The organism is Paenibacillus sp. FSL H8-0034, assembly GCF_038000305.1.
Classification (GTDB): domain Bacteria; phylum Bacillota; class Bacilli; order Paenibacillales; family NBRC-103111; genus Paenibacillus_S.
Genome location: NZ_JBBOBS010000001.1, coordinates 1 through 52,500 on the forward strand (window position 1 = coordinate 1; position 52,500 = coordinate 52,500).

General features: G+C 46.3%; 41 protein-coding genes, 9 tRNA genes and 1 rRNA gene (1 of these 51 only partly in view). 4 read left to right on the top strand and 47 right to left on the bottom strand.

What is annotated here, in order from left to right; translation table 11 throughout:
• Window positions 1–231: 231 nt before the first annotated feature.
• The 12 genes from smpB to NST47_RS00060 all read right to left on the bottom strand — a co-directional run bounded on the left by smpB (window position 232) and on the right by NST47_RS00060 (window position 20,331).
• Window positions 232–711, bottom strand: coding sequence for an SsrA-binding protein SmpB (gene smpB, locus NST47_RS00005; protein ID WP_076230538.1), 480 nt, complete (start codon window positions 709–711; stop codon window positions 232–234).
• A 108-nt stretch (window positions 712–819) separates the two neighbouring features.
• A complete protein-coding gene (gene rnr, locus NST47_RS00010; RefSeq protein ID WP_341153424.1) occupies window positions 820–3,798 on the bottom strand; it encodes a ribonuclease R in 2,979 nt (992 codons plus the stop codon).
• A gap of 226 nt (window positions 3,799–4,024) precedes the next feature.
• Entirely contained in the window at window positions 4,025–4,264 is a 240-nt protein-coding gene (gene secG, locus NST47_RS00015) for a preprotein translocase subunit SecG (RefSeq protein ID WP_076230540.1), read from the bottom strand.
• 199 nt (window positions 4,265–4,463) lie between these two features.
• Window positions 4,464–9,452, bottom strand: a complete 4,989-nt coding sequence (locus NST47_RS00020; RefSeq protein ID WP_341153425.1) for an S-layer homology domain-containing protein — start codon at window positions 9,450–9,452, stop codon at window positions 4,464–4,466.
• Between the two features lie 355 nt (window positions 9,453–9,807).
• Window positions 9,808–12,165: a heavy metal translocating P-type ATPase gene (locus NST47_RS00025; protein ID WP_341153426.1), complete on the bottom strand. Its 2,358-nt coding sequence runs from the start codon at window positions 12,163–12,165 to the stop codon at window positions 9,808–9,810.
• Window positions 12,166–12,423: 258 nt separating this feature from the next.
• Window positions 12,424–13,125, bottom strand: coding sequence for a M50 family metallopeptidase (locus NST47_RS00030; RefSeq protein ID WP_341153427.1), 702 nt, complete (start codon window positions 13,123–13,125; stop codon window positions 12,424–12,426).
• Between the two features lie 68 nt (window positions 13,126–13,193).
• Window positions 13,194–14,486, bottom strand: a complete 1,293-nt coding sequence (gene eno, locus NST47_RS00035) for a phosphopyruvate hydratase (protein ID WP_341153428.1) — start codon at window positions 14,484–14,486, stop codon at window positions 13,194–13,196.
• Window positions 14,487–14,575: 89 nt separating this feature from the next.
• Entirely contained in the window at window positions 14,576–16,108 is a 1,533-nt protein-coding gene (gene gpmI / locus NST47_RS00040) for a 2,3-bisphosphoglycerate-independent phosphoglycerate mutase (RefSeq protein ID WP_341153429.1), read from the bottom strand.
• Between the two features lies 1 nt (window position 16,109).
• Window positions 16,110–16,862 (bottom strand): triose-phosphate isomerase, encoded by a 753-nt coding sequence (tpiA, locus tag NST47_RS00045; protein WP_076230552.1) that lies wholly within the window; start codon window positions 16,860–16,862, stop codon window positions 16,110–16,112.
• Window positions 16,863–16,880: 18 nt separating this feature from the next.
• A complete protein-coding gene (locus NST47_RS00050; RefSeq protein WP_341153430.1) occupies window positions 16,881–18,062 on the bottom strand; it encodes a phosphoglycerate kinase in 1,182 nt (393 codons plus the stop codon).
• A gap of 181 nt (window positions 18,063–18,243) precedes the next feature.
• The gene (gene gap, locus NST47_RS00055) at window positions 18,244–19,248 is read right to left on the bottom strand and encodes a type I glyceraldehyde-3-phosphate dehydrogenase (RefSeq protein ID WP_076230556.1); all 1,005 of its coding nucleotides are present in this window, start codon (window positions 19,246–19,248) and stop codon (window positions 18,244–18,246) included.
• A 36-nt stretch (window positions 19,249–19,284) separates the two neighbouring features.
• A complete protein-coding gene (locus NST47_RS00060; protein ID WP_341153431.1) occupies window positions 19,285–20,331 on the bottom strand; it encodes a sugar-binding transcriptional regulator in 1,047 nt (348 codons plus the stop codon).
• 244 nt (window positions 20,332–20,575) lie between these two features.
• On the opposite strand from NST47_RS00060, the gene NST47_RS00065 reads away from it, so the two are divergent.
• Together NST47_RS00065 and clpP are read left to right on the top strand one after the other, a co-directional pair.
• A tRNA-Arg gene (locus NST47_RS00065) sits at window positions 20,576–20,650 on the top strand.
• A gap of 190 nt (window positions 20,651–20,840) precedes the next feature.
• Complete coding sequence (gene clpP, locus NST47_RS00070; RefSeq protein ID WP_076230561.1) at window positions 20,841–21,422, top strand: ATP-dependent Clp endopeptidase proteolytic subunit ClpP; 582 nt, start codon at window positions 20,841–20,843, stop codon at window positions 21,420–21,422.
• A 132-nt stretch (window positions 21,423–21,554) separates the two neighbouring features.
• Here clpP and NST47_RS00075 read toward each other — a convergent pair whose 3' ends face one another.
• The 17 genes from NST47_RS00075 to NST47_RS00155 all read right to left on the bottom strand — a co-directional run bounded on the left by NST47_RS00075 (window position 21,555) and on the right by NST47_RS00155 (window position 38,582).
• Window positions 21,555–23,315, bottom strand: coding sequence for a stalk domain-containing protein (locus tag NST47_RS00075; protein WP_341153432.1), 1,761 nt, complete (start codon window positions 23,313–23,315; stop codon window positions 21,555–21,557).
• A 176-nt stretch (window positions 23,316–23,491) separates the two neighbouring features.
• Complete coding sequence (locus NST47_RS00080; protein ID WP_076230567.1) at window positions 23,492–23,761, bottom strand: HPr family phosphocarrier protein; 270 nt, start codon at window positions 23,759–23,761, stop codon at window positions 23,492–23,494.
• A 152-nt stretch (window positions 23,762–23,913) separates the two neighbouring features.
• Window positions 23,914–24,843 (bottom strand): DNA-binding protein WhiA, encoded by a 930-nt coding sequence (whiA, locus tag NST47_RS00085; RefSeq protein WP_341153433.1) that lies wholly within the window; start codon window positions 24,841–24,843, stop codon window positions 23,914–23,916.
• A 6-nt stretch (window positions 24,844–24,849) separates the two neighbouring features.
• Complete coding sequence (locus NST47_RS00090) at window positions 24,850–25,836, bottom strand: gluconeogenesis factor YvcK family protein (protein WP_341153434.1); 987 nt, start codon at window positions 25,834–25,836, stop codon at window positions 24,850–24,852.
• Window positions 25,833–26,732: an RNase adapter RapZ gene (gene rapZ / locus NST47_RS00095; RefSeq protein ID WP_076230576.1), complete on the bottom strand. Its 900-nt coding sequence runs from the start codon at window positions 26,730–26,732 to the stop codon at window positions 25,833–25,835. The genes NST47_RS00090 and rapZ overlap by 4 nt, the downstream gene beginning before the upstream one ends.
• Before the next feature lie 17 nt (window positions 26,733–26,749).
• On the bottom strand, window positions 26,750–27,700 hold the full coding sequence (locus NST47_RS00100; protein ID WP_341153435.1) for an ROK family glucokinase: 951 nt from the start codon (window positions 27,698–27,700) through the stop codon (window positions 26,750–26,752).
• 136 nt (window positions 27,701–27,836) lie between these two features.
• A complete protein-coding gene (gene trxB / locus NST47_RS00105; RefSeq protein ID WP_341153436.1) occupies window positions 27,837–28,784 on the bottom strand; it encodes a thioredoxin-disulfide reductase in 948 nt (315 codons plus the stop codon).
• 81 nt (window positions 28,785–28,865) lie between these two features.
• On the bottom strand, window positions 28,866–30,620 hold the full coding sequence (locus NST47_RS00110) for a tetratricopeptide repeat protein (RefSeq protein WP_445667341.1): 1,755 nt from the start codon (window positions 30,618–30,620) through the stop codon (window positions 28,866–28,868).
• Between the two features lie 105 nt (window positions 30,621–30,725).
• A complete protein-coding gene (locus NST47_RS00115) occupies window positions 30,726–31,676 on the bottom strand; it encodes a ribose-phosphate diphosphokinase (RefSeq protein ID WP_341153437.1) in 951 nt (316 codons plus the stop codon).
• Window positions 31,677–31,852: 176 nt separating this feature from the next.
• On the bottom strand, window positions 31,853–32,659 hold the full coding sequence (hisJ, locus tag NST47_RS00120; protein WP_341153438.1) for a histidinol-phosphatase HisJ: 807 nt from the start codon (window positions 32,657–32,659) through the stop codon (window positions 31,853–31,855).
• Window positions 32,660–32,673: 14 nt separating this feature from the next.
• On the bottom strand, window positions 32,674–33,384 hold the full coding sequence (hisIE, locus tag NST47_RS00125) for a bifunctional phosphoribosyl-AMP cyclohydrolase/phosphoribosyl-ATP diphosphatase HisIE (RefSeq protein WP_341153439.1): 711 nt from the start codon (window positions 33,382–33,384) through the stop codon (window positions 32,674–32,676).
• Window positions 33,381–34,139, bottom strand: coding sequence for an imidazole glycerol phosphate synthase subunit HisF (hisF, locus tag NST47_RS00130; protein ID WP_341159568.1), 759 nt, complete (start codon window positions 34,137–34,139; stop codon window positions 33,381–33,383). The genes hisIE and hisF overlap by 4 nt, the downstream gene beginning before the upstream one ends.
• A gap of 50 nt (window positions 34,140–34,189) precedes the next feature.
• Entirely contained in the window at window positions 34,190–34,795 is a 606-nt protein-coding gene (hisH, locus tag NST47_RS00135; protein WP_341153440.1) for an imidazole glycerol phosphate synthase subunit HisH, read from the bottom strand.
• A gap of 1 nt (window position 34,796) precedes the next feature.
• Entirely contained in the window at window positions 34,797–35,402 is a 606-nt protein-coding gene (gene hisB, locus NST47_RS00140) for an imidazoleglycerol-phosphate dehydratase HisB (protein WP_341153441.1), read from the bottom strand.
• Complete coding sequence (hisD, locus tag NST47_RS00145; protein WP_341153442.1) at window positions 35,395–36,684, bottom strand: histidinol dehydrogenase; 1,290 nt, start codon at window positions 36,682–36,684, stop codon at window positions 35,395–35,397. Before hisD ends, hisB begins: the two co-directional genes overlap by 8 nt.
• A gap of 52 nt (window positions 36,685–36,736) precedes the next feature.
• Complete coding sequence (hisG, locus tag NST47_RS00150; RefSeq protein ID WP_240421542.1) at window positions 36,737–37,369, bottom strand: ATP phosphoribosyltransferase; 633 nt, start codon at window positions 37,367–37,369, stop codon at window positions 36,737–36,739.
• Between the two features lie 13 nt (window positions 37,370–37,382).
• Window positions 37,383–38,582 carry an ATP phosphoribosyltransferase regulatory subunit gene (locus NST47_RS00155; protein WP_341153443.1) on the bottom strand — a complete coding sequence of 400 codons (1,200 nt, stop codon included), beginning with the start codon at window positions 38,580–38,582 and terminating at the stop codon, window positions 37,383–37,385.
• Between the two features lie 334 nt (window positions 38,583–38,916).
• Here NST47_RS00155 and NST47_RS00160 point away from each other — a divergent pair, with 334 nt between their 5' ends.
• Window positions 38,917–40,056 carry an AI-2E family transporter gene (locus tag NST47_RS00160; protein ID WP_341153444.1) on the top strand — a complete coding sequence of 380 codons (1,140 nt, stop codon included), beginning with the start codon at window positions 38,917–38,919 and terminating at the stop codon, window positions 40,054–40,056.
• A gap of 85 nt (window positions 40,057–40,141) precedes the next feature.
• Here NST47_RS00160 and NST47_RS00165 read toward each other — a convergent pair whose 3' ends face one another.
• The 9 genes from NST47_RS00165 to NST47_RS00205 all read right to left on the bottom strand — a co-directional run bounded on the left by NST47_RS00165 (window position 40,142) and on the right by NST47_RS00205 (window position 49,289).
• Window positions 40,142–40,654, bottom strand: coding sequence for an acyltransferase (locus NST47_RS00165; RefSeq protein WP_341153445.1), 513 nt, complete (start codon window positions 40,652–40,654; stop codon window positions 40,142–40,144).
• The gene (gene ppaX / locus NST47_RS00170) at window positions 40,638–41,303 is read right to left on the bottom strand and encodes a pyrophosphatase PpaX (RefSeq protein ID WP_341153446.1); all 666 of its coding nucleotides are present in this window, start codon (window positions 41,301–41,303) and stop codon (window positions 40,638–40,640) included. Before ppaX ends, NST47_RS00165 begins: the two co-directional genes overlap by 17 nt.
• Window positions 41,304–41,594: 291 nt before the next feature.
• The gene (lgt, locus tag NST47_RS00175) at window positions 41,595–42,716 is read right to left on the bottom strand and encodes a prolipoprotein diacylglyceryl transferase (RefSeq protein ID WP_341153447.1); all 1,122 of its coding nucleotides are present in this window, start codon (window positions 42,714–42,716) and stop codon (window positions 41,595–41,597) included.
• Window positions 42,717–42,749: 33 nt separating this feature from the next.
• Window positions 42,750–43,691, bottom strand: coding sequence for an HPr(Ser) kinase/phosphatase (hprK, locus tag NST47_RS00180; protein ID WP_341153448.1), 942 nt, complete (start codon window positions 43,689–43,691; stop codon window positions 42,750–42,752).
• Between the two features lie 172 nt (window positions 43,692–43,863).
• The gene (locus NST47_RS00185; protein ID WP_341153449.1) at window positions 43,864–45,117 is read right to left on the bottom strand and encodes an MFS transporter; all 1,254 of its coding nucleotides are present in this window, start codon (window positions 45,115–45,117) and stop codon (window positions 43,864–43,866) included.
• A 155-nt stretch (window positions 45,118–45,272) separates the two neighbouring features.
• Window positions 45,273–45,746, bottom strand: coding sequence for a MarR family transcriptional regulator (locus tag NST47_RS00190; protein WP_341153450.1), 474 nt, complete (start codon window positions 45,744–45,746; stop codon window positions 45,273–45,275).
• A 144-nt stretch (window positions 45,747–45,890) separates the two neighbouring features.
• A complete protein-coding gene (locus NST47_RS00195; protein WP_076230615.1) occupies window positions 45,891–47,012 on the bottom strand; it encodes an ABC transporter ATP-binding protein in 1,122 nt (373 codons plus the stop codon).
• A 92-nt stretch (window positions 47,013–47,104) separates the two neighbouring features.
• Window positions 47,105–48,220: a PucR family transcriptional regulator gene (locus NST47_RS00200; protein ID WP_341153451.1), complete on the bottom strand. Its 1,116-nt coding sequence runs from the start codon at window positions 48,218–48,220 to the stop codon at window positions 47,105–47,107.
• A 217-nt stretch (window positions 48,221–48,437) separates the two neighbouring features.
• Window positions 48,438–49,289 carry a C40 family peptidase gene (locus NST47_RS00205; protein ID WP_341153452.1) on the bottom strand — a complete coding sequence of 284 codons (852 nt, stop codon included), beginning with the start codon at window positions 49,287–49,289 and terminating at the stop codon, window positions 48,438–48,440.
• 348 nt (window positions 49,290–49,637) lie between these two features.
• Between NST47_RS00205 and NST47_RS00210 the strand changes: the two genes are divergently transcribed.
• Window positions 49,638–49,946 carry an MTH1187 family thiamine-binding protein gene (locus NST47_RS00210; RefSeq protein ID WP_341153453.1) on the top strand — a complete coding sequence of 103 codons (309 nt, stop codon included), beginning with the start codon at window positions 49,638–49,640 and terminating at the stop codon, window positions 49,944–49,946.
• Between the two features lie 99 nt (window positions 49,947–50,045).
• Here NST47_RS00210 and NST47_RS00215 read toward each other — a convergent pair.
• The 9 genes from NST47_RS00215 to NST47_RS00255 all read right to left on the bottom strand — a co-directional run.
• Window positions 50,046–50,118: transfer RNA gene (locus tag NST47_RS00215), tRNA-Lys, on the bottom strand.
• A 6-nt stretch (window positions 50,119–50,124) separates the two neighbouring features.
• Window positions 50,125–50,209 (bottom strand) — tRNA-Tyr (locus NST47_RS00220).
• A gap of 37 nt (window positions 50,210–50,246) precedes the next feature.
• Window positions 50,247–50,322, bottom strand: a tRNA-Phe gene (locus tag NST47_RS00225).
• 78 nt (window positions 50,323–50,400) lie between these two features.
• A tRNA-Asp gene (locus tag NST47_RS00230) sits at window positions 50,401–50,477 on the bottom strand.
• 17 nt (window positions 50,478–50,494) lie between these two features.
• A tRNA-Thr gene (locus NST47_RS00235) sits at window positions 50,495–50,570 on the bottom strand.
• Window positions 50,571–50,637: 67 nt separating this feature from the next.
• Window positions 50,638–50,713, bottom strand: a tRNA-Val gene (locus NST47_RS00240).
• Window positions 50,714–50,778: 65 nt separating this feature from the next.
• A tRNA-Met gene (locus tag NST47_RS00245) sits at window positions 50,779–50,855 on the bottom strand.
• A gap of 16 nt (window positions 50,856–50,871) precedes the next feature.
• A tRNA-Ser gene (locus tag NST47_RS00250) sits at window positions 50,872–50,960 on the bottom strand.
• A 108-nt stretch (window positions 50,961–51,068) separates the two neighbouring features.
• Window positions 51,069–52,500 (bottom strand): 23S ribosomal RNA (locus NST47_RS00255) (it continues 1,491 nt past the right edge of the window).

Sequence of the window (52,500 nt, forward strand, 5' to 3'; positions counted from 1 at the left end):
AGCGGACGCGTCCCCACTACCCGCTACTCATGCTCGAACTATCCCCGTCGAATCCAAGAACGTCCCCGCATAAGTGGACTTCCGTTTAGAAAGTCACAAAGATGAATCACATCACTGAAGATGCTTACTTAGTATAACACAATTCCAAACAAAAAGCAGTCCGTCTTTCTGGAAGCACAGAGATATGCTGCCACACTACTTGTATATCGTATTCCGTTCAAACAAATATTACTAACGAGCAACCTTCTGCTTCTCGCGTAGCACTCTTTGAATATCACGTTGTGCATCGCGTTTCGCAGCAGTATCCCGCTTGTCGTATTGTTTTTTACCTTTACCCAAACCAATGAGCAGCTTGGCAAAACCGTTGCGCACATATATTTTCAAAGGTACAAGCGCATATCCGTCCTGCTTGGCCAATCCGAACAGCTTGCGAATTTCCACTTTTTTGAGCAGCAGCTTTCGTGCTCTTGTCGGGTCCGAAGGATTATGGCGATTCCCCTGTTCGAACGGACTGATATGAATGTTGTGTATGAAAGCTTCGCCATTACGAATGGTAGCAAAAGCATCTCCGATATTGGCTCGTCCCAGACGAAGTGATTTGATCTCCGTTCCGGTCAACACAATACCGCATTCATAGGTGTCCTCAATAAAATAGTCGTGGGAAGCCTTTTTGTTTTGTGCAAGCACCTTGCCATCCGCTCTATTCCCCATCGCAAATCTTCACTCCTTCCCACATTGCACCTTCAATAAAACGAAGCCCTTAAAAAGGGATTAGAATTCATTTTACCAAACTCCAATCCCCAGAAGCAAGCGAACAAGCTACTTTTTCGTTTGCTTACTCCGCTTACGTGGCTGTCCGCCTCCATCACCCTTCGCTGCCGCATCCAGTGCACGTGCCTTTGCAGCATCTACACCAGTACCTTTGCCTGCGGCAACAACACTACCCTTACTCGCACGCTTTCTGCTGCTCGCTTCACCTGAACCACCTACATCGGTTCCAGTTGGCCCCTCACCGCTCAATGAAATGCCATTTACGCCCTTGGTGCTGCGCTTTCTACCGCTCGCTGCACTTGCGCCACCTAATGACGCCCCTGTTGATCCCTTGCCGCTGCGTTTACCAAAGGCTACACCTTCACCACCTGCAGCTGCGCCAGTTTTGCCTTTACTCTTGCGTTTTCTGCTGCTTCGATCTCCAGCTAATCCCGCTAACGCCTTGGCTCCTCGCTTACTGCTGCTCCACCCATCGTTTGTTATGCCTTCATCGCCAACGCTCGCACCGTCTTGGACACCAGATCTTCTCAGGCTCGCCGAGCTGGTCGCACCTTCACCTGCTGCGCTCGCATCAACTGCTTTCGCTCGAGCACCGCGCCAGCCGCTTGCACCTTCCAAGCCAGTTCCTTGGCTGCTGTCCACTTTTGCACTTGCGCGTGAGCCATCCTTCCTTGCTCCCAGGCTATCCGCTTTCGTCTTACCTTTGCCGGTGCCCTTGCCGCTGCCGCTCGCTACAGTTCCACCCTTGCCACGCTTGTCACCACGAGCGCCCTTAGCTGCTCCCGCACCACCACGTCCGCCTGCTCCGCTGCCTGCTTCGCCACGACGCCCTCCGCGTTTATCCCCGCGTCGAACCGCCTTCAATGCATCGATCAAGCCGATCTTCTTCTGACGCGGCTGCATATCCACCATCTCGAAGTCGATCGTATGCTCCTCCGTACTTACACGTGCAACCCGCACCTTAACCTCATCACCAAGACGGTAGACCTTGGAGGTTCGCTCCCCAATTAAAGCCAGCTGAGCTTCATGATAATGATAATAATCATCATGCATATCGCTCAAGCGGATAAGACCCTCTACCGTGTTATCCAGCTCCACAAAGATGCCGAAGCTCGTTACACTGCTGATCATACCCTCGAATTCCTCGCCAACCTTATCCATCATGAATTCGGCTTTCTTCAGCGCCTCCGTCTCACGCTCCGCATCTACAGCGACACGCTCACGCTCTGAGGACTGCTTGGCGATATCCTCCATCCGGCTCGATAAATATTCATGCCGCTTCGCTTGCATATCCCCTTGTTCCAAAACCTCGCGAATAACTCGGTGGATAATGAGATCCGGGTAACGCCTGATCGGGGAGGTAAAATGGGAATAAAATTCCGCTGCCAGACCAAAATGTCCTGTGCTCAGGGCATCATATTTGGCCTGCTTCATCGAACGCAGCATAACCGTGCTGATAACCCGCTCTTCTTTGGTGCCTTTAATCTCATTAAGCAGCGATTGCAGAGCCTGAGGATGTACCGTATTGCCTCTACCACGCACCGTATAGCCGAAGTTCGTAATGAATTCCATAAAATGCTGCAGCTTCTCATTATCCGGGTCTTCATGAATCCGGTAAAGGAAAGGTACCTTCAACCAATGAAAATGCTCAGCTACCGTCTCGTTCGCCGCTAGCATAAATTCCTCGATAATTTGCTCGGCAACCGAGCGTTCTCTTTTCACAATGTCCGTAGGCTTACCACTCGCATCGACCAGAATCTTCGATTCTTCGAAGTCAAAATCGATCGCACCGCGCTTCATCCGACGATTGCGCAGCTTGCCAGCCAACTCCTGCATCAAACGGAAATCATCCATCAAATACGCGTAACGTTCAAGCAGCTCGGCTTCCGGCTCGTCAGACAACAGCTTGCGCACATTCGTATACGTCATCCGCTCACTCGTCTTGATCACACTCGTAAACACATCATGGCGTACTACCTTCGCGTGCTCATCAAATTCCATCTCACAGGACATCGTCAGCCTGTCCACCTGCGGATTCAATGAACAAATCCCATTCGACAGCCGATGAGGCAGCATCGGAATAACACGGTCCACCAAGTACACACTACAGCCCCGATTATAGGCTTCCCGATCCAGCGGTGAGCCTTCACGTACATAATAGCTAACATCTGCAATATGCACACCTAATACGTAATTTCCGTTATCCAGCCGCTCCACATTAACCGCATCATCCAGATCCTTGGCATCTTCACCATCAATTGTAACAATACGTTTGCCGCGCAAATCACGTCGTCCGACCAGATCGGATTCGGCAATCACCTCGGGAACCGAAGTCGCTTCCTCCAATACCTCATCAGGGAATGATTCCGGCAGGCGATGCTTGCGAATAATCGAAATAATATCGACACCCGGATCATTTTTGTGTCCGAGAATTTCGATCACTTCGCCTTCAGCAGCCGCACGACCTTCGGGATACGATAAAATGTTAACAACTACCTTATGCCCATCCATCGCTCCATGGAATGCTTCCTTAGGAATAAAAATATCTCGCCCTATCCGCTTATCATCCGGCAGCACAAAAGCATATCCTTCATTCATCTGAAACAACCCAACGACCTGCGTGTTGGCCCGGGTAACGACTTTGGCTACCTCACCCTCCAGCTTGCCACCCGCCGCTCCTCTGGTTGTAATACGAACCAGAATGGTATCTCCATTCATTGCGCCGCCCATATCGTTTGCATGAATATAGACATCCGGGTGATCACGATCCTCAGGAATAAGGAACCCGAACCCTTTGGCATGCGCCTGCAGCCTGCCACGCAGTAAATTCATCCGTTCCGGTATTCCATAACGCTCCGTTCTGGACCTTACGATATGGCCCTCATTTTCCAATTCATTCAATAGCTTGAGAAAGCTTTTAAAATCCTGAGCACCTGTAATCTGGAACTGCTTTTCCAGCTCCTGATATGTCATCGGCTTATAATCCGTATCATGCATATATTCCAATACTTGTTCACGTTGTATCAAGCTTCATCAACCTCCTTCTTTTCTATATGTAAACTATAAATAGTCCTTCTTCTTAGTTTTACCCAATTTTCAATTATGAATCATCCCAACCCATGCCGGGCACTATAGTTTACGTAAATTAACAGTAGCCGGTAACGGCGGTTTGGAGTCATTCGTACTTGGCAGAGGCCCGATTTCCAACAAAAAAACAGCAGGAGTAAAGGTCCCCTGCTGTGTTGCTTGTTATTTAAATATGCTTAACGAAATAAGCTACAACCACCGATAGAATGAAAAACGTTGCAGCCAAGCCCATAGTTAAACGAGATAAAAAGAGCTCCATGCCACGAGCCTTTTGTTTACCAAATAAATGCTCTGCACCTCCGGAGATGGCACCGGATAAACCCGCGCTTTTCCCTTGCTGTAGCAATACCGCAGCGATCAAACCCAAGGATGCAATGACCAATATTATTTTCAAAGCAATTTCCATATTCCCACCTCGATCCTAAATTACACAGTACTATTATAATAACATAGCCTTGTCCGACTGGCAAACCTAATCTCCTTACAAGCAGCGAAACTGGCTGTACAGGCCATCTCATAAACATCTTATCTGGTGTGTCTCCCCATGCTCACATAAATCAATAGCAAAACCGACTGCCCATGTTGCCACATGCAGTCGGTTATGATTACTGTACGTTATCTGCGATATTATCTTTCCATGTTTCGCTGCCATCCTCATTACGAACGGATTCATGCGAGAAGGTGGACTCCAACACATCTCCAAAGCCCCAATGGCTTGCTGGAACATCCGGGAACAATGGTTCTACACCCTGCAGAGGACCGCGATACAACATGCGATTAATCATTGTCACCGCTTCAACTCTGTTGATCTTATCTTGTGGTTTGAAAGTTCCATCCGAATAGCCGGATAGGAAATGGGCTCGATACAGCTCCTCTATTGCATCAGCCGCCCAGTGACCTTCAACATCCGAGAAGTGATTCTCTCCCGGCTTGCTTACGTTCAGCTTCAAGAAACGCGCCATAATGGCAGCTAACTCTCCTCTTGTTACAGGAGCTTCCGGCTTGAAGCTTCCATCTTCAAATCCACTGAAGTACCCGTGCTTCGTTGCAATCTTGACATAATTAGCTGCCCAATGACCATCTTCAATATCTGAGTAAGAGAGCGCATCTGTTATATTTACATTTTCTGTAAGTCTAGCTACGATTGCAGCAACCTCAGCACGTGTCAACGAATTATTCGGTTTAAACTGTCCATCAGGATAACCGAGAATATAACGTTGATGCATGAGTGTTCCAAAACGATCCGAAAATACTTTGATCTTCACCGTTGAGTTGGCCTTCACAGGATTAGTAGTACTGCCATCTGCTGTAAATTGACCTGGGAATTCAAATTCTGCATCTGCGGCTGTCAATAAAGGCCATTTGACCTCGAAGGTGAAACTTCCCGTTTGTCCAGAAGCGAGGTTGCTGACTTTCCACGTAATCACATCTCCGCTTACTGTACCTCCATTCGCATTGACCAGTTCCGCTCCCTTAGGAATCGTAACCGAGATCTCGCCTGATCCCAATGTAGTTAACGCTTGATTCTTGTAATCAACTGTAACTGTCGATTGGTCGCCCTCTTTCACGAGGTTTTTATCTACCGAGATATTCAATGTCACATCCGGTTGGATCGAAACGGATCCTCCTCCAGATGAACCACTGGACGAATTCTGGTTGCGCAGCAGTGCAAAATCTTTTTTGACAATATCAAATTCGACACTAATCGTTTCGCTTGTTTGCGTACGGTAGCCAGCTTTCGTTACAACCAAATAATAATCGGTCTGCGGGTATACCATGTATGCATAGAAGCCAGCGGCATCACTTAGCTGGTCCGGACTTTTGTTATCATTCGGTGCAAATCCGGCAACAGTAGGAAGTGTTACTGTCGTATTAGGCGTAATGCCTTTGTTCTTGTTTCTCTCCGTATCCGCATAATACAGAACGACCTGAGCGCCTTCGATCACATTATGAGTACCCGCATCTGTAATGGTACCGTAAGGATCGACTAACTCTTGAACAATGTTCATTTCGCCATCTGCATTCACGGTGACCGTATTACGCTTCATGACAATTTCTTTGCCTGGCTCCAGCTCATAGCTGATTTCCATGCTGTAAGTGATGCCTTTAGTCAGACCTTTCGCTTGGAACAGCCCTTGGCCTTGCAGTTCAAATCCCTTAGGCTTGCCTTCTTCCATGATATAGTTGCCTGCAGGATCCTTCAGATATACTTTGATTTTACTAACTAAATCAGGGCTAAAGAAGCTTGAATTACCGTCTGGCTTCTTGAAAAGGACGACACCCGTTACGGTTTTTTCCGAATCAAATGTCTCATTCCCTGTACCCGTTACAGATCCTACTATAGCCTTCTGTGTGTAAGTAACCGGTGTCTCCACTCCGCCTACAATCACGGTTTGGGTAACCTCCAGGTTATATTCTTTATCTCCTTCAGGAACAGGAATCGAATACGATCCATCTGCCTTCGTCGTAATCGTTTTATCAAAATCAACACCTGGCTCGATCTTGCCGTCTCCATTCATATCCAAGGTTACTCGGATAGAAGCTCCTGCAACAGCTTCATGTGTGCCACCTTTTGTAATCACACCACTAATTGTAGGAGGCAAAAACGTCACTGTAATTTGACCTTGCCCGGACAAGCCTTTTTCCGTATCATGTACAACGGCCTTGATCGGAATCTGTTTCTCGTCTGTACCAACGATTTTCTCCGACTGATAGATCACAGTAGCAATCCCTTGACTGTTCGTGCGGGCACGGTCCGGTCCGACAAATGATCCTGCTCCTGTCGGTGTGCTGAACACGACCTCTGTATCCGCCATCGGGTTACCATCTGCATCCGTAACCAAAGCGCTCAAATTCGTTGTTGCCTTGCCATTGCCGAGAATCTTTTCAGGGTCCGCTTTCAGCTTAATTATCGCGTACTCTGCAATTTTAAATTTGTTATCCCCAAGCTTGGATACGGGTTCCGCTGGCAATAACGCTTGATCTGTTCCCTTCGCCGTAAAATTAACTGTATATTCGCCTGGAGTCGTTCCCTCAGGGAGCGTATACGTAGAAGTTTCCCACCTCTTGAAGCCCTCAGTTAAATAAGTCGTCGGATTCGCAAGTGTCAACGGGACAAGAACACCATTAACCGAGGCGGTAACCTCTGCGGCTTGCAGCGAGCTTACAGCAGACAATTTCAACAGTTGTCCAGCTATTAGCTTAACCACGGTTGTATCTCCTTGAGCCTTGTTGCCTACCCAGCCATCAAGCAATTTGTTCACTTCAATTTGCACTGTTGCGGGTTGACTCTTCTGAGTATCTGCATCCGTTACAGTGTAAGTGAAGCTGTCTTTGCCGGTAGCGCCAGCATTCGGAGTATACATCCATTGATCGCCATTAACCTGAACCAGTGTACCTTTTGTTGGTTGGGTTGCAATACCATATACCAATCCTGTAACGGACTCCATATCTGAGCCCTTTAGGATAATCGTAATCGGAGAAGTACCCTCTTCCACATTGAACTCCAACGGTTGAGCAACCGGTTTGCCATTATAGGCAATCTTCACAAGTGCCGGTGCTATAGAATCTGCCTTACCATCGTTTGCTGTCCAGTTAAATGTCACAGTACTACCGTTAGGTAAATTCGATGACGGCTGAAACTTCAAGCTGTTCAACTGCGCCTTAGTAAGTGTTACAGATGAACCTTGATTGATATAAACTGCTGTCGATACGTTTGTATACCACAGCTTACCTTTGGTATCAAAGTCGCTCGGTAATGTGAGCTTCACATTTACCAAAGCATCGCCATCTGAATCCGTATAGGCAGGTGCTAGTGCAAAATCATCATCCATAAAATGGATTACGGCCCCTGCAAGTCCTGTTTTCGTTATATCTGCAATAATCGGTGGATCATTGATCAGCATGGTAACGACTTTAGGCTCTTGAGCATACTGAATGCCATCAGAACCGTTCCAGCCAAACGTAACGACCCCAGTTGTTCCACTTGCCGGGATGAATTTCAATTGATTCAAATTCGCCTCAGGAATTTTAGTATACACAGCTACACTTACTGGCGTACCACCGCCATTATCGAGTACCAGTGTTCCTTTTGCAGGATCGGGCAAAGTCACAAAAATAACATCGTTAAGAGCATCCGGCTCTGGATCAACAAATTTAGTCCCTGTAAAATCGCTTGAATTAAAATTGACGTTTGAACCTTTATTTACAGACTTGGTGATATTGTCTACTGTCGGCGCTTTATTCGGTGTTATTGTCACAACAGCATTGAATAAAGCGTAGTCCGTATCAAATCCAGTCCATGTAAAGGTCACTGGTGTCGTAAATTCCCCAGTTAAAGAAACGAATTGAAATCTGGACAGATCGGCAACATCAATCTCATCATTGACGGCAATAATTGTTGGCGGATTATTTACACCATTATCTAACACTAATTGCCCCTTTGTCGGGTCTGGCAATGTCTTAATTTGCACTTTCGTCAATCCGTCTCCGTTGGGAGATCCATTCAACTTGTAGAATTTACTTTTGAAGTCCTCTGCAGTAAACACGGTTGGTGTATACTGAGGGCCGATCTTAGCCATAGCCGAATCGGTCGATACGGAATACACATGCTGTGCTTTACCTGGATTAATATCAGTCCCGGCACCACCCCGATCGTCAAATAAAATAATATTCACAATGTACTCGTCGTTAGGATCTAGACCGCTTCCAAGCTCAATACCTGTCCACGACTGTCCATTATTTGCTGTAGAATTTAAATATCGCTTGGTCGTAGTAGCCACATTATCATCGGATACAGTCCCGTCAGCTTCTTTCACTTTTTTGATCAGACTGACTTCCATCGCAAAGTCGCCATTTGTTTTCGGGAGAAAACCTGTATCCACTTGCATGACACCGTTTACGATCTTATATTCTCCCTTGGTAATTTCACCTGTTACTCGTTCTCCACCATCAATAACAAGCTGGCCCCAGTCGACTTTAACAACCCAAGAATTGATAGTGGAGGTGCTGGCCTTGGGATTATGGTGAACCGAAATACCGGCAAAGTACTCTTGTTTGTCTGCCGTTATTTTTGCCGGGTCCACACTGAACACCGAAGTGTTCCAGGTTTCATTATTCCCAGACAATGCGCCCAGATATGTTTCTTTTTTGAACTCCTTTTTGTATTCCGCAGATTTGGCATTCCACATGCTGGAAGTAGGCCATACTGTGTAGGGCGCGCCTAATTGGATATCAGCAGGATTAGAGGAAAGATATACACGATCCCATTCCCCTGTGTTGCTGCTCCCGTCATATTCATCCACATCATAAGCTCTGACAAGGAACTGCGCGCTTTTCTGCGGCACCTTGTCCACGTTGGTGATTTTGAATTCAATAGGATATTTGGCATCGCCGTTTCCATAAGTAGCGGAATCAAAATCCCCATCAGCAGCACCGGTGCCTGCTAAATCTCCATTCCAATTGTCAAAATCGGTGAAGTAAGTTCCCCGTGCATCTACTGCGGCAGATACAAATGCAGGTGTAATGAGGTTAAACATGATAAATAAAACTAATAATAATGACATACATCCTTTGTTCTTCCATTTTGCTCTCAATGAATACTCGCTCCTTATAATCATTTGGCTCGTTTTTACAAATCTATGTAAGCTCACAGTTGTCCGTCTTTACTTCCCCTCCATGGTTACAGATTAGGTTTCTTCTCCCGTCAAAGCTAACTATATAACCAGCATCTGAATATTTTCTGAACAAATATGCCAAAAAACGCTAAAATTTGCCCGCACAAGATAAATCAAACAAACCAGATTTATACCCAATCGTGGGCACAAATCCAGTTGTTTAGCCGCAAGACAAATAACCAGAATCGTAATAATCACTGAACTTTAACTCCGATATCATGACACAACAAAACAAGCTAACCAAACATCATGTCTGGTTAGCTTGTTTCTTGTTTTATTTCAATTTCAGTACACGCATGGCATTTAATACCGCAATCAGGGTTACACCCACATCTGAGAAAACAGCCTCCCACATCGTCGCGATTCCAAAAGCACCAAGTAAAAGGAAAACACCCTTGACCGCTAAAGCAAAAATGATATTTTGCCAAACAATCCGTCGAGTACGCTTCGCGATATCGATTGCAGCCGCTATTTTAGAAGGTTCATCCGTCATAATTACAATGTCTGCTGCTTCTATCGCAGCGTCCGATCCTAAACCACCCATCGCGATTCCCACATCTGCACGAGCCAGTACCGGGGTATCGTTAATCCCGTCTCCCACAAAAATGATTTTCTCATTTTTTGTTTTCAGCTTATCTAATTTTTCGATTTCTTCCACCTTGTTCTGTGGAAGCAGCTCCGCATGGACCTCATCAATAGCCAGTTTACGGCCTACAGCCTCAGCAACAGCTCTCGCGTCCCCTGTCAGCATGATCGTCTTTTTGATCCCTAGACCTTTTAGCAAACGGATCGCCTCTGCTGAATCTTCTTTCACTTCATCAGCTATGACGATGTATCCAAGATATCGTTTCTCAACGGCAATATGAACAACCGTTCCCACTTCTTCAGGTGATTCAAATGTAATCTGTTCCTTGTTCATCAGCTTGGCATTCCCTGCAAAAACTTCTTTTCCCTGAACCATGACCTGAATCCCGTGACCGGAAATTTCATTATAGTCTTGAATATCCGCTTGGTTGATCTCTTTTCCAAAGGCGGCTCGGATCGATTCAGCGATCGGATGCGTGGAATGTGCCTCCGCATATGCGGCAACCTGCAATAGCTCATCCTTGGATGTGCCATCTACCGAATTGATTTCCGTTACTTTAAAAGCTCCCTTGGTCAAGGTGCCTGTTTTATCGAACACCACATATTTCACATCATTTAGAGCTTCCAGGTAATTGCTTCCTTTAATCAGAATACCTGATTTGGATGCCGCACCGATTCCACCAAAGAATCCAAGGGGAATCGAGACCACCAAGGCACACGGGCAAGAAATAACCAGGAATATCAACGCACGGTAAATCCAATCTGAGAAGGTTGCCCCATTTATAAGCAAAGGAGGTACCACAGCTAACAATAAAGCTACAATGACGACAACAGGCGTATAATAACGAGCGAATTTAGTAATAAACTTTTCAGTTGGCGCTTTTTTGCTGCTCGCATTTTGGACCAATTCCAAAATCTTCGAAACGGTTGATTCTCCGAAGCTTTTCGTAACCTCCACGGTTAATACACCATTTTTGTTAATAAATCCGCTTAATACATCATGACCGGCTTCAACCTCCCGCGGCACTGATTCCCCAGTCAGAGCAGAAGTATCCACCATGGAGCTGCCTTCTAGAACCTTACCGTCCAAAGGCACCTTCTCACCGGGTTTTACAACAATATAATCACCAATATTTATTTCTTCCGGGGAGACCCTCTTCGTATCGCTGCCGATTTTAAGGTTGGCATAATCCGGGCGTATGTCCATCAGCGAGCTAATCGATTTACGTGAGCGATTGACGGCGATACCCTGAAACAATTCCCCGACCTGGTAAAATAACATAACAGCTACACCTTCGGGGTACTGGTTAACGGCAAACGCTCCAATCGTAGCAATGGCCATTAAAAAATTTTCGTCAAATACTTGGCCTCGAACCACATTTTTGGCAGCCTGAAGGACAATGTCCCCACCGACAATCACATAGGCCAGGAGAAATATCCCAAGCTCCCATAATCCTGAAACCGGCGCAAACATCCCAATCGCGGTTAAAACGACACCGATTCCTAAACGAATCGACATTTTTTGGGTACTGCCGCTGCCATGATCATGGGTGTGGTCCTCTGCTCCATGATCGTGTGCATGTTCCTCTGCTCCATATGCGTGAACGTGTTCCTCAGTTCCATGATCATGAGTATGGCCACCCAATCCATGGTTGTGGGTGTGACTATCTGTTCCATGATCGTGAGAATGTCCCTCGGTTCCATGGTCATGAGCATGTGTGTTAGAATCCATACTGTTAGCTTGACCTTCTGCACCATGGTCCTGATGCGCTGATTGTCTCGAAGTGCTCCCTATTGAGGTTGCTTTTACTTTTTCCATCACTTGAATGTGAGGCTCTAACCTATTCACCTTTTTCTTCGCTTCTGCTATTATCGCTTCATCCTGGCCTTTTTCAGTTTCCACAGTTAATGTCTTGGTAACAAAATTAACGGAGCACGAGGAAACACCTGGTATTTTTTGTACACCATTCTCAATTTTCATAGCACAGTTGGCACAATCCAAACCCTCTAATATCAGCTCACGCTTCACATGTTCTTTGGTTTCCATTGCGATCAGTCCTCTTTTCAACAATCATATGAGCACATATTCATATATAAGTGTATAAGTCATTATATTCACTCTATCACTGGAATGTCAATCCCTTTTCACGTTGTTTATTATGCGGAGTTATATCGATAATTAAATCATTTTGCTCCTTGTAGGCTCTTATTGTATTCAATAATTACGTTTCAAAAAATGTGAATGCAAAAAAGACTGCCTTATGGCAGCCCTTAACTCGATTATAAGGTTAAACGGATTCCAGACCTACTTGTAAGACGAATAAGCCGGAGATACAGCCTTAGGTCTTCTCCGATTCAAAAATGCCCCTATGGCGCTCTTAGCGCACCATAGCGAGAAAAGCGTAAATAAGATCGCCCATACGATTGTCGGAATCCAGGTGAGCTTTGCCAAGTTGGCTGCATCTCCTGCCGCCGCAGGATTATTGACCGCATAGATGATCAATGTAATCGGCCCCATTACAGACTCCTCCAGCGTCAGGAATGCCAACAGCAAGTAATAACCGTCCCGCAGCCACCGCGGCACTACGAATAACATCACAGCATTAAGTGCAATAAACCCAATCGACCATATCATACCGTATCCATTACGGACAAAGAGTATTAAGGAAATGAGGGCCAGCAGCGTCATAATTTGAAGTCCGAGCTGCTGCTTGCCGTAAGACTGCAATTTAAACAATAAAACAGCAAATAAGGATGCAGCTGTATACCCTGCCAACGCGATCGGCAGCAAGCTCCAGCTATTAGTGACAAAGGAATACGTTACCCCGCTGTGGTCAGCATTCAACTCGATAAACATCACCCGACCCGACAACGCCAAAGTGACAACAGCATGACCGAACTCGTGGATCATCGTATCCAGACTGCGAAAGTACGAAGAAAAGGGAATCCACCGTGTAAGCAAGGCAGACCCTATAAGAAAACATATAGTCTTTAACCAGTTGCTCATCGTGGATTCCCCCTGAGAAGCTGCATACGTAAAGCGCGTAACACTATTCATATGCAGCTATTATTTAATTATTTAAAGTTTTTAAGGTTGTAGAATGCTTTTTTACCAGCGTAAATAGCAGTGTCACGCAATTGGTCCTCGATACGAAGCAATTGGTTGTACTTCGCCACACGGTCTGTACGTGATGGTGCGCCCGTCTTGATTTGGCCTGCATTGGTAGCAACCGCAATATCAGCGATTGTGCTATCTTCGCTTTCACCGGAACGGTGAGAGATAACAGCTGTATAGCCAGCGCGTTTAGCCATTTCAATTGCATCAAATGTTTCAGTCAAAGTACCGATTTGGTTAACCTTAACCAGGATCGAGTTACCGATATTTTCGTCTATACCTCTGCCCAAACGTTCTGTGTTAGTAACGAACAAATCGTCACCAACCAATTGAATTTTGCTGCCAAGCTTCTCAGTCAACAGCTTCCAGCCTTCCCAATCATCCTCGGAGCAGCCATCTTCAATAGTGATGATCGGATATCTGTCAGCCCAATCAGCCAGGAAGTCTACGAACTCAGCGGAAGTATAGGATTTGCCTTCGCCTTCCAGATGGTATTTACCGTCCTTGTAGAACTCAGTGGAGGCAACGTCCATACCCAGGAACACATCAACACCTGGTTTGTAGCCAGCAAGCTCAATTGCCGTCAAGATTGTAGTGATAGCTTCTTCGTTGGAAGCAAAGTTAGGAGCAAAGCCGCCTTCGTCGCCAACTGCAGTGTTCAAGCCTTTTTCTTTCAAAACTGTTTTCAGAGCATGGAAAATTTCCGCGCCTGTACGCAATGCTTCCTTGAAGGAAGGAGCGCCAACCGGGATTACCATGAACTCTTGAACGTCAACATTATTATCAGCGTGTGCGCCACCGTTGATGATATTCATCATCGGAACTGGAAGCTGCTTCGCGTTAAATCCACCTAAGTATACGTACAAAGGAATATCCAGAGCATCGGAGCTTGCACGAGCAACTGCCATAGAAACGGCAAGAATAGCGTTAGCGCCCAATTTGGCTTTATTCGGTGTACCATCAAGCTCGATCATTTTTTGGTCGATGCCGACTTGATCCAAAGCATCCATACCGATCAGCTCAGGAGCGATGATGTCATTAACGTTGTCAACCGCTTTGATAACGCCTTTGCCCAGGTAACGGGATTTGTCGCCGTCACGAAGCTCAACCGCTTCATAAGCACCAGTGGAAGCACCGGATGGAACGATAGCGCGGCCTCTTGCGCCGGACTCCAAATATACTTCTACTTCTACAGTCGGGTTACCGCGGGAATCCAATACTTCACGTGCATATACATTACCAATCGTTGTCATAACTACGTAACACTCCCTCAATATTTTATTTTAGGGATGAATATCCCCTTTTAAGTCAAGGCTCTGCATGAACACTGCAGCTCTCAAACTTAAATTAATGTCGTACCCGTCATTTCAACCGGCTTTTTTACATCGAGCAGACTGAGAATCGTTGGGGCAATATCTGCCAATATGCCATCGTTTCTTAGTGTAACATGTTTGGACGTCACAATAAAAGGCACCGGATTTGTCGTATGGGCCGTATTACGGGTTCCATCTCCATTCGTAACCAGATCCGCGTTTCCATGGTCAGCTGTAATCAGCGCAACCCCGCCTTTGGCAAGCACAGCTTCAACAACTCGCCCCATGCAGGTATCCGTAGCTTCAACTGCCTTGATCGTCGGCTCCAGCAAACCGGAATGCCCAACCATATCAGGATTGGCAAAGTTCATGATGATGACATCCTGACGCTCCGCTTCAATCTCCTTAACTGCTGCTTCCGCGAGCTCATACGCGCTCATTTCCGGCTGCAGATCATAAGTAGCTACTTTAGGTGAATTAATTAAAATCCGTGTTTCCCCAGGCAGCTCATGATCACGTCCGCCGCTGAAAAAGAAGGTTACATGCGGATACTTCTCAGTCTCGGCAATACGCAGCTGGGTCAGGTTATTTTGAACCAGAACCTCACCGAGTGTGTTGTCGAGGTTCTTGGGACTATACGCTACATAACCGCCAACCGTTTCACTAAAAAGTGTCAAGCATACAAAATACAGGTCGTGCGGCCACTTGTTTCCGCGGTCGAAGCTTTGAAAATCTGTATTCGTAAACACATTCGATAATTGAATCGCACGGTCCGGACGGAAGTTGAAGAAGATTACGGAATCCTCGGATTCAACCAAGCCCACAGGCTGTCCATCAGCCTTGACGATAACCGTTGGCAATACAAACTCATCGAATACGGATGCCGTGTAAGAGTCAATAATCGCTTGCAGCGGATCAGTATTGTGCGGACCCTCGCCATAAACCATCGCACGGTACGACTTCTCTACACGATCCCAGCGCTTGTCGCGGTCCATCGCATAATAACGGCCTTGAACGGTCGCAATCTTGCCTACACCGACCTCTGTAATTTTGGCCAGCAACTGCTCCATATACATCTTCGCACTGTCTGGGGCTACATCGCGGCCATCGAGGAATGCGTGTATGTAGACGTCCTCAAACTGCTGCTTCTTGCAGGCTTCCAGTAAAGCGAACAAATGAGCGATATGACTGTGAACGCCGCCATCCGATAATAATCCGTATAGGTGCAGCTTCTTGCCGTTCTGCTTGGCATGGTTGATCGCACCCAGAATCGTTTCGTTATCAAAAAATTCTCCATCGCGAATCGATTTCGAGATCCGAGTCAAATCCTGATATACGATACGTCCCGCTCCGATGTTCAAATGACCCACCTCGGAGTTGCCCATTTGTCCTTCGGGAAGGCCAACCGCTTCGCCACAAGCCGTTAAGGTCGTATGCGGATATTCAGCCATGTACCGGTCATAGTTCGGTTTATTTGCTTGTGCAACTGCGTTGCCCATGACTTCACCGCGCAGGCCGAAGCCATCCATGATAATTAAAGCTACCGGTTTAGGTCTGGACATCTTACTTAGCCCCCTGAACAAGCTGCGTATAGGATGCTGGCTCCAGGCTCGCTCCGCCTACCAAAGCTCCATCGATATCCGCTTCCTGCATATATTCGCCGATATTGTTCGGTTTCACGCTGCCGCCGTATTGAATACGAACTGCGTCTGCCACGGATTGGCTGTACAAGCCAGCAACCAGCTCACGAATGTAGCTGATGACTTCATTGGCATCAGCCGCTGTGGAAGATTTACCTGTGCCAATAGCCCAGATCGGCTCATAAGCTACAACTACTTGAGCTGCCTGCTCTGCGCTAATTCCGGCAAAAGCAGCTTCCGTTTGCACTTTGCATACGGATTTGGTATCGCCTGCTTCACGCTCTTCCAGCTTTTCGCCTACGCAAACAATTGGAGTCAAGCCATGCTTGAACGCTGCATGCACTTTTTTATTAACGGTTTCGTCAGTCTCAGCAAAGTAAGCACGACGCTCGGAATGACCGATAATAACGTAGTCCACGCCCAGATCCTTCAGCATCACACCGCTGATTTCACCTGTGTAAGCTCCGTTGTCTTCCCAGTGCAGGTTTTGTGCACCGATCTTCAAGGTTGTGCCTTTAACCGCTTCTACAAGCGCAGGCAAGCTGATATAAGGTGCGCAGATTACGCTGTCGACACCGTCAACCTCAGCCTGTCCTTTAATTTCATTAATGAAAGCCGTTGCTTCGCTTACGGTTTTGAACATTTTCCAGTTACCTGCAATGATAGGTTTACGCATATGTGTCACTCCCTATATTTATTTATCGTTTAATGCGACAACGCCCGGTAGAGCCTTGCCTTCCATAAATTCAAGAGAAGCGCCGCCGCCAGTGGAAATATGGTTCATTTGGTCGGCCAGATGGAATTTCTCAACCGCTGCTGCGGAATCGCCGCCGCCAATAATGGTATAACCTTCAGTAGTCGCGCATGCTTGTGCAACGGCACGTGTACCATGGGAGAAAGGCTCGATTTCGAATACGCCCATCGGTCCGTTCCAAACGACCAGCTTGGATTCAGCAATCGTTTTGGCATAAAGCTCACGTGTCTTGGGACCGATATCAATGCCTTCCCAATCAGCAGGAATTTCGTTGACAGCAACTACACGGGTATTAGCCTTCGCGCTAAAATCGTCAGCTACAATAATATCAACTGGAATCAGGAAGTTCACGCCTTTTTCCTTTGCTGTTTCAAGGAAGCTGAGTGCAAGCTCCAACTTGCTGTTGTCTACCAGGGATTTACCGATTTCGTTTCCTTGAGCTTTCAGGAATGTATAGGACAACCCACCGCCAATGATGATATTGTCAGCAATGTTCAGCAGGTTCGTAATCACATTGATTTTATCCTTAACCTTGGAGCCACCAACAATCGCAGTGAACGGACGCTCAGGATTGTGCAAAGCTTTACCCAACACTTCCAGTTCCTTCTCCATCAATAGTCCGGATACAGCAGGCAGATGATGCGCGATGCCTTCAGTCGAAGCATGCGCACGGTGAGCCGCGCCAAACGCATCATTGACATACAAATCAGCCAATCCAGCAAAAGACTTCGCCAGCTCTGCATCATTCGCTTCTTCACCTGGATAAAAACGCACGTTTTCGAGCAGCAGTACATCGCCGTCTTTCAGTGCAGCGACTTGTGCCTGAACCGCATCGCCAATCGCCTCATCCGCTTTGACAACCGATTTGCCCAACAGCTCGGACAAACGTGCTGCAACCGGCGTCAAACGCAGCTCTTCAACTACTGCGCCATTCGGACGGCCCAAGTGACTTGCCAAAATAACTTTAGCGCCTCTTTCAGTTAAATATTGAATCGTCGGAAGTGTTTCACGAATCCGTGTATCATCAGTAATGGCGCCGTTCTCCAAAGGTACATTGAAATCGACCCGCACAAACACTCTTTTGCCGCTTACTTCTACGTTACGCACGCTTTGTTTATTCATCCAGGAACGCCTCCTTGTGAGTATCTATTTATCTGCATACAAAAATTGTGGGTATGACTTTTGTGAAAAGCATCCTGCGGCAACCACAATGAGAAAAGCTCCGGAAGCCGGGGCATCTTCCCATTGTCTGTTAGCACAAGATAGTTCGTTCACAAGCTAATTGTCATAACCACAATGTGAATTACAGGCCTTTTTTCGCAATAAAAGCAGCCAAGTCTACAACACGGTTGGAGTAGCCCCACTCGTTGTCATACCAGGAAACAACTTTTACCATGTTGTCGCCAACAACCATTGTGCTAAGTGCATCAATTGTGGAGGAAGCTGGGTCGCCATTGTAGTCGCTTGATACAAGCGGCTCGTCGGAGTAGTTCAAGATGCCTTTCAAAGTGCTGTTAGCTGCTTCTTTCAAAGCTGCGTTCACTTCGTCTACAGTTACATTCACTTTCAATTCAGCAACCAGATCCGTAACGGATACGTTAGGCGTAGGTACACGGAAGGACATACCGTTCAGCAAGCCTTTCAGCTCAGGCAATACCAGGGAAACTGCTTTGGCTGCGCCTGTTGTGGAAGGAATGATGTTCTCAGCGGCTGCACGAGCACGACGAAGGTCTTTGTGCGGCAGATCCAATACGGATTGGTCATTGGTATAGGAATGGATTGTTGTCATCATACCTTTAACGATACCGAATTTATCATTCAATACTTTTGCAAAAGGTGCCAGACAGTTTGTTGTGCAAGAAGCATTGGAAATGATGTTGTGTGCTGCTGCATCGTATTTATCTTCGTTAACGCCCAAAACGATTGTGATATCCTCGTCAGTAGCTGGAGCGGAGATGATTACTTTTTTAGCTCCGCCTTTAATATGCAAGGAAGCTTTTTCTTTGGAAGTGAAAATACCAGTGGATTCAACAACGATTTCTACGCCGTTAGCTCCCCAAGGCAGGTTTTCCGGGTTACGCTCAGCAAATACTTTAATGGATTTACCGTTAACGATTAGTGCGCCTTCAGCAGCTTCAACAGTTGCATTGATTCTGCCATGAGTCGTGTCATACTTCAACAAATGTGCCAATGTGTTTACATCTGTCAAATCGTTGATAGCTATGATTTCTACATCAGGATTACCCAAAGCTGCCCGAAACACGTTACGACCGATACGTCCAAAACCGTTAATACCTACTTTTACCATTGAAAAAGCCTCCTAATAATGTGTATTGGATTTATGTCAAGACGGGCGATGCCCATCAAGATGTAGCATTTGCACAATCTCCATAGCAGCGGCTTCATCTGTCACAAGAATATCCTCATGTCCGAATTTCAGCACAGCAGCAATAGCCTCACCTTTACTTTTACCCCCAGCCACACCGATGACACAGTCCATTTCCTGAATGTCTTCAATGCGCAAGCCGACTGTAGGCATCTTATGCAGTATCTTCCCATCACGGTCAAAATAATACCCGAACGCTTCTGCCAAAGCCCCGTCCTGCTGTAAAATCGCTGTAGTCGACTCATCAACCTTACGCCGTCTTGCCATCAGCATAGCTTCTCCTATGCCATGAATAACGATTCGAGCGCCTCTGATGAAGGCAATGCTCTCCAATATGGAGCTGTCCTGCATCAAGGATTGATAAGCTTCCTCACCAAGCTGGTCAGGAACATGCAGCAATCGGTAACGAGCTCCGGTTTTCTTCGCCATTGTTGAAGCAATCGTATTCGCCTGGAAATCCATGCTTTCTCCCAGTCCGCCGCGTGCTGGTACGAATACGCAGCGCTTGAGCGATGTGGAGGAAGACAGGTGATTCGCGACTTCAGCCATTGTGGACCCACCGGTTACCGCAACGACCTCATCCTGGGTTACGTACTTGCGCAGAATGGCCGCGCCTACGAGTCCCAGTTCCTTTTTGGTGTGGGGTGAAAGTTCTGAATCGCCTGGAACAATAACAACCTGCTTCAGGTTAAAATGCAATCGAATCTGCTCCTGAAGATCAGTCAGTCCGAACAGCTCCTTGACTAACGGTTCGATTTGCTCAAGCAGTTGCCGACCCGTTTCACTGATCCGGATACCGGAAGCCTCGATTTCAAGCAGTCCCTGCGATTTCAAAAAATCGACCTCGCTGCGCATGATACGCTCCGTGGTGTTCAGTGAACCTGCCAGTGTCCTGCGGCCTACAATGCCGGATACACGAATGAAGTGCAGAATCGTATACCTTTTTTTCATCGTATCCAATAGATCGGGCAAAAGCTGTTTTTGAATATCGAGAATTTCTCTCATACTTTACACTCCCGCTATGCTATGGACTTTTTTTGTCCCGCCACTACATTTTTCGTCCCACATCTTCCAAAAAAAAGCACTAAGACTTTCTTAGTAATCTTATTATAACGAATTGACTTGTTAATTTCAACAGCAATTCACAATTTGGTCAAAAATCACGCACCGTCAAAACAAGGTTGCAATTTACTCCCGCATATCATATAATAACCCTTGCTCGTTCATTTTAAACTATATATTTAAATGTGCGCCCGTGGTCCAATGGATATGACGTAGGCCTCCGAAGCCTGAGATCAAGGTTCGATTCCTTGCGGGCGCGCCATTACCTTCAACGAATTCGTGTTATCCATACAAACATTCATAGCCTTTACGATACGGTCATCAGCTTCCAGACTGCGTTGTGAAGGTTTTTTAATGCCGATCGTTTGACCTTTCTTGACCTTTGTTTATATTTCCGTTATGATGGTTATAGTGTTATCAAACATTCATGTACTTTTAGGAGGCTGCAGCTTATGAGTTTTATACCCATGGTAGTTGAACCCGATGCCAGAGGAGAGCGGGCGTATGACATATACTCCCGTTTGCTGAAGGATCGCATTATTTTTCTCGGTACGGCCATTAACGACCAAGTAGCGAACGCCATTATTGCCCAGTTGCTTTTCTTGGCCGCGCAGGATCCTGACAAAGACATTAATATTTATATCAACAGTCCAGGCGGTTCGATTACTTCAGGCATGGCGATCTTCGATACCATGCAGTTCATCAAGCCCGACGTTTCTACCATTTGCGTAGGTATGGCAGCTTCAATGGGTGCATTCCTGCTCGCTGCTGGTGCCAAAGGCAAACGTTTTGCGCTTCCGAACAGTGAGGTTATGATCCATCAACCACTTGGTGGTGCCGAAGGTCAAGCCAGTGATATTGCTATTCGTGCCGCTCGTATTATTAAAATGCGTGATAAATTGAATACCATTTTGGCAGAACGCACAGGACAAACCTTTGAACAAATCGAAAAAGATACGGATCGCGACAATTTCATGTATGCGGAAGACGCGCGGATCTATGGTCTGATCGATAAAGTCATAACCAAACTATAAGTTTACCCTATTTACATTGAGGGCCGTCTATTCAGTAGCACAAGCTGCTGATGGACGGTTCTTTGTTTATTAAAAATAAAAGCCCTCCCCTTAGTACGACAAGGGAGAGCCTTCAGCTATCGATTTGATTTATTATTTATCATCCAATGGAAAGAAGATCAGGTCAATCGGGAACGCAGACCCTGCTGGTGGTGTGAATTCAATATCCAAGGCTGCTTCATCACCCGTCGTTCGGGCCAGAATCTGCATCCCGTCAAACGCGGTAATCACCCCTGATTGCGGTATCAGACTGATCTCGCCATTGATTTTGATCGGTCCTTTAAATATACCGCCATACGCCAACAGCATGATCGCCATTTTTCTTGGCTTGTCCGCATGGATTTTGTAAACTACTCCATAATTGCCTTCGTTTAATACATTCTGCTTGCGCATCGGATCGTAACCCGGCTGGAACGGATCCGTCGTGCCATCACCGATAATCAAGCGGTTCGGCTTGGTGAACGAACTCGCATCTATATTCCATTTGACCTCTGACACCGGGAACGTCCCTCTGACATGACCTGTAAAAGGAAGCAGCGGCAGCTGACTGAGTGTCGTTTGCGATACCTGGCTAGTAGCGACAAAAGAAAATTCAATTTCGCCATTCGTTTCTACGTCATAGAACAGGTTGACACCTTGGCCTGGATAAAATTCCGGCATTTGCGAATAAATAAAAGTCTGATTGGCCGGAATCTCCATCGAATCGCTCCGCGGGTCATTCATCAGAAAGTCCACAGAGGCTTCATTACCGATCAGGTTGGCATACACAGAAGGCCACACTTCGCCCTTGTTCGTTGTTTTGATCGTAACCGGTTTGTTGGTCGTATTCTTGGCCAAAATCGCCAGAGTAACCTTTTCCTTCGTTCCATTGATGTGATCCGCGTATAGGCGACCTTTTCCGTTGACCTTATCCTGATACAGAATGCCTTTTTCCGTAAATTCCTCCGGACTGTCACTCACCAGCAGCTTGCGAGAGCTGTCATTGGTAACCTGCTTGGGCAGCTGTGGCAAATTCCAAAAGTTCCCCCACAGCGTACTCCAATCCGTTTTAATAAAGCTGCCAACCGGCTTCATGTAAATCGGATATTCTATCTCACTCAGATACACCTTATCTTCAATCGTCAGGTTGCGCAGATAGGTTTCGCTTTTATTGCCATGTGCGTCCCATACCGTCAACGTGATCGGATACGTACCCGGTGAGAAAAACACCGATTCGTTGCCTTGCCACTCATACTTCACTAAACCCTCGGAATCCGGGTCATAGCTCAGATCGACATATTTGACCGGTTCACCCAACTTATAGGTCTGCTTGGCAAAATTGAATTTGGCCACTGGATTGGAATTACCTGTATTCGGTATGTAAATCCCCGTTGGCGTTTTGGTATGAATAATCTCAACCCGGCGCAGCTCATCATTATAGGTATAACGCGCTCCCATATAATCAGCCAGCCAAGTCAGCTTGATCAACAGCTTGCCTTCCTTACTGATTGCAGCTACGGAATCGAATGGGTTCAATACCCCGTTAATCCAAACTGCTTTGCGGTCACTGTCGAGCACAATATTAAAGCCCGGCGTGGTCATTTCGATCTGACGTGTTGCCTCATTCCATTCTACCTTTAATCCCATCGCATCAGCCAAAGCTTTGGCAGGCACGAACATTTTGTCTTTGATAATGGTCGCAGGTGATTCCAGCATAATCTGCGTACCATTTATAAAAGCTTCTGCCTTATCTACATAAAGCAGCATGTAAGTCGTTGAAGTCGATTGCGCCGCAGATGCGGTGGACGAAATCAGAAGACTGAACAACAGGCTCATAACGACCAGCAGCGATAATTCTCTTTTCATCGGTTTCATTTCTCTACTCCTTCAATTGGGTAAAATAGCACGGGTCTACGCAGCAAAAAACCTTTCCACAGAAGAACTCGTCATAATAGACGCTCAGCTTCAGAAAAGGTTGCGCTTTTCTTGTTATGTTATAGGTCTTGGCTGTGTCACTGACAAGCTTCCTTAGAGGAAGCCAGTGACAATGGTTATTGGTTCTCCAGCTCTTCTTTGCTTACCAATGTGACTAAAGCGTTTACAGCCTGTTCTGCGTCCGAACCTTCGGCACTAATATAAACCTCAGTACCCGTACTGATAGCCAAACTCATAATGCCCATAATACTTTTGGCGTTTACTTTCTTCTCGTCCTTCTCAACAAAGATCTCGGAAGAAAACTTATTTGCTTCCTGAACAAAAAGCGCTGCTGGTCTGGCATGAAGGCCTGTTTTCAACTTCACAACTACTGGGCGTTTCGACATTCCAACCAATACCCCCTAAATCTTAAATTGCAAATGACCATTTAATTCAATGATCATGAAAAAGCGATTTTTCAACCATTATATCATTTTTAAACCCTTTACACTAGAACTATTGAAAATTTACATAAAATATCTGCATGAAGCACGTTCGCTCAAGCTTTTCGAATTTTCTCAGCCATCTCGTCAATTTTACGAAGCCTGTGGTTGACACCGGATTTGCTTACAGTGCCCTTTAGCAGTTCCCCGACCTCGGTTAAGTTAATATCAGGGTTTTGCATCCGCACCTCAGCGACCTCGCGCAATTTTTCCGGCAGGTTTTCCAACCCGATCTCTTTTTGAATCAGGCGGATATTTTCGATCTGGCGTACGGCAGCACCGATGGTTTTATTCAAATTGGCCGTATCGCAATTGACCAAACGATTCACTGAATTGCGCATATCCTTCATGATCCTGACATCTTCAAAACGCAATAAAGCTTGATGGGCACCAATAAGACTTAACAATTCAATGATCTTCTCGCCTTCCTTGATGTACAGTACAAAGCCTTTTTTACGTTCGATACACCGTGCATTCAGTTCAAAACGATTGGCAAGATCACATAAAGCATGGCAATGCTCTTCGTACATCGATGAAATTTCCAGGTGGTAGGACGAACCCTCCGGATTATTAACAGAACCGCCTGCCAGAAAAGCTCCCCGCAAGTAAGCACGCTGACAGCATTCATCCGGAATTAATGCCTCATCAATATCCGTGGTAAACATAAAGCCTTCGGATACGATTCGCAGCTCGGACAGTATATCCTGGACCTGATTCGGAATCCGGACCATGTACACATTGTTTTTTTTCAGCCGCATCTTTTTACGGACCAGCAATTCGATGTGTACGTTGAATTTCTTTTTGAGCAAAGAATAGATACGACGGGCAATAGCTGCGTTTTCAGTGCTGATGTCAAGGACGACTCGTTGATTCGTCAGCTGTACGGAACCGTTCATACGAATGAGGGCAGATAGTTCAGCCTTTTCACAACATTCATCAGACTGAATTAAGGTTAGTTCTTTTTTCGTTTGTGCGGCGAAAGACACGGGGAATCACCTCTTCTTGTGCATCCAGCTCTCCACCAGCTGATAAATATGCTGACTGAGCTTTTCCGCATCGTGGCGCAGGTAAGTTCGGAATAAAATTAATTGATCTGCGATGACTTTATACCCTTGTAAAGTTACCGCATCGAGATCAAGATGAACAACCTTGGCACCCTTTTCTGCATATCGATCTTGGACCTGAGGAGGAATCTCCCCGTTATTAACAATAACATAATCGAACAGATCTTGCTCAACATGATCGTGAAGCGCCTTAATATGATCACTGACACTGTAGCCGTCCGTCTCACCTGGCTGCGTCATCACGTTGCAAATAAAAATTTTCAGTGCTTTCGACTGAACTATCGTACGAGCAATTTCTGGAACGAGCAGGTTCGGTAAAATACTAGTATACAAGCTGCCAGGGCCGAGCACAATCGCATCCGCCTGCTTCAACGCTTCAATCGCTTCAGGCAGCGGGGATACATCGGCAGGCTCGATAAACACGCGCTTGATAGTTTTTCCTGCCTTTGGAATTTTGGACTCTCCGACAACGATGCTGCCATCGGTCATTTCCGCCTTCAACACGATAGCGTGGTTCGCTGCAGGCAGCACCCTTCCCCGAACGGCGAATACACGGCTCAGCTCACGGACACCCGTGACAAAATCACCTGTAATATCTTGCATCGCAGCCAAAATTAGATTACCCAAACTATGGCCAGCCAATCCTTGGCCTTTCTGAAAACGATACTCCAGCATTTTGCCAAGCAGCGGTTCTACGTCTGCGAGTGCAGTCAGCACGTTGCGAATATCACCCGGGGGAACCATTGCAAGCTCTGAGCGCAGAATGCCTGAGCTGCCTCCGTCATCCGCTACAGTCACAATTGCTGTAATATCCAACGGCTTTTCCTTGAGTCCGCGCAGCATGACGGATAGACCGGTTCCGCCTCCGATGACAACGATACGAGGTCGATCATTTCCCCCGTAAACATAGGTCATATTTTCACCTCAACTCGGTCTCGTTCAGCGTCTCGGTGATTGACTCGCACGATCTCCGTTTCACTATTCCCCATCACTTTACCCAAATATTCAGCGATAGCCACGGATCGGTGCTTGCCGCCTGTACAGCCAATGCCGAGCACGACCTGGCTTTTGCCTTCCTTCTTATACTGCGGAATCAGAAAGTGAAGCATATCAAGCAGTTTGACCAGGAATTCCTGAGTTTCACCCCACTTCATCACATAGTCATACACTTCGGAATCCTGACCCGTATTGGGCCGCAATGCGTCCACATAGTGGGGATTAGGCAAAAATCTCACATCAAATATTAAATCGGCATCGATCGGTATCCCATATTTAAAACCGAACGAAATCACATTAATCGAAATTCCGTCCTTTTCGGTATGGGTAAACCGGGATACGATCTTTTCCTTTAACTGGGCCGGCTTCAAACTGCTGGTATCAATGGCTTGCGTCGCCATACCCTTCAGCTCCTCCAGCAGCTTGCGTTCCTGCAGAATTCCTTCCAGCGGCGCACCCGCAGGAGCCAAGGGATGCTTACGTCGGCTTTCCTTGTAACGTTGGACAAGCACCGAATCGGTAGCGTCCAGAAACACAATTTCGTACTTTAAGGCCTGATTTTCCCTTAAAAAACGCAGAGATTCCGACAAGGAAGTGAAGAATTCCCGACCGCGCAAATCAATGACCAGAGCCACCTTGCCTATCCGGCCCTTTGACTGCTCAATCAATTCTGCGAATTTGGGAATCAGAACCGGGGGCAGGTTATCTACACAGAAAAAACCGAGATCCTCCAGGCTCTGCACCGCAATCGTTTTGCCCGCTCCGGACATACCGGTAATGATGACCAGCTTGCCAAGGGAATGCAATTCTTCCATGCGAGTTTCCTCCTCATTCAAGAATGCAGGTTCAAGCCTGCAGCTCCGACTACACCAGCATCGTTTCCAAGGGTAGCTGGAACAATATCTACGCCCTCTCTGGCTGTTTCCTGCGTGTACTCATGATAATACTTACGTATGGCATCGAATAAAAATTCGCCAGCCTTGGATACGCCACCACCAATAATAAAACGTTGTGGATTTAATACAACAGAGACAGCTGCCATCGATTTACCTAAATACATCGCAGCGCGGTTCACAATCCGCAAAGATACCTCATCACCGGATTTGGCTGCATCCAGCACATCTTTGGCTGTCAGCACTTCAACTAAAGCCAGCGACGTATGCTCGCCACGTTCGACCGCTTCCTTACCCATACGAATAATTCCTGTAGCCGAAGAGACCGTCTCCAAACAACCATACATGCCACAGCCGCATCGAATGGCTTCAACATCCGGTACTACCTTTATATGACCCAACTCGCCAGCCATTCCTTTAAAACCTTGATAAATTTTTCCGTTTATGATAATTCCGCCGCCAACACCTGTACCTAAAGTATAGCATACCACATTCGGGATACCTGCTCCCGCACCGCTCCATGCCTCGCCAAGTGCAGCTACGTTGGCGTCGTTGTCGATTTTCACCGTTTTGCCGAGCTTTTCTTCCAGGATCTTCTTCACAGGCACATTACGCCAGCCCAGGTTAGGAGACAGCTTGATGAAGCCTTCAGGAATATCCATAAATCCGGCAATACCCGCTCCGATTCCAGCTACCTGCTCCCAATCATGTGACGAATCCACAACGAGCTTACGTACATATTGCGCAATATTTTCCAAAACTACGTCCGAACCGTGCTCCGTTCCAGTCGGTCCTTCATACGTATGCAGCAGCTTGCCTGACTCGTCGCAAAGGCCTACCTTGATCGTAGTTCCTCCCAAGTCGACTCCAACATAAACGTTCTTTCCCATTACCAGGTCACCTCATAAGCTATGATTGCATAAATCTTCATACCAACTATAAGCCAAGCCTAACTACAGGTCAAGGCAAAGGAAATTAAAAAAAGACTAAAAAACGTGGGTCCTGAACGCCCACGTTTTGTAGAAATTATAGGGACTGGCTCCAATCATGAACCATATGACCATCCAAAAACTTCTCACAATCAAGAGCTGCCATACAACCACTGCCGGCTGCTGTAATGGCTTGACGGTATTTGCTGTCCTGCACATCGCCACAGGCGAATACACCCTCAACGTTGGTAAGGGAAGTTCCAGGTTTTACGATAATATAGCCGGTTTCATCTGTAGTAATTTGCCCTGCAAGGAACCCGGTATTCGGTCTGTGTCCGATCGCAACGAAGATACCGTCAGTTTCGATCACTTCTTCTGTGCCCGTTTCGTTGTCCAGCACCTTTAAGCCCGTTACTCCACGATCACCAGAAATAACAGCTATTGGCGTTTTGTTAAGTCCCCAAGAAACCTTGGCATTCTCACGAGCGCGATCCTGCATAATTTTGGAGGCCCGCAGCTCGCTGCGGCGATGTACAAGCTTCACATCCGTAGCAAAACGTGTCAGGAAGTTGGCTTCCTCCATCGCAGAGTCACCGCCACCCACTACAATAATTTTCTTGCCGCGGAAGAAGAAGCCATCACAGGTTGCACAGGTGCTGACACCGTGACCGATACTTTCCTTCTCATTCTCAATACCCAACAGCTTGGCAGAAGCTCCTGTCGAAATGATGATGCTTTCCGCTTCAATATCGCCCAGACCTTCAACCGAAAGCTTGAATGGACGGTTCGACAAATCGATTGAATTTACCCAACCCGTCTTGAACTCGGCTCCAAAGCGCTCGGCCTGCTTACGCATGTTGTCCATGAGTTCGGGTCCCATAATACCTTCAGGGAATCCGGGAAAATTCTCAACCTCGGTTGTTGTTGTTAACTGACCTCCTGGCTCCGGTCCTTCAATAACCAGAGGATTCAGGTTCGCACGAGCCAAATAAATGGCTGCAGTCAACCCCGCAGGACCTGTTCCGATTACGATTGTTCTGTACATGCTGGTATCCTCCTTTATATTTTGCTAACAGCATCATCAGCATATTGTTAAACCTAAAATCTTTTTAAACAAAATAAAATTTTATTTAGCTTTATTGTCGAAGCTGGAAAACTTGGAAAAAATAGTTTCCATTTTCTCTCGCAGGCCGCAGGCATCATCAATGATCTTCACATTTTTGCTGATGGTTGTGACCGATACACTGTAGCGATGCGACAGTTCTTGGTACGAAATAGCGCGGCGATGCATTTTGGCCGTTAAATATTCAAGAGCCGCTGCCCAGCCTTCAACCTTTGATATTTTGGGCGTATGATCCGGTGATACACGAGACAAAAATTCCACCCACAGCGTCTGCAAATCATACTGCTGCACCATATCATAGCGGCGATCCATTTGCTCCAGCGCCATATCCATAATTTGCTGCCATTTGGGTTCCCAGACGGGCAAATTCGGAGAGAAAGGAGATGCGGGCACAATCAGTTTCCGTCCCTCCAGCACCGCTTCCACAGGCTCCTGAATACCGATACTGCGAAGCACGAAAATAGCTACCTTTTTCAAATAATCGTCTTCGCCAGGCTCCTGTACGAACTCCAGCAAAGCTTCCTTCACTTCATTGTCAGCTATCAAACCAAACGCCTGAATAACCTGAAGCTTTGTTTCCGTGTCTCCATGACGCAGTGCCCAGAAGAATGAGGATCTGACCAAAGGGTCGCGCTTTAAATGATCCGGCAAGCCTTCCGTCGACTTTTCCAAACCACGGAACTGCTCTTCGAACGGAAGATGGTAATGATAGCTCACCGAAGGTTTTTCTTCTTCGTGACGTGACTTTTCAAGCATACTCAAATAGAACTTCGGTATGTCTGATCCGGGATCAAACTTATCCGCTTGCCGCCATTGACGCTCAGCCTCGCCATACCGCTTCGTATGATAGGCCGCAACAGCCGTATAGTGAAATAAACAAGGGTCGAGTCCAGCCTCACCCGTCTTCAACAATCGTTTGAACAGCCGATATGCCGTCTCATGCTCACTTAAGATACCCATTGTAGTAGCTAGTTTAAACACATGATCCTGATGAAACGGATATGTCTTGCGCAGCACATCCAGCAGCTCGCCAAGCTTATCCAAATCACCGAAATGCTGGTAAAAAATAGCAAGGTTACACAAAGCATGCAAATTGCCATGATCCAGCTCCAATACCTGGCGAATCATGTCAATCGACTTGTCGAAATAACCCATGTAATAATAAGCCAAGGCCAAATTGTTGCGCGCAGCCATAAAATCGCTATGTTTTTCTACAATATTCTCCAATATCCGGACCGCTTCCGTAAACTTGCCTTCTTCAAGCATTGCCCGTGCGCGATCATGCTCGAACATGCCCTCACGGCTTTTGATTCCGGTCAATTGGGTCGGACGATCCAGCTCATAGGTAAGCAGCTCGATCATCTCTTCGGACTCCTCCAGAAATTGCCCGGATTCATCGTGCTCCAAATAATGTATAATCGCTTTTTCAGCCGATTCATAATTTTCCATATTGGCAAAATTGTTAGCCATATAAAAATAGCATTCCGTCATGGTCGGATCGACTTGATCCAGCACCTGCTGCAAAATAACATTCGATTCCTCGTAATTCCCCATCTCCGAGAGAAGCCCCGCCAAGTTGCAATGATTAACCGGGTTCTCCGGTTCATATTCAGCGGCACGACGAAAATACTTCAATGCCTTATCGTAATGATATCGGTCCAAAGACTGAACGGCTCGTTCGAAAAAGAATGTTGCATCCATTTTTATCGGTATCACTTTGTTAGGTTGGGTTTGGGCAGCACGTTTTTTCTTCTCCACTCGGCAAGGCACCTCCGGTTCCGTCTGGAATACGCAAAGAAATCAGCGTTAATCTACAAAAATTATAGCATACTAGCGAACGAATACATACGGATTAAAGCAATTTTAAATACCGCCATATTTAAACAGCGAGCTGATCGAACCGCCGTCTTTAATAATCCGAATCGCATTGGACAATAGTCCTGCTACAGACAGCACCTTAAAGCGCGATGAGTGATCCTGTGGTATCGCAATCGAATCGGTTATAATCACTTCCCTGATATTCGGGTGGTCCAGACGCTGCAAGGCAGGTCCCGAGAATACAGGGTGGGTGGCACAGATGAATACATCGTTGGCACCCCGCTCCTTCAAGCCCTCCACTACGTTAACAATCGTTTTGCCTGTATCAATCAAGTCCTCCATAATAATCGGAGTTTTGCCTTCAACATCACCGACTACATGAGTAACCGTAGCTTCATTGTGCGCATAACGCTTTTTGAACATCATAGCAATAGGTGCTTCCAGTACATTAGCCAAATTCTCGGCTCTTGTCACACCACCGGCATCCGGAGATACTACGATCAAATCTTTAATATTTTGGCTCTTGATGTGACTGCTTAACAAGTCCAGCGCCGTTAAATGGTCGACCGGTATATTGAAAAAACCTTGAATAGCCGGAGCATGCAGATCGATCGTGATCACACGATGAGCTCCTGCGGAATTTAGTAAATCCGCTACCAACTTGGCCGTAATCGGTTCACGCGGGGCAGCCTTACGTTCCTGCCGGGAATAACCGTAGTATGGAATGACCAGATTGATCGTTCTGGCCGACGCACGTTTGGCCGCGTCCATCATCACCAACAATTCCATGAAGTGCTCGTTGATCGGATGGGAAAACGTCTGCACCAGAAACACATCACAGTTACGAATGGTTTCCTCATAATGACAGTAGATTTCTCCGCATTTGAACCGGGACAGCTTGATTTTGCCAAGTGGAACATCCAATTCCTTACAGATGCGTTCGGCAAGCAGTGGATTGGATGATCCTGAAAATATTTTCAATTGGTCGCTAAACATGGTAACCTCCATCAACGGATTGTTTACATTTACAAAGATAAAATAAAAATCAACAAAAACTGCATAACCCTATTATACATGAAACCCATTGATTAAGAAAAAGTCATTTAGGTGAAATTGTGAAAATATACTTGACCATTTTATGGATTCAGCTTAATTTCCCCATAATAAACCAATTACATCCGAAGCATCGTCCGCTGTCTCTGACGAAAAGTCGCGAGTTCAGTAAATCCAATGTCTTGTAGCAAATCAACAGCTTGGTCCAAATACTGGGTGAGTCGATCCGGCTGGTGGGCATCAGAGCCTATTGTAAGTGGAATTCCTTGCTGATAGCAGTATTCCAGCATGCGACGGCTCGGGAACATTTCCTTAACCGGCATCCGCAGTCCGGATGCATTAAGTTCGATGGCCATTCCAGCAGCACGTACGGCATCCAATGCTTGATTCTCCAGATGCTCAACATTTTGCTCAGGCTTGAATCCAAAACGCTTGATCACATCAATATGACCGATATAATCATAGAAACCGGTGCGAACTGCTTTGCCTACCGCGTCATAATACTGTACATATACGTCATAGGGGTCACGACCGTTCCATTTATCGAGCTGGCGATAATCGGAAATATCCCATTCCCCCAAAAAATGGACAGAACCAATCACGTAGTCCCACGGATACGCACGGATAATGCGCTCAATGTCCTGCTCATAACCTTCGATGTAGTCGCCTTCGAGGCCGACACGTATATCAATCTGGCCCTTATATTGCTGCTGCAGCCGGAAGGCTTCCTCCACATAACGCGGCAATTCGTCCGTCGCCATCGCCATTCCCGGCAAATAGGTAGCGGGGTCTACATGGAGCAAGGGCATGTGATCGGATAGCCCCAGTTGGGTCAGTCCGAGCTCAACGCCCTTTTGTACATATTCCTCCAGCTCTCCAGATGCATGTCCACAGCGGACGTGATGAGTATGGTAATCAATGAGCATCGGAATCTCTCCTGTTATTTTTTTGAATGATGGCGACGATCCAATTCCATCATAAGCTCATCCAAAGGCAGCTTCGCTTCACGCAGCAATACCAGCAGATGGAAAATCAGATCACTCGCTTCATAGCGAATTTCGTCGTTATCGCGATTTTTGGCGGCAATAATAACCTCTGACGTTTCTTCGCCGACTTTTTTCAATATTTTGTCGATACCTTGTTCAAACAGGTAGGTCGTATAGGATCCAACTGGGCGTTCGGCATCACGTTTGGCGATAAGAGCTTCCAATGAGGCTAAAATAGCAAAGCGATCCTTATTAGCAGAAGCGTCCGCAGCACCTGCAGTTTGTCCCTTGATCGGTACATTGTTAAAGAAACAGCTGTAAGCGCCGGTATGACAAGCTGGGCCTGTTTGATCTACCAATACAAGCAGGGTATCACCGTCACAATCGTATTTTAACGCCTTGACCTTCTGGATATGACCAGAGGTCGCTCCTTTGTGCCACAGCTCATTACGTGAACGACTCCAAAACCACGTTTCTCCCGATTCCACAGTCAGCTTCAAAGATTCCTGATTCATATAAGCCATCATCAATACTTCTTTGCTTGCAGCATCCTGGACAATCGCAGGAACCAGGCCCTGTGCGTCCCATTTAATGGCTGCGTTTAATTGATCCGCGGATAACGGAGGCTGAACGTTCTCTTGCGCTTGCTGCTTACTATTACTCATCTGACTTCCACTCCCCTATGCTTCAATTGCTGCTTAACCTCTTCAATCGTCAGCTCTTTATAATGAAAAATCGTTGCAGCCAATCCTGCATCCGCTTTACCCTCAGCAAATACATCATAAAAATGATCTTTTGTTCCCGCACCGCCCGAAGCAATCACAGGGATGCCCACACTCTCAGACACGGCACGCGTCAAGGGGAGATCGAAACCATCCTTGGTTCCGTCCGCATCCATGCTTGTCAGCAATAGCTCACCTGCACCCAACTGCTCGACACGCTTGACCCATTCCAGCGCTCTAATGCCTGTGCTGTTGCGTCCGCCGTGCGTGAATACTTCCCATTCTTCCCATTCCTTGTTATAGCGGGCATCGACAGCCACAACGATACATTGGGAACCGAAACGTCTGGCCCCATCCGATACCAGCTGCGGATTGCGGACAGCTGCCGTATTGATCCCGATCTTATCCGCGCCCGCGCGCAGCAATCGCTTCATATCGTCAACACTGGATATGCCGCCGCCAACCGTAAAAGGAATCGTGATTTCGCCTGCCGTCTTTTTGACGACCTCGATCATGGTCGAACGTCCTTCTACAGAAGCTGATATATCGAGAAATACGAGCTCGTCTGCGCCTTCCTGATCGTAGATCGCCGCCAGCTCAACCGGATCTCCGGCATCCCGCAGATTCACGAAATTAACGCCTTTGACAACGCGACCGTCTTTTACATCCAGACAAGGAATAATACGTTTTGCAAGCATCATTGATCTCCTCCAATCTTTAATAATCAAGCTAACGTTACTACAATGAATTACAGCTTGCTTAGGCCAAGAAAGTTACTCAAAAGCTGCATGCCGATACTGCCGCTTTTCTCCGGGTGAAACTGCATGCCATATACATTGCCACGCCCCACAATAGCAGTGACCTGTTGATAGTAGTCCGTTACTGCCAATAAATCCGATGCTTGCTCTGGCAGTGCGTGAAAGGAATGAACGAAGTATACATGGCCTTCTTCGATGCCTGCAAACAGTGGACTCTTTTGCTGAAACTGAAGTCGATTCCAGCCCATATGCGGAATTTTGTAGCTGCCCTGGAATCGGACCACCTTGCCTGGCAGCAGGTTCAATCCCTCGTAAGAGCCATGCTCCTCACTGCTGGTGAACAGCAGCTGCATACCGAGGCAAATACCGAGCAGCGGCTTGCCGGACTGTGCATAACGCACAGCTACTGCATCGAGGCGGGACTCACGAAGATGCTCCATCGCATCGCCAAAAGCGCCTACACCGGGTAGGATAGCACCGTCTGCGGCCATAATTTCATTTTCATCCGATGTCACCAGCGCTTTATAACCTAACCGCTCGACAGCTTTACTGACGCTGTGCAAATTACCCATTCCATAGTCGATGATTGCGATCATGCTACAGGACCCCTTTCGTCGATGGCACGCCTTTCACGCGCGGGTCAATGCTCGTCGCTTCGTCCAATGCACGCCCTAATGCCTTGAAAATAGCTTCGATCATATGATGCGTATTTTGGCCGTAATGCACGATCACATGCAGTGTAATCCGCGCTTCAAGAGCAAATTTCCACAAAAATTCATGCACCAGCTCGGTTGTAAAGCTGCCCACCTGTGCTGACGGATATTCGGCACGATATTCAAAATGCGGACGGTTGCTGACATCAATCACGACCTGAGCAAGCGCCTCATCCATCGGAATAAATACATTGGCATACCGTTTAATGCCTCTTTTGTCTCCTAAGGCTTCGCGCAAAGCAGTTCCAAGACAAATCCCGATATCCTCAACGGTGTGGTGGTCATCAATATCGATATCGCCATTTGCCGTTACATTCAGGTCAAATTGTCCGTGCTTCGTGAATAAATCCAGCATATGATTCAAGAAGGGTACATCGGTTTCAAGCTGTGTCATCCCTGTTCCATCTACGTTAAAGGATAGTTGTATATTCGTCTCATTCGTTTTACGATCAATATTTGCCGAACGTACGGCCTGCTGTTGGTCAGTCAATGGAAATCCCTTCTTTCTCAAGTCTGATTTGGATGGCTCTGGCATGCGCTTCGAGCCCTTCATGCTGGGCCAAACTAATGATTTTTGCACCATCACGCAGCAGTGCTTCCTTACTATAATAGATAACACTCGATTTTTTCATAAAATCATCGATGTTGAGCGGCGAGGAGAACCTTGCGGTGCCATTGGTAGGCAGCACATGATTCGGACCGGCAAAATAGTCGCCTACCGGCTCTGAGCTGTATGGTCCAAGGAAAATCGCGCCTGCGTTTTCAATTTTGCTCAAATACTGGAATGGATCTGCTGTAATGATTTCGAGATGCTCGGGCGCAAGCTCGTTAACGGCTTTTACGCCTTCTTCCAAGGTTGCAACAGTCAGAATAGCACCATTATCGCGAATCGACTGAGCAGCTATATCACGCTTCGGCAAGGTGTCCAGCTGTCGGGCAACCTCTGCCTGCACGGCCTCAGCAAGTTCTTTCGAAGGCGTAACCAGTATGGCAGATGCCATCTCGTCATGCTCAGCCTGAGACAACAAATCTGCCGCTACATAAGAGGCATCGGCCGTATCGTCAGCTAACACGACAATTTCACTTGGTCCGGCGATACTGTCGATATCCACAACACCGAACACGTAACGTTTGGCCAGAGCAACGTAAATATTACCGGGACCCACGATTTTATCAACTGCTGGAATCGTGTCCGTTCCGTATGCCAGAGCCGCTACCGCTTGCGCACCACCGACACGGTAAATTTCGCTAACACCAGCTTCTGCAGCCGCCACGAGGATATGAGGATCAATACCGTCAACCCCGGCTGTTGCAGGGGGGGTGACCATTACAATTTCTGGAACGCCTGCTACCGTGGCAGGGATCGCATTCATCAGCACCGATGATGGATAGGCTGCTTTCCCTCCTGGTACGTATAGGCCCACACGCCGCAGCGGTCGGACAACCTGCCCGAGAATGCTGCCATCCGGCTGCAAATCCATCCAGGAAGTACGCTTCTGCTTCTCATGAAAGCTGCGGATCCGAACCGCGGCCTCACGCAGTGCAGTGAGAAAGCTCTCATCCACTGACGCATAGGCAGCTTCAATTTCCTCCTTGCTCACTCGCAGTTCCTGTACATTCACCCCATCGAACTGCTGTGAGAAGCGACGCAGCGCTGTATCGCCCTCGTTTCGCACAGCCTCGATAATAAGCTTAACCCGATCATTTTGCTCCTCTGAGCCATATTCAAGCTCGCGTCGCAGCGAGAATTCGCTTGCCGGCACAATTTTCATGGCAGACTCCCCTTTCTCATCCCATCCTGATTCTGCAAATTTTCCTGTAATTTTAGCGTACAGACGCAAGCATCTGCTGCAGCTTGTCACAAAGCGCTTGAATGGTTGCATTTTTCATCCGGTAGCTGACACGATTGGCAATCAAACGGGTCGTAATCGCAAAAATCTCTTCCTGCTCCACGAGTCCATTATCCCTCAGCGTTTGTCCGGTCTCAACCATATCCACAATACGATCTGCAAGACCGATTAAAGGAGCCAGCTCAATGGAACCGTTCAGCTTAATGACCTCTACCTGCTGACCACGCTCACGAAAAAATTGGGAAGCCACATTGGGATATTTCGTCGCTACTCTTGGGTTCAATACCGGCTGCCAATCGGGCAAGCCAATAACGGACATCCGGCAGCGTGCGATACCCAAATCCAATAGCTCATATACATCACGGTCTTCTTCCATTAATACATCCTTGCCCACAACCCCGATATCAGCTACGCCATACTCCACATATGTGGGTACATCGACCGGTTTAGCCATAATGAATTCCATATTAGCCTCAGGCACTGGAATGATCAGCTTTCGTGAATCATCCATATCCTCAGGAATCAAAAGCCCCGCCTCGCGAAATAACCTGGAAGCCTGTTTATAGATACGCCCTTTGGGCATCGCCACTTTCAATACATCCTGCATAGGTCCCGCTCCTTTATTCAAACTCTATGACATCCCCATAAGAAACGCCGTTCACTACAAATGTATCATCGTCCAGCCGAACGGCAGCTAATTGACCATCTTGTTCAGAGAGCAGTCTGGTCTCGACCTTCGTGCCTTCCCGTGCACGCAGCTCCTTGGCTGTCCGAAAGGCAGCCTCTCGCCCACTAGCTTTATAGGCTATCAATACCCGAAAGCTGGATTCGATAGGCTGTTTGCTGACCACTTCCAAAATCCGGTTTGTTTTAAGCGCAAATCCCGTAGCGGGAGCTGGTCGTCCGAATTGCGTAAGCAAATTGTCATACCGACCGCCGCTGCATACCGGAAAACCCAAATCAGCTGCATATCCCTCAAATGTCATACCCGTATAATAGGAAAAGTCACCGATCATCGTTAAATCAATCAACACATGCCCACTAACACCATAAGCCTTTAACACATCCCATACCTGACACAAATGTGCTATCGATTGCTGAGCTACCGGATCCTTTGTAACCTGTCGAGCCTGGGCGCAGATTTCCTCGCCGCCACGCAATCTCAGAATACCTTCCAGCTCTGATTGCAGCGCTTCGCTTAAACCAAGTGCCTTGATATGTTCCCGATAGCCTACATAATCCCGATTCAACAAACATTCCTTCAGGCTCTGCTGCTCATCCTTACGCTCCTGAAGTGTTTCATTAAAGAGCCCTGTCAGAAAACCTACGTGGCCAAGCGCAATCTTGAAATCCTTGACCCCGGCCGCTTGCAGACTCGCTATCGCCAAGGCAATCACTTCCGCATCGGATTCTGAGGATGCATCCCCTACCAGCTCCACACCAGTTTGAAAAAATTCTGCATCCCGTCCTGCTTCCGCTTCAATCGCACGAAATATATTCGCATGATACGAAAGTCGTATTGGAAAAGCCTGCTGCTTCAACAGGGAGGATACGACCCGTGCAATCGGCGCTGTCATATCAGAACGCATCACAAGCGTAGTTCCCTTGCGGTCCAACAATTTAAACAGCTTCCGATCCTCCGTAGAGCTAGCTACCCCCACCGTATCATAAAACTCTAATGTTGGCGTAATAATCTCCGAATATCCCCAACGCTCCATACAGTTCAATACATTCGTTTCAATGGTCCGCAATTTAGCTACGGCCTCCGGAAGATAATCCTTGACTCCGGTTGGCTTTTCAAATACCTTTGGTTTGGACACCGCTCTTCACCCACCTATATCCTGCTTAATTATTTTTACGTTTACTTTAGCGCGATAATGTGCTACCATACTACCAAGTTAAAGAATATAATCGTTAGTGTACCATCGAAAGTGTCTAACGTCAATACAGAATTGACCGTACATGTACGGCAAAATGTATTCATGCAGAGCTTATGAAATAATTCCCAATTGGGAATCCTATATATACGTAAAGCATCTATCATACTGGCATATCGTACATATCCATATCTCCTAACATGTTTGAAATATTACCTGATTGAGTAATGATTAATAAGGAAAATTCTCGTTCTAATCTATTTGTGGAGGCAAGAACATGCAGCTACCTGAAATCAGGCCGGATCGGTTCAAAAGATTGTTTTTAAATAATAAGTTTGTTTTATTCTTGCTAACCCTGCTGTTGATCGGTCTTAACATCTTTGTACTGAACAAAATTCCTTTTGTATTTAAACCATTCATTGTACTTGTCAAAACTGTCCTGCTGCCGCTGATCTTGACAGGAGTCGTATATTATTTATTAAATCCAATTGTCGATCTGCTCGAACGTAAACACATGAAGCGGATTTACTCGATTATCTCACTTTACATCTTGATTCTTGCCGTCATTACGCTTTTGATTCTTGCTGTTATCCCCGTCATCCATACGCAAATTATGGAGCTCGTTCACAATTTTCCAGCCTACAGCGAGCAGGTTCAGCTTAATTTTGAATCGTGGATAGGGAATGACATCTTCAATCAAATTCAGCAAACAACCGGCTTCAATCCGAGCGATTGGACCCAAACCATAACCCAGCGACTGAGTTCCATTGTAAGTCTCGCAGGAGCCAGCATCGGAAGCTTTATTGGATTTATTACCGAAACCTTGCTCGCAATTGCCGTAGTCCCTTTTATTTTGTTCTACTTGCTTAAAGGAGGTAAACGATTACCCGATTACATATTAAGCTTCCTGCCTAATTCGTTTCGCAATCAGACCTTCGAGGTCATGTCCGAAATGAACCATCAAATCAGCACCTACATTCGTGGCCAAATTATTGTCAGCTTTTGCATCGGATTTCTGCTCTATATCGGTTATCTGATTATCGGTCTGAAATATTCGCTGATTCTCGCCATCATCGCTGCTTTTACCAGTGTTGTTCCTTATTTGGGACCCGCCATTGCGATTACACCGGCTCTAATCGTTGCAGCTGTCACCTCTCCCGTCATGCTGCTCAAAATGATTGTTATCTGGACCATCGTACAGTTAATAGAGGGTAAATTTATTTCCCCGCAAATTATGGGCAAAACATTAAAAATCCATCCGATTACGATCATTTTTGTTATTTTGACGGCAGGCAACCTGTTCGGACTCGTGGGAATTATTCTTGCTGTTCCTGGCTACGCTGTGCTGAAGGTCATCGCTTCCCATCTGTTCGACTGGTTTAAAAGACGATCAGGGCTTTATCGAACTTTTGAGTAAATTGTCTACTATAAAGTTATGGGTTTACTAGAAATACATAACAAAGAGCAGTACCCAGCTATTTAGTCTGGACACTGCTTTTTTATTATTTTTGATGATCCGCAAGATTTGCTCTTACATCTTGACGTATCACCTGCAGCGGATTACCAGCCACAAAGCTATAAGGCGCCACATTCTTATGCACGACAGAGCCTGCGCCTATCACCGCATGGTCTCCAATCGTCACTCCTGGAAGAATCGTTGTATTCGCCCCAATCATTACATGAGAGCCAATACGCACCGTTCCTATGCGGTATTCTTTAATTAAATATTCATGAGTGAGGATTGTCGAATTATAGCCTATGATCGTATTATCCCCAACCTCAATGCGCTCTGGAAAAAATACATCGACCATCACCATTAAAGCAAAGGAGGTTTGATGCCCTACCTTCATCCCCAGCATATGACGATAAATCCAGCGCTTCATGGGAAGTGACGGTGTATATCTCGAAATTTGAATGCATACAAAATTACGAACCGCCTTCCAGCGGCTAACCGTCCGATACATTTGCCAAAGCGAATTAGGTCCATCTACCGGAAATTTATCCGTTTGTCTCAAGCGACTTCTCCTCGACTCCTGTGATCTTAAGTAATTCCTTAATGTCTTGTATGATGTACGTAGGACTGTACTGTTGCAAATACGGAATTCCCTTGAGTGACCAGGCAACAGCTACCGCAGGAATACCGGCATTATGGGCTGCCTCTATATCGTAATGACTATCTCCAACCATGACAGCACCCTCTGCGTCAGAGCCTAGCCCTTTCAAAGCTTTACGTATGCCTTCCGGATCAGGCTTTGGCCATTTGACATCCTCAACCGTAACGATCGTATCAAAATAATCGTAGAGCCCGCACAACCTTAAACCCATTTCTGAAGTAATTCTAACCTTGCTTGTGACAATTCCCATTTTGATGCCAGCCACATGCAGCTTACCCAGCGTTTCACGAACACCTGTAAACTCTGTCACCAGTTCATCATGCTTTTCAATGTTAAATGTCCGGTACTTATGTACCAGATCGCCCACACTGTCTCTACCCGAAAAAAACTTCATTTGTTCGATTAACGGCCGACCCATGTTAGGAATAATATGCTCCCTGGTGACTGGCTGTTCGGTAATGCCTTCAAATGTATGCAAAAACGACTGTATAATCAGCTCGTTCGTATCGATAATCGTTCCATCAAGGTCAAATAATACGGTATGAATCATGTGACTGAATTGTCCTCCCTAATTTTCTTTACCCTCCCAAACCCTCCCTATAGGGAGGGCCCCAAAGGGCACTGCCCTCTGGACTCCCTTGGAGCGTATGCAGACTTTATGTGTTCTCGGGCCGCTTTCGTCCCTGCGGGACACGCTTGACTTGGGTGGTGTTATATCGTTTGCTGACTGACGTGTATTCGGGACGCTTTCGTCCTTCGGACACGCTTGGCTTTGAGTGACGTTGCTTTTTCACGGGACGCATCGTCCCTGCGGGACACGCTCTAGCTGGGCCTACTTATTTCATTCAGAAGGTTTGTTTGGCTTATTTTCTTCCTTCTCAAGTTGAACGCTCTGAACTTCCGTAGATTCTTTATTTTTATCAGAAGCATGTTCAGCATGCTCGGCCACAATCTGATCTGCAGAAGGTGGGCTAACCACCGGGATACCTGTTAGAACAGGTACTGCAGAATGTTCAGAAGGGTCAGATGACGCTTCCTCCACATATCCGATAGGTCGGATAGGTCGGATAGGATCGTAATAACGTTCCACTGAAGCACCGCTTTTTCTGCGGTACATCATGAACACTACAGCGAAGATGATGATCAATATCGCAAGCAGCTGCGAAATCCGGACATTGCCACCATAGGTCATAAAGCCCGATTCGAAGCCTAACGCCCGCATAGGCGCCCATAAACCGTTCATCAGGGAAGCCAGCCAAGCAGGTCCAGTGAAATCCAGGCTATCTGTTCTTAAGCCCTCGACGAAAAACCGGACAATCGAATACCCTATGAAGTAACTTAAAAACAGCTCTCCCGCGCGTAAAAACGGACGTCTGCGCAGCACTAGCAACAGCAATAAAACTATAAAGTTAAATACCGATTCATATAAAAAGGTTGGATGATAATATTGGCCATTGATCAGCATCTGATTCACAATAAAATCCGGCAAATGCAGTGAGTTTCTTAAAAACGCCTCACTCACAGGCCCCCCATGGGCCTCCTGATTAATAAAATTCCCCCAGCGCCCGATAGCCTGGCCGATAATCAAACCCGGTGCACACACATCAGCAATACGCCAAAAGCTGTAGCCCTTGCGACGCGTATAAATCACTGCACAGATAACAGCTCCGATCAGTGCGCCATAGATAGCGATCCCGCCATGCCAGACCATGAATACCTCGGATAAATTATCCCTGTAATCCTCCCACTTGAAAGCGACATAATAAATACGCGCGCCAATAATAGCTGAAGGGACTCCAAGCAGCACCAAATCCATATAAAAATCCGGATTCATCCCAAAACGCTTACCTTCTCGAATAGCTAATAATAAGCCCATTAAAGCTGCCGTTCCCAAAATAATACCGTACCAATGCACCTGTAGTGCCCCGATCCCGAATGCAATCGGATTCATTGCCAACCACATGTTGTTCTCCCTTCTGAATGCCGAAGCCTTCTCTTATTCCATATCATCCATATCCTCGGCCAATGTTTCCGTAAGCTTGTTTGTAAACTGCAGCGCAGCATTATAACCCATCCGTTTTAACCGATAGTTCATGGCTGCTACCTCGATAATAACCGCCAGATTTCGTCCTGGGCGAACCGGAATCGTGACCAATGGAATATCCGTTTCTATAATACGTGTTGTCTCTTCGTCCAAACCTAACCGATCGTACTGCTTGTCCTGCTGCCACGTTTCCAGCTTAATCACGACAGAAATTTTCTTCAAGTTGCGGATCGCGCCAGCACCGAATAAAGTCATCATATTAATGATACCCACACCACGGATTTCTAACAAATGACGGATCAGCTCCGGCGCATTACCCACCAGCACATGATCAGCCGTTTGACGAATTTCAACGGCATCATCCGCAATCAACCGATGTCCACGTTTCACCAGCTCCAGTGCAGTCTCGCTTTTACCAATACCACTGGAACCGGATATCAAGATCCCAATCCCATATACATCAACTAGAACGCCATGAATCGTTGTGGATGGCGCAAGCTTGTTTTCCAAAAAGCCTGTAATTCGGCTTGCCAAAATCGTAGTGGACTGAGGCGTACGCAGCACCGGAATCTGTTTTTCATTTGCAGCGGCCAACAGCTCAATCGGCACATCCAAACCGCGGCTGACCAAAATACACGGTGTCTCCTCCGGAGCGCATAGACGGGTCATCCGATCCATTCGTTCCTCCGCAGACAGACCGTGAAAGAACGTCAGCTCGGTCTTGCCCAAAATTTGCACTCGTTCCATAGGATGAAACTCATAATAGCCTGCCATCTCTAATCCAGGGCGGTACAAATCTGCTACGGTTATCGGTCTTTTCAGTCCTCCCTCACCGCAAATGACTTCCAAATGAAATTCCGCCACAAGATCGGACACTTTTACTTTTTTTGGCATCTCTCTTCCGTCTCCTTCATTTTCCCGATAATTCCATCGTATATAAAATACCGTCATAAATCAACTCATGCTGAGAATTCCAGCTCAATTTCCATCAATTTTCAATAAAAAGCCCGGCTGAAATAAACTCAACCGGACTTGAATAATATTTTTTACCACAGGGCAGCTTGTTTTACACTTTGCTCTCTTGCATGGTCTTTACATCCATTCTCTTATACAAAACTGCTATTGCCGCTGCTATAAGAATCATACCCATAAAAGCGGGTGCTGCATGACCAAGTGATATATAGATTTGACCTCCAATGATAGGTCCAATCATTCTTGCTAAAGCCTGAATAGATTGGCTACCTCCTTGAATCCTTCCTTGTTCACTGGAATCGACAGACTTGGAGAGCATACCATTGAATGAAGGCCCAAAGATCGAATCACCAAAACCAAATATAAACATTCCAGCGATAAAAAGCGGATAGAATGAGAGCAAAGCCGATGCTGCAATAAAGCTGTAGCCTATAATTTCCGCAACCATTCCAAGAATTGCTATCTGTTTATCACTAAGTTTTTTCAAAAGCTTTGGCATTATGAAACCTTGTGAAAGGATGTCCTGTAATCCCATAATTGAAAACATAAGTCCAATTCGTGCAGGATCCCAACTGAAAGTATCCAGTGTAAATTGCGAAAAAACGGCCTGTAAAGATCCGTTGGGTATCCAAAGTAAGAACGCTGAGACAAGTAGCCGATTTAAGTTTTTCATGGAAAGTATGCTTGTCAGCTGTGTAAATGGATTTAACCTCATGAGAGTAATCTCTTTAAGTCTATTGTTCTTGTTAAGGCTCTCAGGCATAAAAAAGTATCCATAAACAACGTTCAGCAAAGTGATTATGGCTCCAAAATACATGGGGGCAGCATAACCAAAGTTGGCAAGTAATCCGCCTAGAGTCGGGCCAATGACCGCACCTACACCTACAACCGCACTCACCCATCCAAAGTATTTGGTTCTCTGTTCAGGAGGAATGATATCTGCAAAATATGCGAAGATCGTGCTTACGCTCCCGCCTGTTATACCTTCTATTATGCGTCCAGCAAATAGTATCCAGAGAGCTCCTCCTATGCCAAAAACGAAGTAGCCGATTGCGGAACCCAGAAGGCATACTAAGAGCAATGGACGACGGCCATATCTGTCGCTCAAAGCCCCAAGTGCGGGGGCCGCAAAAAACACGCAGACTGCATAAACAGAGGTCAGCAGCGTAACGACTATAACTTGTTCTCCGGGATTGCTTATATAAGGCTGCACTAAGAATGGGACGACAGGTGCTATGATACTGAAGCCTATTCCGCAAAGAAATACAGAGATAAGACCGAATATTAAAGCGTGTTTATCTACGGTTTGTTCTGTGTTTTGTTCATTGTGTGATCTAAATATGGGCATTTAAAGTTTCTCCTCGATAGTTATTGTTTTGATTCCTCGGAAACAAATTCATCGTATTACATTTTTGTTTCCCTGTCAACAAAATAATAGTAATAAAAAGACAGCCTGTTCTCAATAGAGTCCGGCTGCCTGTGGTTTCATTTCATTATTCATCTTTACTCAGACTCAATATCTATACCCAGCTTCTTTATTTCTGCATCCAAATGCCTACTATACTTTTCCAAGAAGCTAAGCATACTGTCGAACTGTTCCTCGGTTACCTGCTCAAATACGGCTTTATCCCGCTCTTGAAACTCTTTGTGTAGGTCCTCATGAATTTTATAAATTACTTTCCCTTGCTCAGTAAGCCTAAAATAGATTTCTTTCTTGTTGTCCGACTTCTGGTAGCTTTCGATGAGGCCTTTTTTTATAAGCTTCTTAGTCATTTTACTTATGGCACCGCGAGTCATATAAAAGGACTCCGCAAGTTTTGTCACGTTGGAATCTACATTTTTTTCAATGTATTCGATACAATGTACTTCAGAAGACTTATAACCCTTAAGACTGTCTTCCATCTTATCCTTATTAAGCCAAACCATCTTATTATATAAGTCCCTGAAACCCATTATGACCTGATCTTCTTTGTTCATAGCCCGTCCTCCCACCCGTTGGTGCATTAACAATATTAAAATAATTATTTTTAAAATGGAATTGACCTTGTTCCCCGGTATCTTCTACTCATAGGAATAAAAAAAGACCAGTCGCTAAGACTGGCCTTCCTCGTTATACGCAAATTATGAAGTGAAAATGGATAATGTCGATTCTTTATCGAAGAAATGAACCTTATTCATGTCTACAGCTAATTTTACGTTTGTATTTTCTTTGAAGCCTGCACGGCCGTCAACACGAGCAACAACGCTGTTTTTGCCAATACCAGTCAAGTAAAGGAACATTTCGTGACCGAGGTTCTCAGCAACTTCGATGTGCGCATTAACAACGGAGTTAGGGGAAGCTTCCAGGAATACTGGCTCTTCGTGAAGATCCTCAGGACGGATACCCATAACTACTTCTTTACCCAGGTAACCTTTTTCACGTAAGAATTTCGCTTTACCTTCTGGTACTTCAACGTTTACGCCATCAGCTTTGAAATATACGCTATTGTTAGCATCTGTAAAGTTTCCAGTAATGAAGTTCATTGAAGGCGATCCGATAAAGCTTGCAACGAACATATTTTTCGGGAAGTTGTAGATTTCTTCTGGTGTATCAGCTTGTTGAATAATTCCTTTTTCCATAACAACAATACGATCGCCCATTGTCATAGCTTCGGTTTGGTCATGCGTTACATAGATAGTTGTAACTTCCAAACGTTTGGACAATTTACTGATCTCAGCACGCATCTGTACGCGAAGCTTGGCATCCAAGTTGGAAAGCGGCTCATCCATTAAGAAAACTTGTGGCTCACGTACAATCGCACGACCCAAGGCAACACGTTGACGTTGACCCCCGGAAAGAGCTTTTGGTTTACGATCAAGCAAATGTGTAATATCTAGAATTTTGGCTGCATCACGAACGCGAGCGTCGATATCAGCTTTTTTGAATTTACGAAGTTTAAGTCCGAACGCCATATTTTGATAAACACTCATATGTGGATACAAGGCATAGGATTGGAAAACCATCGCGATATCGCGGTCCTTAGGTGCCACGTCGTTAACCAAACGGTCGCCGATGTAAAGTTCACCCTCAGTGATTTCTTCCAAACCTGCAATCATACGAAGAGTTGTGGACTTACCGCAACCGGAAGCGCCTACAAGAACGACAAACTCTTTATCTTTGACTTCAAGGTGGAAATCTTTAACTGTTGCTTCTTCTGCACCCGCGTATTTTTTTACGATATGGTTTAAGCGTACACCTGCCATGGTTCAATTCCCCCTACATATTTATGATCAATTTATATCCTTATCTTACCCTACCAATCCGCTTGTGACTATGCACAATCCTCACAAAAAAATCACTTTCTTTTCGTTACTTTGTACAATAGCAGTGCAATCTTGACCAATACCGCATCATTAAATGTTCGAACATCCAAACCTGTCTCTTGTTTGAACTTGTCCAGTCGATACAAAAGCGTATTTCTGTGAATATATAGCTTCTTGGCAGTTTCGCTCACATTGCAATCAATTCGGAAAAAATGCTCCAGTGTCGTCATCGTTTCCGAATCCAGGGCAACGTCAAGCCGCTTCAATACACGTTCCAGGAAGCTTGTCTTGTCTGCCTCGGGTATCTGATGAATGAGCTTTTCCAACTGCAAGGACCATGGCAAATGCATATTGCTTCCTACATGGTAGGTACGACCGAGCATAATGGTCTCACGCAGCTGCAGAACACTTGCATACAGTGACTTAGCCGGCAAAATAGGATAGTGAATAGCCAGATGACATTCTCCGATCCATTCATTCTCAAGCATCGCGTGCAAGCCAAATCCGATCGCCGCAAGCGTATCCTCCAGACTCTCTTCATCTCCATTATCACGCTCATCAGCCGCATCGATCGATAGCATTTTCTCGGAGCCAAGAATGAGCCATTCCTTATCCATCAACGGAATCAAAATCATCTCCGTATCAAAAAACGACTCCAGCAGCTTTTTCAGCTCCTGATAACTGACTCGCTGTGATTGTGAATAATCACCATAGAGCAATAAAGGAATTTTGGTGGAATACAAGGAAAGCTGCGATACCAGGGTGTCAGGCATTTCTGCATGAACAAGCCCAAGCTCCTGCTGCTGTTTGAACCAGTCTTTTACCATGGCTGCCTTACGCTCTTCCTCACTGGTCGATGAGGTGTTTTTCTTCTCCTGTAAGCGCCGTGTTTCGAGCATAAGCTCTACGAGCTGCCGTTCTGCCAATGTCACACCTTCTGCCGATACCGATAAAACAAGTGCATCCTGAGCGTCCTTGTGAACAAAAAAGACCAGTTGATCCTCTACAACAATGCTTTTCGTTGGAGTTCCCTTGTCTTTATTTTCGGACTCAACCCGATTCAGCCAATACTCCCAAGTCCATTTGGATAAACGTACAGACCCTTTGAAAATCTGCTCCAGCTGCTGCCTTAATGGCTCCCAGTCCATACTTGAGCCCCCAACCTATTTTAGTTTAACAAAGTTAGATAAATAATGATGTTGTTCTGGCAAGTAGCCTTGTCCTAATATCCCAACCCTTGCTACTGAGCAGAGCTTGTGATCCTATCTTTATCATAGCAAAATAGCAATAAACAACCAAGTATTCAACAAACAAAATCACCCTGCGCAGCTTGCACAAGGTGATTTCTCCGATTCACAGCCTATTTTAATCAATCACCCTACGGGCTGTTACATAATGATCCTTCCACCAGCCGCTGTCAATCGTACTGTATTTAACCCCGCCTTCTCCATAAGTATGTACCATCATGCCATCACCGATATACATGCCAACATGACCAATCTTGCCATTGGAATCCTTTGTTGTAAAAAACACAAGGTCACCCGTATCCAAATTACTTTTGCTGATGAATTTGCCTTCCAATGCCTGATCCCGAGAAACGCGCGGCAGTGAGATATCGTACTTGGCAAAAATCCATTTCATAAAAGAGGAGCAATCAAATGTCTGGGTTTGTCCATATTTGGAACCAAAAACGTAAGGAGTTCCCAGATACTTTTGGGCTTCAAGCACCAGCTTGGCTCGTACCTGATCGTTGGCTGACAGAATTCGGCGTGCTCCAATAAATTCGCTGCGAAACGTATTAACAGAGTAAGTGACCACTTCGTCCTTGGATTTTGATGCCATTACGAGCTTATCGTTACCAATATATATCCCCGATGAGCTTGGTGTATTATCTTTCCCGAAAAATAAAACATCCCCTTCAATCACACTCGATAACGATTTAATCAACGGTTTATTCATATTAAATTGGTCGTTCAAAGTCCTCGGCATCTTATAATCAAGCATTTTATATACGTAATAGTTCAGTCCCGATGCATCAAAGCCTTTAGCTATCGTTTCCTGACCTGCGGCATAATCTTTACCAACCAGCTTTTTACTCAATGACACCGCATCCATATCATCATAAGCGGCATAAGCTGATCCTGTCATAACCCCACTTAACGTCACTGCCATAACTACGGTGATACTTGCAGCTCGAAGCATACTGCCTTTCGTCATCATGAATTCCCTCCAATTTCACATATGTTATCCATATTTGGGCGATTTCTATTCCCGTATCAACACATTACCATGGAAAATATGTGAGATTCATTGAGCAAAATGTACCTCAACTCTGAAAAGGCTGGGCCCCGGTCCACAATCAGGAAAGTTTGCTTGCATCAACAACTACAATTCATATAATTTTCCAAATACTGATGGCTAAACTGAAGAGATCTGGATAGAATAAAGGCCGCTCATTTTACAATTTCTCAAAAAGTATGCTACAGTTTAATTTAATGCTTTATAACAAAATGGGTCCCAGCACAAGAACAATCACTTCATTTAAAAAGCAAGGAGCTGCTTCCTATGGCCATAGTCGAAATCACCATTATCCCGGTCGGTACCTCATCCACCAGCCTGAGCGCTTACGTCGCCAATATGCAGCTCGTACTCGCCCAGATGAAAGAGCCCATCAGCTATCAAATGACGCCAATGAGCACAATTATTGAGGGTGATCTCGATGATTTATTCAAGGTCATACGCCGCTTGCATGAACTGCCCTTTCAAAATGGAGCAGAGCGTGTTTCCACTTCCATTAAGATTGACGATCGTCGCGATCAACCGAGCTCCATGCAGCAAAAAATGAAATCCGTTGAATCTAAGTTGAATCCGTAAATCGAGTTAAAATGAAATTCCCAATATCCAATCAAGTTTGCCATTTCAAAAATACGCAAAAAAAGAGACCTTCGCAGGTCTCTTTACTTTCTGTATGGATGAGACATGTAGGATTCGAACCTACGACACCCTGATTAAAAGTCAGGTGCTCTACCAACTGAGCTAATGTCTCAAATCATGGTGGAGGATGATGGATTCGAACCACCGAACTCAGAGAGAGCAGATTTACAGTCTGCCGTGTTTAGCCACTTCACTAATCCTCCATAATGGATGATGCTGCTTGGATGCAGTAAAATCCAATGGTGGCTCGGGACGGAATCGAACCGCCGACACGAGGATTTTCAGTCCTCTGCTCTACCGACTGAGCTACCGAGCCATACTACAATAATTTCAAATTTCTATACCATTCATATTAAAAGGAAACTCGTCCATTTTGTAAGCAATGGTAATAAAATGGCGGAGCCGACGGGATTCGAACCCGCGATCTCCTGCGTGACAGGCAGGCATGTTGGGCCACTACACCACGGCTCCGCATTTGAAAAAGTACATGGTGCCGTCGAGAGGACTTGAACCCCCAACCTACTGATTACAAGTCAGTTGCTCTACCAATTGAGCTACAACGGCAAGTTTGAATGATGTCCTTCAACAAGTATGTGAAGTAATCAACAATATTATTCTTCTTAACAATAAATGGTGGAGGCTGACGGGATCGAACCGCCGACCCTCTGCTTGTAAGGCAGATGCTCTCCCAGCTGAGCTAAGCCTCCATAAGTTAATCAAATCAAAACGAATCATAACATATTTCATTATGTAAAATCAATAATAAAATAAATGGTAGCGGCGAAGGGAATCGAACCCCCGACCTCACGGGTATGAACCGTACGCTCTAGCCAGCTGAGCTACACCGCCACATGGAAAATCACTACGGAGAGAGAGGGATTCGAACCCTCGCACCACTTACGCAGTCTAACCCCTTAGCAGAGGGTCCCCTTATAGCCACTTGGGTATCTCTCCATGATCATTAGAAACAATGGATGCATTGCTCCCTGAAAACTAGATCCGAAACTTACACTTTACGCTTGAGCAGCGCGTCTCACTCGCTTTCGCTTGCAAGACTCTTTCTTGGATAAGCCCTCGACCGATTAGTATTCGTCAGCTCCATACCTTGCGGCACTTCCACCCCGAACCTATCTACCTCATCGTCTATAAGGGGTCTTACTAATTGGGAAATCTCATCTTGAGGGGGGCTTCGCGCTTAGATGCTTTCAGCGCTTATCCCTTCCGTACGTAGCTATCCAGCCGTGCTCCTGGCGGAACAACTGGTACACCAGCGGTACGTCCATCCCGGTCCTCTCGTACTAAGGACAGCTCCTCTCAAATTTCCTGCGCCCACGACAGATAGGGACCGAACTGTCTCACGACGTTCTGAACCCAGCTCGCGTACCGCTTTAATGGGCGAACAGCCCAACCCTTGGGACCTACTTCAGCCCCAGGATGCGATGAGCCGACATCGAGGTGCCAAACCTCCCCGTCGATGTGGACTCTTGGGGGAGATAAGCCTGTTATCCCCAGGGTAGCTTTTATCCGTTGAGCGATGGCCCTTCCATTCGGTACCACCGGATCACTAAGCCCGACTTTCGTCCCTGCTCGACCTGTTTGTCTCGCAGTCAAGCTCCCTTGTGCCTTTACACTCTGCGAATGATTTCCAACCATTCTGAGGGAACCTTAGGGCGCCTCCGTTACATTTTAGGAGGCGACCGCCCCAGTCAAACTGCCCACCTGACACGGTCCCTGCACCGGATTACGGTGCGAGGTTAGAACTCGGATACGATCAGGGTGGTATCCCAACGTCGCCTCCACACAAGCTGGCGCTCATGCTTCTTTGGCTCCCACCTATCCTGTACAGATCGTACCCAAGTTCAATATCAAGCTGCAGTAAAGCTCCATGGGGTCTTTCCGTCTTGTCGCGGGTAACCTGCATCTTCACAGGTAGTAAAATTTCACCGGATCTCTCGTTGAGACAGCGCCCAAGTCGTTACGCCATTCGTGCGGGTCAGAATTTACCTGACAAGGAATTTCGCTACCTTAGGACCGTTATAGTTACGGCCGCCGTTTACTGGGGCTTCGGTTCATAGCTTCACCTTGCGGTTAACCACTCCCCTTAACCTTCCAGCACCGGGCAGGCGTCAGCCCGTATACTTCGCCTTACGGCTTCGCACAGACCTGTGTTTTTGCTAAACAGTCGCTTGGGCCTTTTCACTGCGGCCCCCTCGGGCTATTCACCCTACCGAGGCACCCCTTCTCCCGAAGTTACGGGGTCATTTTGCCGAGTTCCTTAACGAGAGTTCTTCCGCGCGCCTTAGCATACTCTGCTCGCCCACCTGTGTCGGTTTGCGGTACGGGCACCTTCTCCCTGGCTAGAGGCTTTTCTTGGCAGCTTGAACTCATGACCTTCGCTACTGCAATTTTCGCTCCCCATCACAGCTCAGCCTTATCGATGTGCGGATTTGCCTACACACCAGCCTCGCTGCTTGGACGGACATCCATCAGTCCG

Excerpts from the sequence above, each read along its gene's own strand:
- NST47_RS00060 (WP_341153431.1), bottom strand. The coding sequence starts at position 20,331 with ATGAGAGAAATTCTCGATATTCAAAAACAGCTTTTGCCCGATCTATTG.
- NST47_RS00200 (WP_341153451.1), bottom strand. The coding sequence starts at position 48,220 with ATGGACTGGGAGCCATTAAGGCAGCAGCTGGAGCAGATTTTCAAAGGG.
- NST47_RS00115 (WP_341153437.1), bottom strand. The coding sequence starts at position 31,676 with ATGTTTAGCGACCAATTGAAAATATTTTCAGGATCATCCAATCCACTG.
- NST47_RS00190 (WP_341153450.1), bottom strand. The coding sequence starts at position 45,746 with ATGAACAAAGAAGATCAGGTCATAATGGGTTTCAGGGACTTATATAAT.
- hisD (WP_341153442.1), bottom strand. The coding sequence starts at position 36,684 with ATGAAAATTGTGCCGGCAAGCGAATTCTCGCTGCGACGCGAGCTTGAA.
- gpmI (WP_341153429.1), bottom strand. The coding sequence starts at position 16,108 with ATGTCCAGACCTAAACCGGTAGCTTTAATTATCATGGATGGCTTCGGC.
- NST47_RS00050 (WP_341153430.1), bottom strand. The coding sequence starts at position 18,062 with ATGAATAAACAAAGCGTGCGTAACGTAGAAGTAAGCGGCAAAAGAGTG.
- trxB (WP_341153436.1), bottom strand. The coding sequence starts at position 28,784 with ATGTACAGAACAATCGTAATCGGAACAGGTCCTGCGGGGTTGACTGCA.
- eno (WP_341153428.1), bottom strand. The coding sequence starts at position 14,486 with ATGACAACGATTGGTAATGTATATGCACGTGAAGTATTGGATTCCCGC.
- ppaX (WP_341153446.1), bottom strand. The coding sequence starts at position 41,303 with ATGATTCATACCGTATTATTTGACCTTGATGGAACGATTATCGATACG.
- NST47_RS00100 (WP_341153435.1), bottom strand. The coding sequence starts at position 27,700 with ATGGGAAAGAACGTTTATGTTGGAGTCGACTTGGGAGGAACTACGATC.
- hisH (WP_341153440.1), bottom strand. The coding sequence starts at position 34,795 with ATGATCGCAATCATCGACTATGGAATGGGTAATTTGCACAGCGTCAGT.
- hisJ (WP_341153438.1), bottom strand. The coding sequence starts at position 32,659 with ATGCTCATTGATTACCATACTCATCACGTCCGCTGTGGACATGCATCT.
- hisG (WP_240421542.1), bottom strand. The coding sequence starts at position 37,369 with ATGCAGGATGTATTGAAAGTGGCGATGCCCAAAGGGCGTATCTATAAA.
- NST47_RS00195 (WP_076230615.1), bottom strand. The coding sequence starts at position 47,012 with ATGGCAGGTGTACGCTTAAACCATATCGTAAAAAAATACGCGGGTGCA.
- NST47_RS00075 (WP_341153432.1), bottom strand. The coding sequence starts at position 23,315 with ATGAAACCGATGAAAAGAGAATTATCGCTGCTGGTCGTTATGAGCCTG.
- NST47_RS00210 (WP_341153453.1), top strand. The coding sequence starts at position 49,638 with ATGGCCATAGTCGAAATCACCATTATCCCGGTCGGTACCTCATCCACC.
- hisIE (WP_341153439.1), bottom strand. The coding sequence starts at position 33,384 with ATGAGTAATAGTAAGCAGCAAGCGCAAGAGAACGTTCAGCCTCCGTTA.
- NST47_RS00080 (WP_076230567.1), bottom strand. The coding sequence starts at position 23,761 with ATGTCGAAACGCCCAGTAGTTGTGAAGTTGAAAACAGGCCTTCATGCC.
- secG (WP_076230540.1), bottom strand. The coding sequence starts at position 4,264 with ATGGAAATTGCTTTGAAAATAATATTGGTCATTGCATCCTTGGGTTTG.
- hprK (WP_341153448.1), bottom strand. The coding sequence starts at position 43,691 with ATGCCAAAAAAAGTAAAAGTGTCCGATCTTGTGGCGGAATTTCATTTG.
- lgt (WP_341153447.1), bottom strand. The coding sequence starts at position 42,716 with ATGTGGTTGGCAATGAATCCGATTGCATTCGGGATCGGGGCACTACAG.
- NST47_RS00025 (WP_341153426.1), bottom strand. The coding sequence starts at position 12,165 with ATGGAAACCAAAGAACATGTGAAGCGTGAGCTGATATTAGAGGGTTTG.
- smpB (WP_076230538.1), bottom strand. The coding sequence starts at position 711 with ATGGGGAATAGAGCGGATGGCAAGGTGCTTGCACAAAACAAAAAGGCT.
- clpP (WP_076230561.1), top strand. The coding sequence starts at position 20,841 with ATGAGTTTTATACCCATGGTAGTTGAACCCGATGCCAGAGGAGAGCGG.
- hisF (WP_341159568.1), bottom strand. The coding sequence starts at position 34,139 with ATGCTTGCAAAACGTATTATTCCTTGTCTGGATGTAAAAGACGGTCGC.
- rapZ (WP_076230576.1), bottom strand. The coding sequence starts at position 26,732 with ATGGAAGAATTGCATTCCCTTGGCAAGCTGGTCATCATTACCGGTATG.
- tpiA (WP_076230552.1), bottom strand. The coding sequence starts at position 16,862 with ATGCGTAAACCTATCATTGCAGGTAACTGGAAAATGTTCAAAACCGTA.
- gap (WP_076230556.1), bottom strand. The coding sequence starts at position 19,248 with ATGGTAAAAGTAGGTATTAACGGTTTTGGACGTATCGGTCGTAACGTG.
- NST47_RS00185 (WP_341153449.1), bottom strand. The coding sequence starts at position 45,117 with ATGCCCATATTTAGATCACACAATGAACAAAACACAGAACAAACCGTA.
- NST47_RS00160 (WP_341153444.1), top strand. The coding sequence starts at position 38,917 with ATGCAGCTACCTGAAATCAGGCCGGATCGGTTCAAAAGATTGTTTTTA.
- NST47_RS00030 (WP_341153427.1), bottom strand. The coding sequence starts at position 13,125 with ATGAGCAACTGGTTAAAGACTATATGTTTTCTTATAGGGTCTGCCTTG.
- NST47_RS00090 (WP_341153434.1), bottom strand. The coding sequence starts at position 25,836 with ATGACCTATGTTTACGGGGGAAATGATCGACCTCGTATCGTTGTCATC.
- NST47_RS00205 (WP_341153452.1), bottom strand. The coding sequence starts at position 49,289 with ATGACGAAAGGCAGTATGCTTCGAGCTGCAAGTATCACCGTAGTTATG.